Genomic DNA, 56,006 nt, shown 5'->3' on the forward strand with positions numbered 1-56,006 from the left:
ACTTCCCTCGGCAACCTCAGCCCCGTGGAGTTCGAACGACTTCACATCCCCGCCGCCACCGCGGCATGATCAACACAAACAACCCGTCCGGAAAAGCGGGTCAGGCTCCGTCTGGGGCGGGCTGCGGGTCCGTGTCGGTCATGAGTGTGACGTTACCGGCCGGGATGACGAGGCGGGCTACATCAGTTGCGCCACGTGCACACGGTGTGCCGAGCGTCGCGAAGCACGTCGCCAAGTTACCCCTCGCGCAACTGGTCCATGGGCGACGGTCAGTCTTCAGGCAGAAGGTAGCCCTTCTCTCGTGCTGCCGTCACGAGCGGGGCGAGCTCCTCCGACGAGAGGTGCACACTGAGGCTCTCAACCAATTCATGAAGCTCGTAGGTGAGCATCATGTTATTCGGTTCGGTGTTCGCGACCCGCTCCGTTAAGAACGCAACGATTGCCGACCCGTGCGCGTTGATTGCCTCGGCGGGGATGTCGATGCTCGGGTGGTCTGGGTCCAATCCTGGCGCACGACCGTGGAACGTGGCGATCCCCTCTGGAATGCGCGCTCCGAGCAGGGGAACGACGTCGGCCCACGCAGCTAGCTCCGCAGGGACGGGGTCCCGGGGGACACCGTTCAAGCGATCTTCCAAGTGATCTCGAAGCCAGGTCACCCAGGCGGTCGCCCCATCTTCGACGCCGGAAGCCAGCCCCTGGGCGACCTCCTCCGCGAAGCGGGGCGCGTGCACGCCGCCCTGGGCGGTGACGCTAGTAAGGCGCAATTGTCTGTGCTCAGCCGCTGAGATTCCTGCGTCTCCGGCGATGGACGCGGCCAGTGAGAGGAATTGCCTGATCAGCGCTTCATCGTCAAGGTCGGACAGTCGGTCCCACATGCTCAACAGGGCGGCGAACATTCCGTTCTGCAGCATTCGGTCATTGATGCGCGGCCCGTAGAGATATGCCTTCCAGGCTCCCACCATGGCGGTTGAGTTGATAAACAGCGGGATTACGCTGTCGGTCGTGAATGCTTCGTCAGCGGCGAACAGGAAGAAAAGTTCGCGGGCTATTGCGGGAATGGTGCCAGCTGCCAGGTTCGGAAGTGCGAGCAATGTCCGTAGTGCCGCGGCTTCGTGATCATTCAGCCCACCCCAGCCGTCGCGATCGCTGCGCCAGCGTCGGTCGATCTCTGTCAGCCAATACATTGTGAGCTCTCCAGGCCAGGAGTTCAACGCGAGGATTGGCCCGTCGTAGCCGGAGGGAAACGAGTTCTGGTCGTTCGCGTTCCTCGCGAGAAGGCCTTGTGCAAGCTCTCGCAAACTGTCGGCGGAGGCGGTTGCACCGGCGTCGACGATCTGGCGGATGTGGCCGAGCAGGAATTGCCCCACAGGCCGGGGAGAGCCGACGAGCAGGGCGTCCTCAGAAAGCACCTCGATGACTCTGAGCCTCGTCGGCTCATCTATGACCGCCTCAGCCCAGCCCGACACGATTGACTTCCGAATCTGTTCGTGCCTCTCGTCGTCGAGGGCGTTCAGCGCTTCTAGGAGCTCGAGACCGGATGCAGGATCTTCGCAGGCCACGCGACGGAACAGATCGAGCGCATCGTGCCAGGTTGGCTCATTGAAGTTGCGCTCGGAATAGTCGCGAGCCAGCACTGAACGCAGGGCAGCGTCAGCCCCGTCCGATGTGACAATCCCGACGAAGTCTTCAGGTTCCATGGGAAGCACCCCGCCCCATGTGCCGGTGCTGACCGTGAAATCTTGGTCGGGCTCTTCACGTTCCGTGAAGGTAGGGTACTCAGCCCGGATCGCGGCGAGTTCGGCTGCTGCTTCAGTCCAATCCGGTGCTGCGCGAGTAATCCAAACCAAGACGTTGAACTTGCTGTAGGCAATATGCCGCGCCAGGTCCTCGATGTCCGCGGGGAACTGCGGGCCTCGCCGCACTGCTTCGAGTAGCACCGCTCGCTGTGCGGCGCTTGTCTCAGCGACCGTGTTAGCGAGGATCCGGAACACTTCATGCTTCACGCCACCCAGAAAGATGCTCTCGCGGTTCGTCACCCAGGCGACCTTGGCATCTGCGGAGCGGCTAGTGTCTTCGGCGATGAGATGAAGTGCCAGCCTGCGGAACAGAACGCGGTCGAACAGCCACCAGCGGTCTGGCAAATCGGGTTCGTCTTGGAGCCGGAGCTCTCCGACGATGCGGAGGCCGTCGATCATGGAGTCGATGTGGTGGATGCGCTGTCGCGGCTGGTCCTCGATTCGGCTTCTGCTGAAGCGGAAACTGGCGTGTTCAGTCGCGCCGTTGTATGCGGTGACGAGGTCGTAGGCGCTGTGGAGCGCCTCTTCAAAGAAGCTGAGGGTTGAAGGATCGCCAGAGTCCGCAGATGTCGCGTGTTCGGTCACGATCTTGTGCAGGTCCCGTGGCTCCACGGGCCATCCGAGGTCGGCGCTCGGCGGACGGTTGCTGTCGCTGTCCGGGAGCCATCCCCGCTCGAGCACAAGGTATGGGCGCAGCACAGACCGGACGACGGCCCGAGTATTCGACATTCCCCCATGCCCGAAGCGGAGTGCGGAACCCGGATCGCCGGGGGCTGTACGTCCTTCGATCGAGGTCATCAAGAGCACTCGCCATCTTGAGCCGCGCTCGGGATCGATGCGGAATAGCGCCTCCGTCGCCAGCGCGATGGAGAAGAGCAGACCGTCGGAGAATCGTCGTCCGAGGCGCCGCACCGTGTGAAGGGCGAGATCGCTCGTCTCGGGGTTCTCGACGAAGGTGGAGTACCACCGTGCGAGAACGCCACTCGAAGGGGAGGCAGGGCCTCCTTGGAAGAGAGCCTTGAAGATGTGGGTGCCCTCGAGCCATCGCAGCCAGCGATGCTCGGTCGCACTAGAGGCGAAGCGGCGTGCCCCTTCCTCAGTCTCGATCTGGGAGATGAGGTAGTCGCGCTCGGGAAGCGGGAGGGTTGTCGAGTCGCCGTTGACAATCTCCCGAACTCGAGTATCGTGCTCGAGCGCTCCCATTCTTGCGCGCTGCGCCCAGGTGATCAGAGCATCTTCGAGATTTCCGTGGTCATGTTCACCGCGGAGCGTATACGGGATGGCAGTGATCTCGAGATGTTCCCACTTCGGATCCGTCGCGTCGTTGGTGAACGCGTACCGGCGGGTGTTCGAAGGAAGTCCGAGCGCGAGATATCGCATGATGGTGTCCTCGTGGCTGTATCCGACGAATACCACCGTGCGCTTATCAAACATCGGCAACAGGAACCGCGTCGCCCATGCCTCCGTGATGTAAGCGCGGCCGAAATCGCGATCGGTGACAATCAGTTCATCGTGCGGGCGACGCACAGACCCATGTAAGTACACAAGCCCGGCAAAGTCGGAACCGATGGGCAGCGCCGGACTGTGCCAGACATCGGCAGGCATGACACCAGCGGCAGCGGCCGCACTTTCGAGAAGGAGGTCGAAGTTTGTGGTGACGACCCGGAACTTCCCACTCGTCGCCGCGAGCTGCGTGATGGCAGTGTGGGTGGGATTGAACTCCGGAGGTCCGCTCCTGATTTCGTCGCGTACGTGACGTCGGGTGTCGAAACCCTCGGGAAGCGATCCGAGGAAGAAGTCGAGCCCGCCCTTATTCGAGAATCGCACTCCCGATTTCTCAGCCATAGCCTTCGCGAGGCCCTCGAACGAGGGCAGGCTCGACGGCGGTCCCATAGACGCTCCGGCGCCGACAAAGAAGACCAAATCGCCATCGGCATGCGCGTCGACAACCGCCTGCGGGATCTCAACATCCCCCGTGATCCACACTGAAAGCCCCCTCACGGTGTTGGCTCGCTCAACACTCTCTCCGCGAGGCGCGCGCGCCGCGGTGACGTCGGCCGCTGTAGCGCCGAGCTCAATCGTAGCTATTGCCCACGACGCCTCGTCCCCCTCCGCAGGTCAACCGAGCACCTCAGCCGGCGCCGACGGATCGGCGCCCCGATGTATGGCCCCGTTCACTGGTTCCGACGGCGTCGACGCCGGAACTGGCGAACGATGCGAGCTGGTCGAGGAGTGTGCAATGCCGAGTCCGGTCTTGCCGCGACGCCGGCGATCCACGCCGAGCGGGCAGTCCCCACACTCGTGCATTAGGTCGCGGGTGACGGCGCTTGGCCGGCCTTTCGGCTGGTGTTCGCGCATGCTGCCGGTGATTCATCGCATGTGCTCGCAAGGGGAGTGTCAGGGGAGCGGAACGATCCGAGCACGCGGGAACAGCGCGTGTAGGCCGTGCACAGATGCCCAGAATTCTGCATCCCAGGCGCCTGAAAAGGCACTGCTAAGGTGGAGTCCTCGCAAGGGGACCGAGGGTTCAAATCCCTCCGTCTCCGCAATGAAACCCCCGGATCTTCCCGGGGGTTTTGTCGTAGATCTGCGCCACGTCGGCCGTGCCGATCGGCGAGAAACCCGCAGGGCCGCTCGCCCGACGGCATTCGAGTCGGTGCTGGAGCGGAGAGACGCGGGATCCGTCGTACCGCGGAACGGACGCCGGCGATCTACCTGTCGTCGAACTCGCGGCGCAGATGCCGGGGCGCCTGCACGCGCCAAGCCTCGGTCACGAGCTCGGCGAGATGATCGTCGTCGATCTCCCGCATCCGGAACGCGATCTTCGGTTCGCCCCACCGTGTCGTTCGGCCGAGGAACACGTCTGGCGCCATTTCGCGCAACGCGAGCGCATCGAGCTCGTCGGCGACCTTCACGCCGACCACGAGCTCGGAGGCGATGACCTCACGGAGGTCCTCTGAGATGCTCGGCCACGGAGAGCATTCCCATGCGAAGAGCTTGTTGCGGACGAACCAGGCGGCACCGCCGGTCGTCGTGCGCTCCTCGCTGCCGGGCAGAGGGGCGGCGACACGACGCAGATCATCGAGCGTGGCCATGCGTCGAGACTAGGCACCCCCTCGGACATGAACCGAATCGCCCGGGTCTCGTTCCGCTCGCGAGTGCGTGCGGCTCTCGGGGATCCGCTTCGAAAACCATTACCTCCACGTGGAGGTTTCTGCTACCCTGAGCGGACGGGCGAAGACCGCCCGCCCCGCAGAGAAGCAGACAAGGAAGGTCAACGTGGTCCTGCCAGAAGCATCGGTTCAGCTCTACACGCTCGCGGCGGAGTTCTCCGCCGACATGGGCGGATCCCTCGACAAGCTCGCCGCCATCGGGCTGCGCAACGTGGAGGCGTTCGACTTCGTGCGCCGGCCGGACGAGATCCGCGCCGCCCTCGACGCCTCCGGTCTCGCCTCGCCCACCGGGCACGCGCCGCTGCTGTCCGATGAGCTGTGGACGCCGGACGGATCCATTCCCACGCCGGCGCCGGAGATCGTCTTCGAGGCCGCCGCGAAGCTCGGCATGACCACGGTCATCGACCCGTTCGTGGCTCCGGAGCGCTGGTTCACGCTCGACGGGGTGACCGAGATCGCCGACCGGCTCAACGCCCTGGCGGACACGGCGGCGGGCTTCGGCCTGGCCGTCGGCTACCACAACCACGCGCAGGAGTTCGTCGCCGACTTCGACGGACAGAGCGCCTACGAGCGCTTCGTCGCCCTCACCGACGAGCGCGTCGCGCTCGAGCTCGACCTCTACTGGGCCCTCGTCGGAGGCCAGGACGTGCCCGGTCTCGTCTCGCGTCTGGGCGACCGTCTCGTCGCCGTGCACGTCAAGGACGGCGTCGCCCCCGAGACGAACCCGTTCGCCCCGGGTGCCGGCGAGTTCGGCTCGGACAGCCTCGACCAGCGTCACGCGGGCACCGGCGACGTGCCGCTCGCCGACGCCCTGCGCGCGGCATCCGCCGTGCAGTACGCGATCATCGAGTACGACAACGCCCCTGGCGACGTCTTCGCCGACATCGCGGCGAGCTACGCGTTCCTTACCGAGGGCGGTTTCGCCCGATGAGCGCGGTCGGGATCGGCGTCATCGGCGTCGGCGTCATCAGCGACACCTACCTGGAGAACCTCGGGCGGTTCCCCGACACCGAGGTGCTCATCGTGGGCGACCTGCTGCTCGACCGGGCGCAGGCACAGGCCGAGAAGTACGGGGTGCCGGCGTTCGGATCCGCCGATGACGTCCTCGCGCATCCGGGCGTGGATCTGGTGATCAACCTCACCATCCCCGCCGTGCACATCGAGGTGTCGCGGGCGGCCATCGCCGCCGGCAAGCACGTCTGGACGGAGAAGCCGCTCGGTCTCGATCGCGAGGGCGCGGCCGAGCTGCTGCGCGAGGCCGCGGCCGCAGGGCTGCGGGTCGGCTCGGCACCGGACACGCTGCTCGGCCCAGGGTTCCAGGCCGCCCGGCGGGCGATCGAGAGCGGAGTGATCGGCCGTCCCCTGTTCGCGCAGACGGCCTTCCAGACGCAGGGCCCCGACCTGTGGCACCCGAGCCCCGCGTTCCTCTTCGCCGAGGGCGCCGGCCCGCTGCTCGACATGGGGCCGTACTACTTCTCGGCGCTCGTCAGCCTGCTCGGGCCCGTGGAGAGCGTGGCCGCGGTCGGTACCAAGGCGCGCGAGGAGCGTGAGATCCGGACGGGTCCGAACGCGGGAACCCTGTTCCCCGTGGAGGTTCCGTCGACGATCCAGATCGTCACCGCCTTCGAGCAGGGCGCGCAGGCGCAGAGCCTGCTGAGCTTCGACTCCGCGCTGGAGCGCCACGGCGTCGTCGAGATCCACGGCACCGAGGGCACCATCGTCATCCCCGATCCGAACATGTTCACCGGGCGGATCGCGTGTGTGAAGCCGCTCGGCGTGCTGCGGGACGGCATGTCCTTCGAGCAGGAGTGGATCGAGATCTCGCACGAGGACATCGAGATCGGCCGTGGGCTCGGCGCGCTGGACATGGTGCGCGCGATCGCCGCGGGCCGCCCGCACGTCGCGTCGGGCGAGCTCGGCTTCCACGTGCTCGACGTGCTGCTCTCCGCCCAGGAGTCCGCGCGCACGGGCCGCACGGTCGCGGTCGAGAGCACCGTGGGCCCCGTGCCGCTGCTGCCCGAGGGCTTCGACCCGTTCGCGTCCACCCTCTGACGCGGTGGGGCGGCGTGCCGATCGCCGCCCCACCACGGCTGCCGGGATCCGGAGGTCCAGCCTGTGCGCGAGTCCCGGATCCGCCGGCCTCTGCCCGGTTCCGGTCGGCGCCGTGCGCACAATTCAGGCTGGACGACCGTCGGCGCCGGCCAGAGCCGCATGTTTCCGCGCCGACGTGCTGCCCCGGCCTGAAGACAGCCTGAATTGCGCACGGCGTCCCGATGCGACGTCGTCGGCACGGCTTCCGGATCAGCCGGTGAGACGGTCGCGTCAGCCGGTGACGCCTCCGGACAGCAGGCGGTCGAGCAGGTCCAGAGCCGCCTCATGCTCGACGGTGTCGTCGAGCAGCCACTGGGTCTGCAGGCCGTCGGATGCGGCGATCACGAGAGCGGCGACGAGATCCGGATCCAGGTCGGCGCGCAGTGCGCCCGAGGACTGGAGGATCCGCACCTGCTCCGCCATCGTCGTGCGCAGCCGGCTGAAGCGCTGCGTGATGAACTCCTGCGCGGCGCCGTGCGAGTCCTCGAGCGCCGTCGAGACGAGCGTCGAGTACAGCTGCACGAGACCGGGGATGCTGCGATTGCGCTCCGCCGCGGTGCGCATCGACCGCGCTGGACTGGCCTCCGGCGCGATCGGATGCGTCGCGTCCGTCGCGGTCTCCGAGGCGCGGTACACCTCGACCAGCAGCTCTTCCAGGGATCCGAAGTAGTGCGTCAGCGCCGCGTGCGTGACGCCGACTTCCTGCGCGATCGCGCGCAGGCTGGTCTTCTGCGACCCCCGTCGCGCGAACACCTCGATCGCCTTGTCGAGGATCTCCTGGCGGCGGGCGATGCCCTTGCGATAGCGGCCGGTGCTGCGGGGCGCTGCGGAGGAATCGGCCATCACCCGATGATAGCGACGGACCCTCCGGCCGCCCGAGCTGGTGCGGCCCGCGCCGACGTGGGAGGCTCTCTGATCGGACCTCGTGATCGCCGCCGGCGCCACGGGGAGGTCGCCGGGCGGACCGGCGCAGGACTCGGCGGAGGGATGTGCGCACATGTCGGTCGCACCGGGGATCTACCAGCACTTCAAGGGCGCCCGCTACGAGGTGATCGCCGTCGGGCGGCACAGCGAGACCGAGGAGCAGCTGGTCTTCTACCGCAAGCTCTACGACGACTACAGCCACTGGGCACGGCCTCTCGCGATGTTCGAGGAGCACGTCGACCGCGACGGCTACAGCGGGCCGAGGTTCACGCGGATCGCCTGAGCCGCCTGCTCCGATCGTGCGACGGCCTGTGCGATGTCGGCGCCGTGCACCATGATGGCACCATGGCCGAGATTAAGACCCAGCCCACGACGGCCGACGTCACGGCGTTCCTCGAGGCGGCGACGCCCGAGCGGCGCCGCCTCGACGGGCTGGCCCTCGCCGAGATCTTCGGCGAGGAGACCGGCGCCGAGCCCGTGCTGTGGGGGCCGACCATGGTCGGCTACGGCACTTACCGCTATCGCGGCGCGAGCAGCGAGGGCGACTGGCCGAAGGTCGCGTTCTCGCCCCGCAAGGCGCAGCTCTCCCTCTACGGACTGAAGGATCTGCCCGAGGGGGCCGCGCTGCTGCCGAGCCTCGGGACCTTCACGGAGGGTCGCGGCTGCGTCTACGTGCGCAAGCTCGATGACATCGACCTGGACGTGCTGCGCCGGCTCATCGCGATCGCATGGAGCCGCGGCGACGATCCCGAGCGCTGACGGAGACCTCATGACCGAAGACCGGGCATCCGCGTTCCTCGCCCTCCACCACGGCGACGGCTTCGTGCTGCCGAACGCCTGGGATCCGGGATCGGCGCGGATCCTCGCCCAGCTCGGCTTCGCTGCGATCGCGACCACCAGCGCGGGAATCGCCTGGTCGCTCGGCATCCCGGACGGGGGAGCGCTCGACCTCGACACGATGCTCGCCCACACGGCCGCGATCGCCGCGGCGGTCGACCTGCCCGTGTCGGCCGACCTCGAGGCGGGCTACGGGGACACCCCGGAGCAGGTGGGCCGCACCGTCGCCCTGGCTCGCGGCGCCGGAGTGGTCGGCGCCAACCTCGAGGATGCCGCGGGAGGAGCGCTGTTCGGGATCGACGAGGCGGCCGACCGGATCGCCGCGGCGCGGGACGCGGCGCCCCGGGGCGCGTTCGTGCTCAACGCCCGCACCGACGCCTACTTCGTGCCGGGCGTCCACGACCCGTTCGCCGAGACCGTCGCCCGGGCGCAGCGCTTCGTCGAGGCGGGCGCGGACTGCGTGTTCGTGCCCGGGGTGAACGACGAGGGGACCATCGGCCGTCTGGCCGCGGAGATCCCCGTCCCGCTCAACATCGTGGCGGGACTCGCCGCGCACGTCGTCCCGGTGCCGCAGCTCTTCGCCCTCGGCGTCCGGCGGGTGAGCCTGGGCGGCAGCCTCGCCCGCGCCGCCCTCACCGCCCTGGAACGCGCGGGGCGTGAGCTGCTCGACACCGGCACGCTCGGCTTCCTCGACGGAGCCCTGCCCTACGCCGAGGTGCAGCGCCGGTTCGCCGGCTGACGGCGAACCGGCGCCCGGCGCTCAGCGTCCGATGCTCGACATGTCGGCGTAGCGGTCGCCCGCGGCGGACGGAAGCGCCCCGAGTGCCGTGATCTGCTCCGGGGTGAGCACGAGCGCGTCCGCCGCGACGTTCTCCTCGAGCCGGGAGACGCGCTTCGTCCCGGGGATCGGCGCGATGTCGTCGCCCCGGGCGAGCACCCAGGCGAGGGCGACCTGGGCAGGCGTCGCATCGAGCTCGGCGGCCACCCCTTCGACGGCCTCGACGATCCGCAGGTTGGCCTCGAGGTTCTCTCCGGAGAAGCGCGGGTTGCTCCGGCGGAAGTCGCCCGCGTCCAGGGCGTCGGCGGAGCGGATCGCACCGGTGAGGAACCCCCGCCCGAGCGGCGAGTACGGCACGAGGCCGATGCCCAGCTCGCGGAGCACCGGCAGCAGCTGCTCGGCGGGCTCCCGGGTCCACAGCGAGTACTCGGTCTCCAGCGCGGTGACCGGGTGCACCGCGTGCGCACGGCGGAGCGTCTCCTCTCCGGCTTCGGAGAGCCCGTAGTGCAGGATCTTCCCCTCCGCGACGAGCTCGGCCAGAGCCCCCACGGTCTCCTCGATCGGCGTCTGCGGATCCATCCGGTGCTGATAGTAGAGATCGATCCGGTCGGTGCCGAGGCGCTGCAGCGATCCCTCGACCGAGCGGCGCACGTTCTCCGGGCGGCCGTCGAGCCGTCGGCCGCCGTCCGCCCCCGCGAGGATGCCGAACTTCGTGGCGATGACGACGCCGTCGCGCCGGCCTGCGAGCGCACGGCCGACGAGAACCTCGTTCGTGTGCGGGCCGTACATCTCCGCCGTGTCGAGCATGGTGACGCCGAGATCGAGCGCCCGGTGGATGGTGCGGATGGACTCGGCCTCGTCCGTGTTCGCGCCGGAGTAGAAGGCCGACATCCCCATGCAGCCGAGGCCGAGCCGGCCGACGGAGAGGGTGCCGAGTGTCGCGTGCTTCATGAGAGCCTTTCGGAGTAGAGGGCGATCTTGAGGTCGATGGCGCCGAGGGCGTCGTCCAGCTCCGCTCGCCGGGCCAGCACCGTCTCACGGTGCTCGCGCAGCAGATCGAGCCGGGCCGCGCTCGTGCCGTCGCCGGCACGGGCGAGCTCGACGTAGCGGCGCAGTGTCGCGATCGGCATGGCGGTGGAGCGGAGTTTGCGGAGGAACCCGAGCCAGGCGATGTCGCCGTCGGTGTATCGGCGGCGATCGGATGACACGCGGTCGAGGGGCGTCAGCAGGAGCCCCTCGCGCTCGTAGTAGCGCAGGGTGTGCGCCGTGAGCCCGAGCTCGTGCGCGGCCTCGGAGATCGAGCGCGTCGTGATGGCTTCCGGCATGAGCCCCACGCTACGACTTCGAGTGCACTCGAAGTCAAGGCAGGGCGGCGTCAGCCGGCGGCGAGCACCGACAGCACGTTGCCGGCCGGGTCGGTGAACCAGGCGATGTCCGGGCCGCGGCCGGGGGCGCCGTGGGCGATGCCCTTCGCGTCGGTGCCGAAATCCGGATCCGCGTAGATCTTGGTGACCACGCCCCGGGCGTTGAGGTCGTCCACGGCGGCCTCGACGTCATCGACGGGGAAGTTCAGGATCGTGAAGCTCGCGGGCGTGTGGTTCGGCTTGGCGTAGACCAGGATGGATCCGCCCTGCGGCAGCCGGATGTCGAGGAAGCCCATCGCGTTGGTCGTCACCTCCAGACCGAGGGTGTCGCCGTAGAAGGCTCGGGCGGCGTCGATGTCGTCGACGCTGAAGCCGCTGAACGCGTGCGTGGTCTGGAAGCCGGTCATGGCTCCAGCATGCGCCCGCACGAGTCGTGCGTCCAGGCCCGGCGTCCGTCCGCGCGGAACCGCTCCGGATCGACGACGGTCGGGCGCGGGCCGATCCGATCCAGTACCGTGTCCTGTGTGACTTCGGGAGGATCGGCGGCGCCCGCAGAGGGTCCCGACCGGATGGGCGAGGACGAGGCGCTCCCCGAAGAAGGCCACCTCCGGGTCTGGTTCCGAAGCCTCGTGACGCTCGCGCCGGCCCCTTCGCCGCGCTGGTCGATCGCGCTGCAGGCGGCGCTCTCGATGTTCCTCCCCCTCGGGCTCTTCACCGCTCTGGGCCGCGGCGATCTCGGTCTGCAGGCTGCGGGCGGCGCCTTCGTGGCGACCTACCTCACCGCGGTGGCGCCGGCGACGAGGGCCCGTGCGCTCCCCGTCCTCGGGCTGGCGCTGGTGGCCTGCGCCGCGGCGGGCGTCGCCCTCGCCCCCGTCCCGCTTCTCGCGGCGATCGGACTGGTCGTGGTGACGCTCGTGATCTCCGTGTTGCACTTCGGCTTCCGGCTCGGAGCCCCGGGACCCGTGTTCTTCGTGCTCGCCTACGGCATCGCCACGCACGTGACGGCGGTCGTCGACGGCCGCAGGCACGCGGATCCGCTGCTGTTCCTCATCGCCCTGACGACCGGCGTCGCGATCACCTGCGCCACGGCCGTGGTCTTCGTGCTGGTGCGGCGCGTCGCACGACCGGGGTCCGAGCGGATCGGGCAGTCGATCGAGGCGAACTTCGCGCTGGGGCCCGACTCGCGCGCGCTGCTCGTGCGCGTGATCGTGGTCGCGGCGATCGGAACGCTGCTCAGCCTGCTGCTCGTGGACGCGGAGCGCGCCTACTGGGCGGTGTGCGCCGGGGTGGCGGTGATCGGCGTGAACGCGGGGCGCCGGGTGGCGTTCATCCGCGGAAGCCAGCGCCTGGTCGGCACCGTGGTGGGAGCGGGCCTCTTCGCCGCCCTCGCCGCGCTGCCGCTTCCCGGGTTCGCGCTGCCCGTTCTGTTCGGCGCGCTGCAGTTCGGCGCCGAGCTCTTCGTGATCCGCAACTACGCGCTCGCCCTCGTGTTCATCACACCGCTCGTGCTGCTGCTGATCGTCTCCACCTCGCCCGCGGGCGGTGCCGGCACGCCCGGCGCCCTCATCGCGGAGCGGGTGGTGGACACGCTCGTCGGTGCGACGCTGGGCGCGCTCTCCGGTTTCGTGCACCCGCGGGCGGACGCCCGGCGCGGCTGAGTAGCCGCAGGCGCTCAGGCGCTCAAGCGCAGGCTCTCGGCCGTGATCTCCTCGTGCAGCGGCCGCCCCGCGGCGAAGCGCTCCAGCTCGTCGAGGGCCGCCTCGGTCAGCCGGTGCAGCTCATTGCCGAGGGAGCCGGCCAGATGCGGGGTGACCATGACGTTCGGCAGGCCGTACAGCCCCGAGTCCTCGGGCAGCGGCTCGGGATCCGTCACGTCGAGGATCGCATTGAGGCGGCCGGCGGCGCACTCGCGCACCAGCGCCTCCGTGTCGATGAGGCTGCCGCGGGCGGTGTTGATCACGGTGGCGTGGTCGGGCAGCGCGGACAGCTCGCGGGCGGAGATCATGTGCCGGGTCGAGGGGAGCTCGGGGGCGTGCAGGGAGAGCACGTCCACGCGGGGGAGGAGTTCCTCCAGCGGGACGGGGCGACCGCCGGCGGCGCGCACCTCGTCCGGGTCCGCGAACGGATCCGCCACGAGCACCGTGACCGCGCTGAGCTGCTGCGCCAGTGCGACGACGCGGCGCCCGATGCGGCTGAAGCCGACGACGCCGATCGTCACGCCGAAGTTGCCGAGCCCGCCGAAGCGCGTCAGCGCGGCGTCCCCGTCTCGTCGGGGATCTCTGCCCGCGGCGAGGAAGGGCGCCTTCTTCCCGGCGAGGACGATCGCGGCCAGCGTGAACTCCGCGACCGGTGCCGCGTTCACCTCGGCGACCGCCGCGACGCGGACTCCGCGGCGCCAGAGCTCTTCTGTGACGTGCGGGCGGACGGATCCCGCGCTGTGCAGCATCGCCCGCAGCCGCGGCATCCGATCCAGGCGACCCGCGGTGAGCTGCGGGGCTCCCCAGCCGGTGAGCAGCACCTCGACGCCGGCGAGGCGCTCGCCGAGCGCCGGGTCGTCCAGATCCTCGACGAAGAGCGGTTCCGGCACGCGGGCCAGCGTGCGCAGCCGGGAGAGCTGCTCTTCGCCGAACTGGTTGCGGAACGCCTCTCGGGACATGACGACGAGCGCTTCAGGACGGTGGACGTCGGGCATTCGGATCCGTTCTCTCGCCTGCCGTGGTGCGTGGGAAAGCGTATACCCTGAGCGGGTGACCGACTTCGACCCCGCCCGTCCCGTGCTGCCCCCGGAGGACCGCGTCCTGTCGCCGCACACCGGCTGGACCCGCGCGCACTGGGCGGCCGTGGCAGACCATCTGCTGCTGTCGCTGCGGCCGTACTTCACGCCGACGCGCAGTCAGGTGCGGCTGCCCGGTCCGACCAGCAGCAGCGGCGCCGACAGCGATGGCCTGGAGGGCTTCGCGCGATCGTTCCTGCTGTTCGCGTTCCGGTTCGCCGGCGAGCGCGGCACCGACCCGCACGGCTTCCTGGACTGGTACCGGGACGGACTCGTCGCCGGCACGGATCCGGCGAATCCGGAGCGGTGGATCCTGCCCGCCGCGCAGCCGCAGGCCCAGGTCGAGGCGGCCTCCATCGCCCTCGGGCTGCAGCTCACGCGCCCCTGGCTGTGGGACGCCCTCGACGCGGCGGCGCAGCAGCGCATCGTGGACTGGCTCGCGCTGAATCCGGTGCGCGGGTACCCCGACAACAACTGGCTGTGGTTCCGGATCACGGTCGAGACGTTCCTCGCCTCCGTCGACGGGCCGCACGATCCCGACCGGATCGCGGCCGATCTCGCCCGCATCGAGGACTACTTCCAGACCAACGGCTGGTGGGCCGACGGTGCTCTGCGCAACTACGACTACTACTGCGGCTGGGCGATGCACCTCTACCCGCTGCTGTGGGCCGGATCCGAGGGTTCGGCCGCGTTCGGATCCGGAGCCCTCGCGCCGGTGTTCCGCTCCCGGGTGGCCGACTTCCTCGACGACTACGTCGCGCTCATCGGGGCGGACGGCATGCCGGTGCTGCAGGGACGCAGCCTCATCTACCGGTTCGCGACCGCGGCGCCGCTGTGGATGGGCGCTCTGTCGGGCGCCGCGCGGCAGTCTCCGGGCTTGCTGCGCCGCGCGGCCTCGGGCGAGCTGCGTGCTTTCGTCGAACGCGGGGCGATCGGCGAGCGGGGGCTGCTCACGATGGGCCTGTTCGGCGAATGGCCGGCGATGGCGCAGAGCTACTCCGGCGCGGGGTCGCCCTACTGGGCGTCGAAGGGCTTCCTCGGGCTGCTGCTGCCGGCCGACCACCCGGTGTGGACCGCGGTCGAGGAGCCGCTGCCGATCGAGCAGGGCGACGTGCGCCGGGTGATCCGGGCGGCGGGCTGGATCGTCAGCGGCACGGTCTCGGACGGCATCGTGCGGGTGATCAACCACGGCTCCGATCACGCCCTCGAGGGCGATCGCACGGGCGACTCGGCACTCTACGGCCGATTCGGGTACTCCAGCGCGACGCTCCCGCCGCTCACCGGGGCGACGATCGACGACCCGGCCGACAGCATGGTGGGGGCGCTCGATGCGGCGGGACGTTCGACGCACCGCACGGGTTTCGCGCGCGGGACGATCGGCGACGACGGGACGGCGGCCTACGCCGTTTCCGTGGCCGACGCGCACTGGGTGGACTCGAGCGTCGGCGGGCCGGCGTACGACCACGGGGCGGGACGCGCGGGCCTGGTCACCGACGGCCCCCTGCTCGCGACCGCGAGCGTCGTGCGCGGCTCCTGGGAGGTGCGTGCGACCCGGCGTCTCGCCCGCAGCGGCGCGTCCGCGCAGCCGGTCGCGCTGCGGCTGAGCGGGTGGCCGCTGGCCGGGGCGACCGCCGCGACGGCGGAGATCGAGGCGGGAGCGGTGGCGGCCGAGCTCGACGGCCTGCGCTCGGAGCTGCGGATCCTGCCCTCCGCCGGAGACGATTCGACGATCGCGCGGTCGGCCGCGTCGGTGCACGTCGAGACCGGCACCTCGCCGATCGGGGAGGTCGTCACCATTCCCCGCGTGGACGTGGCCGGGGTCGCCGAGGGCGACGTCGTCCTGGCGGCGGTGCGCCTGGGGCGCGGGGAGGACCCCGTTCCGAGCGCGGCGATCGTGCCCGCATCGGACGACGCGGTCACGGTGTGCGTGACGTGGCCGGACGGGGCGATCTCGGCGGTGCGCCTCGACGGCTGATCCGGGGCGATCGCCCCCGGCGGCGGGTCAGCCCGGGGTCGTGAGCCGGATCTCGTTCGCCCAGGGGTCTTCGAACGCGAGCGAACGGCCGTCGTCGCGCATCGCGACGCCGTAGTGCTCCATGCGCTCTGCGACGGATCCGATGTCGTCCGCGTCGGGGAGCATGATCTCGACGCGGCCGAGCCCCAGTGCCGGGGTGCGCCGTGAGGCGCCCGCGCTGTTCCAGGTGTTCATCGCCATGTGGTGGTGGTAGCCGCCGGCGCTGACGAACAGGGCGGATCCGCCGAGCTCCGCCGTGGTCTCGAACCCGAGGCGCCGCACGTAGAACTCGCGGGCGGACTCGACGTCGCCCACCGAGAGGTGCACGTGCCCGACGACCGCGCCGCCGATCACCGGATCCGCGGTCGCCTCCTCGGTGAGGTGCTCGTCGAGGAAGCCGTTCGGATCCAGGTACAGCGTGTCCATCTCGACCTGGCCGTGCGTCCAGCTCCACTGCGTGCGGTCGCGATCCCAGTACAGCTCGACGCCGTTGCCCTCGGGGTCGGTGAAGTAGAACGCCTGGCTCACGAGATGGTCGGCGCTGCCGGTGAACGTGCCCGGCGCACGCCGGGCGACCGAGTACAGCGCGGCGGCGAGGGCCCGCGGCGATTCGAAGAGGATCGCGGTGTGGAACAGCCCGGCCGAACGCGGTGCCGCGTGCTTCAGGGCGGGGCTGTGCTCCAGGATCACCACCGGCGTCGTGTCGCGGCCCAGCACGACCCGGTCGCCGTCGGCCGAGAGCACGCGCAGCGTCACGGCGTCGCGGTAGTAGGCGGTCATGGCGTCGAGGTCGGCGACGAGCAGCGTCACCGCGCCCATCGCGGTGTCGGCGGAGAGCAGGTCGGAGCGGGATGCGGGCACGTTGTATGCAACCGAATGGACCTGGGATCCATTCCTGCCCCTCCGGATCGGGTCACGAGCGCAGCGCGGCCTCCCAGCGGGTGCCCGCGTGGAGCAGCCGGGGCAGTCCCGCCACCAGCCCGCGCCGGGGCAGGGCGCTCATCAGCGCGCTCTCGTCGGGGAGCCGGCGCTGTTCGCCGCGGCTCAGGCGCTGCAGTGCGTGCAGCAGCGCGAGCGGGTGGGACTCCAGCGCGCTGTGCCCGTTGTCGATCTCGACGAGCACCGTGTCGGGCGCCGTCTCGGCGACGCGCTGCGCGACCGCGGCCGGCGTGCGCAGGTCGCGGGTGCCGATGAGCAGCACCGTCGGCCAGTCGAAGCCCGCGGCCGCGGACGGCAGGTCGAACGGCTCGCCGGCGAAGCGCGGGAAGCGATCCGCCACGGGTGCGTAGGTGAGCGAGGGGTCGAGGGGGGAGCCGTCGGGATCCGGGCCGAAGCCGAGCTCGCGGAAGGCGATCGCACCGACGAGGTCGAACTCGTAGAACCCGGGGACGTGGGCCTCCGATTCCGCCTTGTCGACGTACGCCTCCAGCGCCGCCCACACCGAGGCATGCCCCGAGCCGCCCCGGCCCGCGCGATCGCCGCGGCCCGTCCGATGCGCCCCGTGGAGCCGCTGCCGCAGCAGGGGCTCGAGCAGTTCGGTGCCGCCGAGCTCGTAGGCCGCGCGGAGCACCCCGAGCAGGAGGCGCGGATCCGATCCGTCCTCGAGCAGCTCGCGCACCGAGGCGGCGATCCGCGTGTCCGCCTCGACGAACAGGCCGCGGATCATCGCCCGCTCGGCGTCGCGATCCGCGACGGACTGCAGGGCAGAGTCGAGGAGCATGCCGGCGACACGCTCCGGATGGCGCGCCCCGAAGGCCGCGGCCACGTAGCTGCCGTAGGAGGAGCCGCTGATGAAGGCGCGGGAGACGCCCTCCTGATCCAGCGCCGCCGCCAGGTCGTCGACGACGTCGACGACGTGCATCGCCGACAGAGGCAGGCTGCGCCCGTCCAGGTCGGCCCGGGAGAGCCCGACGCCGCGGTGCTCCATCATGATGACGTCGAGGCCGCGCTGCGCGGCCTCGCGCCGGAAGCGGCGGTAGGGGAGCACGGAGCCCAGCCCGGGGCCGCCGGGGATCACGACGATCGGGACGTCCGCGTGCGGGCCGCTGCGCACGTAGGCGACGTCGAAGGCCGGCGCGGCCGACGTCGCGGGCCGGCGCACCCGGCGCACGCCCCGGACCGGGGCGGCGAGCAGTCGCGGCAGCGCGCTCGGCGCGCGGTGCTGCGTGGTGCCGGCCGCTCTGGTCATGGCTCGATTATGCGCGCCCGCGGGTAGGCGGGCGCTGGCGAGCGGCTATCAGCCCGATGAAGAAGGCGCTCCGACGTCTCGGCGATCCGAGGGCCGGTGGCCGGGTGAGGCCATCGCCCCGACGGCGTCGTCGGCCTCGGCGACGATCGCGGCCATCGCCGCAGCCGCCGCGTCGGGATCGCGGGCGGTGATCGCGGCGGCGACGTCCTGGTGCAGGCGCAGGGCCGTCTCGTCCGCCTGCCGGGGCATGAGCGCATGCGCGGTCCGGCCGTGCAGGAGTGCGGCGACCACCTCGGCGAGCCCGGCGAGGTACGGGTTGCGGGAGCCGCTCAGCACGGCGGCGTGGAAGTCGACGTCATGCTGCAGGTAGGCGGACTCGTCGGCGCGGTCGCCGTGCTCGACCATGCCGAGCACGGCCTTCACGAGGGCGGCGCGCTGCGCGGGATCCGCCTGGGTCGCGGCGAGCCGGGCCGCGAGCGGCTCGATCGCAGAGCGCAGCTGGCTCAGCTCGTGCAGGGCGCGCAGCCGATTGGATCCGTCGAGTCGCCAGCGCAGCACCTCGGGGGCGTAGGCGCTCCAGCGCTCGACGGGCAGCACCTCGACGCCCGCGCGGCGCCGCACCTCGACCATGCCCATGGTCTCGAGCACGCGCACCACCTCGCGCATGGCGGAGCGGGAGACGCCGAGCTCGGCGGCGACGTCGGCGGTCAGCAGTCGCGTGCCCTGCGGCAGCTCGCCCTCCACGATGCGCATGCCGATCGTGTCGAGCAGCCGGTGGTGCTGCGCGGAGGCGGCCTCGCGGGTTCCCTCACTCATGCCTCCCATTATGGCGTTCGTCGGGCAAAAGATCCGATGTCTCCGAGGAAACAGGGCATATTTCAGCAAGACTCTTGATTAAGTCCTACTTATCCCGTACGCTGAGGCGAAATCCTCCGCCAGACCAAGGAAGCTCATGGCCATGTCGACTCTGCTCGCGTCCGTTCCTGGAGCCCTCGTCTCCGCCGCCGACCCGGTGCCGCCCACGACCACCGCCCCCGAGGGGGTGCTCATCCTCGCCGCCCTGGTGGGCATCGCGACGATCGTGGTGCTCATCACCTGGGTGAAACTGCATCCGTTCCTCTCCCTCGTGATCGGCGCGATCGTCACCGGCCTCGTCGCCGGCATGTCCGCGACGCAGACGGTCACGAGCTTCTCCAACGGCTTCGGCTCGACCGCCGGCGGCGTCGGCGTACTCATCGCCCTCGGTGCGATCTACGGCAAGCTCCTCGCCGACTCCGGCGGGGCGGACCGCGTCGTGGACACCCTGATCTCGCGGGCGAGCACCGCGGCCCTGCCCTGGGTGATGGGCCTCGTCGGCGCCCTCATCGGCCTGCCGATGTTCTTCGAGGTCGGACTCGTGCTGCTCGTGCCCGTGATCATCCTGGTCGCGCGCCGCTCCGGGGTGTCGCTCATCAAGATCGCGATCCCCACCCTCGCCGGCCTCTCCGCGATGCACGGCCTGGTGCCCCCGCACCCCGGCCCCCTCGCCGCGATCAGCCTGATCGGCGCCAACCTCGGCCTCACGCTCGCCTTCGGCGTGCTCATCGCGATCCCCACCGTCATCATCGCCGGCCCGCTGTTCGGCCGTCTCGCCGCCCGCTGGGTGGATGTGCCGGTGCCCGCGCTGTTCCAGACCGCGGAGGACGAGGCGCAGCCCGGCGACACCGCGGCGGTCCAGGCCCGCAAGCGCCCGAGCTTCGGTGCGACGCTGTTCAGCATCCTGCTTCCGGTGTTCCTCATGCTGCTGTCCGCGATCGTCGACATCGTCGCGCCGAACGACACCTCGGCGTTCAAGGGCATCGTCGACTTCCTCGGCAAGCCGATGATCGCGCTGCTCATCGCCGTGCTCGTCGGCATGGTCGTGCTGGGCCGCGGCGGCGGCATGAGCGCCGGCCAGGTCGGCGCCTCGGTCTCGTCCTCGCTTCCGGCGATCGCCGGGATCCTGCTCATCGTGGGCGCCGGCGGCGGTTTCAAGCAGGTGCTCGTCGACTCCACGATCGGCACGGTCATCGCCCACGCGATCTCGGGGATCGGCGGATCCCTGCCGATCGTGCTGTTCTTCGCATGGCTCGTCGCGGTGCTGATCCGCATCGCCACCGGATCCGCCACGGTCGCCACGATCACGGCCGCCGGCATCCTGCAGCCGCTCGTGCACGACCTCGGCCTGTCGTCCGCCGGCTCCGCGCTGCTGGTGCTCGCGATCGGCGCCGGATCCGTCTTCCTCTCGCACGTCAACGACGCCGGGTTCTGGCTCATCAAGGAGTACTTCGGCCTCAGCATCCCGCAGACGCTCAAGTCCTGGACGGTCATGGAGTGCCTGATCTCCGTGGTCGGCCTCGCCGGCGCGATGCTCATCGGCGTGTTCGTCGGCTGAGCGGGGAGCGGATCATGACGACGAAGACGACACCGAGGATCCTCGTGGTGATGGGGGTGTCCGGGTCCGGCAAGAGCACCCTCGCGGGGCTCCTGGCCGGGCGGCTGGGCTGGGCGCTGCAGGAGGGCGACGATCTGCACCCCGCGGCGAACGTCGCGAAGATGGAGGCGGGGATCCCGCTCACCGACGACGACCGCTGGCCCTGGCTCGCGCTGATCCGCGACTGGATCTCGGCCCGGATCGCGGCGGGCGAGTCCGGGATCGTCACCTGCTCGGCCCTGCGCCGCAGCTACCGGGACATCCTGGCGCTCCCCGGCGTCGAGTTCGTGCACCTGGAGGGCACCCGGCACGATCTCGCCGAGCGCCTCGGCCGCCGGCTCGGGCACTTCATGCCGGCCTCGCTGCTGGACTCGCAGCTGGAGACCCTGGAACCGCTGGGCCCCGACGAGGCCGGCTTCGTCGTCGACGCCGCGCTGCCGGCCCAGGGGGCCGTGCAGCAGGTGCTGGACTGGCTCGATTCGCACGGCGTTCCGACCGGACGGTGAACGCAGGGGCGGGGTGTCGCGGGAGCGCGGCGCCCCGCCCCTGCTTCTCGGCGGACTCGGCCCGGCACCTTGCGGCATTCGGCGACGGTGCCACAATGTCCCCATGGGGAACGCGGCGAGCGTCGAACTGGAATCGGCGAGGGTGGTGCGACTGCTGCGCGACTCGATCCTGTCGGGGCAGCGCCGCTCCGGCGATCGCCTGATCGAGCGCGACATCGCCGATGAGCTCGCGGTGAGCCGGCTGCCGGTGCGGGAGGCGATCCGCCAGCTGCTCAGCGAAGGACTGCTCACCGCCCGTTCGCGATCGTGGGCGGTGGTGCGGCAGTTCACCGAAGCGGATGTGCGCGACATCGCGCAGGTGCGGGACGTGCTCGAGGTCCTCGTGTTCGAGATCGCCGCCCTGCGTCACGATTCCGACGGCCTGGCCAAGGTCGAGGCGGCGCTGGACCGCGAGTTCGCGGCCGCGGGCATCGGCGACGCTGCGGCGGCGCACACGGCGGGGGCGGAGTTCCACCTGATCATGGCCGAGCTCGCCGAGAACGCGACGGTCAACGAGATCCTCGGGATGATGCGCGGGCGGCTCCTGCTGCTGTTCCGGGAGCATGACGACCTCCTGGCGATGGCCGAGGACCATGCGCGCATCTTCGAGTCGTTCGCGGCGCGGGACACGGCCACCCTGCGCCTGCGCGTCCAGCGTCACCTGCGGGCGGGCACCGCGAACGCGCTGCGCAAGCTCGTCGAGTACGACAGGGAGACCGTCGCGATCCGCGAGAGGGCGGCCGCAGGGCGCGAGCGCAGCTCCGGCGACGAGGTCGTCGCCGTGCGCGACATCTCCCCGGCGGACGGCGTCCCCGTCGCCGGGGAATGAGCGCGTCCGGTCAGCGGGGCGACATCGGGGTGGTGGTGTCGATCGCCTCGCGCAGCGGGTTCCGCATCGGACCCCAGTAGCGCACCGGGGCCAGCCGCACCAGGGCGTCGACCAGGCGGGTCTCCCGCCCGATCAGGGTGCGCGGACGGCGCTGCAGGGTCGCGCGGACGATGCGCTCGGCCGCCTCGGCGGGCTCCATGTGGTACATCGATGCCTGGGCGGCGGCGGCGCGGCCGGCGACCCCCGGATCGATCGCGGCCGCGTAGCGTCCGTGCAGGATGATGCCGGTGCGGACGCCGGCGGGATAGACGGCGCCCACCGTGACCGACGAGCCCTCGAGCTCGTGCATGAGTGCCTCGGAGAAGGCGCGCACGGCGAACTTCGACATCGCGTACGGGATCCGCCCGCCCGGGGAGGCGAGCGCGTAGATGCTCGCGATGTGGGTGACGTGCGCCGCCGGTGCGCGCCGCAACGACGGCAGGAGCGCCTTGGTGATCGACACCGTGCCCCAGAGGTTGATGTCCATCAGCCAGCGCATCTCCTCCATCGTGAGCTGGTCGAGGGAGCCGAGCATCGAGGACCCGGCGCAGGTGACGAGCGTCTGCAGTTCGGGGTGCGCCGCCTCGATCTCCGCGCCCGCGGCGGCCACCGCGTCGTCATCGCGCAGATCGAGCGGGTGCACCGACACGTCGGCCCCGGTCGTGCGCAGTTCGTCGGCAAGTTGCTGCAGGCCCGCGCGGTCGCGGTCGATGAGCGCGAGACGGGCGCCGCGGCGCGCGAGGGCGCGCGCGACTTCGGCGCCGATGCCGTTGGCGGCGCCGGTGATCGCACCGCTGCGGCCTGATGGGTCGAGAACGGGCAACGCTCCTCCTACGGGCTGCGCCCTCGCCTGCGTCGTCGCATGCGTCGGGTGGGCGCAAACACTGTTCCCATCCTGCCCCATGGCCCTGCTCTTGCGGAACGGGAACCGGTACGCTCGAAGGGAGGAGGAGGTCGGAGTGGGAAAGAGCGCTGACGCCATCGCCGAGGGCGTGGCGATCGCCACGTCCGCCGCCCGTCTGACCGTCAAGAACCACATCCTCGTGGGCACGATCGCTCAGGGCGGCTCGTTCGACGTCGCCAAGTACATGAACGACGCGCACGAGGCGCTGCTCGCCCTCGCGACCGAGGCGGAGGAGGCGGCCGACCTCGCCAACACGATGCGCAAGCGCGCTCATGGCCGGTACTCGGATCCCCACGGCACCCACGACTATCGCGATCGCGACGTGCGCAATCTGAAGAAGCGGGCCAAGCAGTCCTCCGCCGTGGCCGACCGGCTGCGCGAGATGGCCGACGATCCCGAGGCGCTGCGGTTCCTGGTCGAGGCGGCGCGCGCCGCGGCGTGGAGCGACGTGGCGGGAAACCTGCAGAGCAGGCTCTCCGTCGAGGCGATGCGTCCGGACGAGGATCCCGACTACGAGACCATGCGCGAAGCGCGGATGCAGGCCCTGCGCCTGGTCGATCTGCAGGCGCTGGCGTCGGATCAGCGCGCCAGGAAGAAGAACCGCGAGAAGGCCGACAAGGCGGTGGAGAAGGCGGGCAAGGCCGCCGCGAAGGCGGCGGAGCGCGAGGAGAAGCGCGCCGCCAAGCAGCTGCGCTGAGGTGCGCCACGCCCGGGCGATCCGCTCGGAGAGCGCTCGATTCGCGTTCCGGCCCGCGTCTGGGGTATTGTTGACGAGGCCCGCGAGAGCGGGCGGTCTTGTGAAAGACCGGATGCGCCTGTAGCTCAATGGATAGAGCATCTGACTACGGATCAGAAGGTTGGGGGTTCGAGTCCCTCCAGGCGCACACTGTGTTGAGACAGTACGGAAGCCCCCTCTTCGGAGGGGGCTTCTTCGTCTCCGGATCCGGCTCTCAGGCCGGCGTGCGCAGCAGCCGGCGCATCCCGCCCCGGGCGAGCATGAGCACCACGATCAGCGCCGTCACCGAGAAGAAGCCGCCCAGCCGCACGGCGTCGCCGAACAGGAGCGCGGTGAGCTCGAGCACCGCGAACTTGCTGCCCGGCATGATGAGCAGGAGCGTGATCACCGCGACGACGCGGGCCGCGACGGTCGGTCCCGAGCGGATCCGCCGGATCACGGCGTTCTTGATCCGCAACACGATCTCCAGGACGATCTTGAGCAGCACCGCCGTGAGCAGGGAGAGCAGGAAGCTCTCCGAGATCACCGCGGGGAAGAGCTGGACGAAGACGCCGAGCACGACGAGATAGACGAGCACGTCCACGAGGTCGATCGGCTGGATCCGCACGCTGTCAGCGTAGCGTCGGCCCGGCGCGCCGGGGGAGCGGCGTCGGCTCTCGTCCCCCTCAGCCCTCGGAGGCGCCCGGGAGCTGGCGTGCCTCGCGGGTGTGCGAGTCGATGATGGCGGTGCTCAGCGCCTCGATCGGCGCCCGCGGTGCGGCGGGGTCGTCGATGAGGGCGAAGTCGAGCGTGTCGAGATGCGGCAGTCCCAGCGCGGCGTCGGCGCGCACCAGGTCCGGGGGCATCATCCCGCCGGGGAAGACGGCGACGCCCAGGCCCGCCCTGACCCCCGCGAGGATCCCGGTGATGTCGCGGACCGTGCACGTCGCCTTCCAGCGTCGTCCCGCGGCCTCGAGCGCGGTGACCGCGGCGGCGCGCGAGTGGCTCGGCCGGGGATACGTCACGAGGGGCACCACCTCGCCCGGATCGAGTCGCAGCGACGGGTGCGCGCCCCAGATCAGCTGCTCCCGCCGGACCACCCTGCCCTCGGCGATGCCCGGCTCCTGTCGCACGTAGACGAGGTCGAGTGCGCCCGCGCGCAGGCGCCGGGCGACGGCCGCCGACTGGCCGACGGTGATCTCCACGTCGATGTGCGGATTCTTCCGGCGGAAGTCACGCAGGATCCCGGGAAGATGCGTGAGGGCGAGGTCGTCCGCCGTGCCGAAGCGGACCGTCGCCCGTTCGGCGGGGCCGGAGAAGTACGCCTGCGCCTCATCGAGCACCGCGAGGGTGCGACGGGCGAACGCCAGCATCGCCTCGCCGCCGTCGGTGAGGGCGACGCTGTGGGTGTCCCGGGCGATGAGCGAGCGGCCGGTCTGCTCTTCGAGCCGCCGCACCCGCTGACTGACCGTGGGCTGGCTGATTCCGAGCTGCCGCCCGGCCTCCGAGAAGCTGCGGTTCTCCGCCACGGCGACGAAGCAGCGCAGCAGATCCGGCTCGAGCATGCGGGCTCCCGTCCCTGTGGGATCCTGCTCATTCACGGATCCGATAACAGTTATGTCCCTCATTATCGTGAGTGATCGTGCGATCCTCCGTACCGTTGAGGTCATGTCTTCTGTGTCGGGCGTGGATCATCCGATCACCGAGCCGCTGCCGGTGCTCGCGACCCGACCGACCTTCCGCGCGACCTTCGCGACGCTGCGCGAGGCGAACTTCCGGCTCTACTTCGCCGGCCTCGCGGCGACCTCCGCGGCGGGATGGCTGGCGCGGCTGGCCACGGACTCGCTGATGATCGAGCTCACCGGCGACGTCGGCCTCGTCGCTCTGGTCGTCGCGTCGCAGCTGCTGCCGTCGATCGTCCTCGGACCGTGGGGAGGCGTGCTCAGCGACCGATTCGCACCCCGCCAGACGGTCGTGCTGACCCAGCTCGTCGTGGTGCTGTCGGCGCTGTGCCTGGGCGTGCCGGCGATCCTCGGCACGGCGGGCGTGCCGCTGATCGTCGCCTCCTCGCTCCTGCTCGGCGTCGCGGCGGCGTTCGAGGCGCCGGCTCGCGCGGTGCTGCTCGTGCAGGTCGTCGGCACCCGCGCGCTGCCCAACGCGATGAGTCTGAACGCCGCCGTGCAGCAGCTCGCCGGAATACTCGGCGCCCTGCTCACGGCCGGCCTCGTCGCGATCATCGGATCCGGATGGGCGCTCGTGGCGGCGCCGGTCGGGCCGCTCGCGGGCATCGTGATGCTGCTCGGGATCCGGCGCTCCGCGCTGCAGCCCGCGATCAAGGTCGCCGCCCGGCGGGGACAGATCCGCGAGGCCATCCGCTACGTGCAGCGCAAGCCGGAGATCCGCACGGCGCTGCTGCTGATCTCGTCGCTCGCGTTCTTCGCGCTCACGGCCTCGATCCTCATGGCCTGGGCGGCGAACGAGCGCTATGGCCTCGGCACCCTCGGCTACACCCTGTTCCAGACGGCGTCGGCGGTGGGTGCTCTGCTGGGCAGTCTGCTGGCCGCCCGCCGGCGACAGCTGCGGCTCCGCGACAGCGCGCTGCTGCTCGCGGGCTCGGGGCTGGTCTGGGCGTGCTCCGGTCTCGCGCCCTTCGCCGGGCTCTTCGTCGTCGGACTGGTCGCGTCGATGCTGATGCGGACGGCGTTCATGATCGGGAACGATTCGCTCACGCAGCTCTCGGCCAACGGCGCGATCCGCGGGCGGGTGGTGTCCCTCTACGTCGCGTGCATGACGGGCATGCAGGCGGCGGGCGCGCTCGCGGCGGGCTGGGCCGTGCACGCGCTCGGCGGCGAGATCACGTTCCTGCTCGCCGGCGGCGCCCCCGCTCTGATCGCGCTGGCTGTCGTGCTGACCTCGAGGAGCAGGCGCGCGCTGCCGGCGCCGGCTTGAGCGGCCCGGGTCCTTAGCCATCGCATAGCGGTGCCAAAGCGCCCGTCCCGGGGAGCTTCCGAGCATGGATCCCATGAACCAGGATCCGGCTCTCGACCTCGATGTCGTCGTCCCCGTGCACAACGAGCGGGACACGCTCGAGCAGTGCATCGCGCTGCTGCACGAGCACCTGCGCGCCGAGGAACCGGCGTCCTGGCGGATCACGATCGCCGACAACGCGAGCACCGACGGCACAGCCGAGCTCGCCGATGCGCTCGCCGCGCGGCTGAGCGGCGTGGTCGCGGTGCACCTCACGGAGAAGGGACGGGGCAGGGCGCTGAAGGCCGTGTGGTCGGAGTCTCCGGCGGCGGTCCTCGTCTATCTCGACGAGGACCTCTCCACGGACCTGCGCGCCCTGCGTCCGCTCGTCGCCCCGCTGCTCAGCGGCCACTCGGATCTCGCGATCGGGTCCCGCCTGGCGAGCGCCTCGCGCATCGTGCGCGGCGGCAAGCGCGAGTTCGTCTCGCGCTCCTACAACCTGCTGCTGCGCGGGGCCTTCGGGGTGCGGTTCAGCGATGCGCAGTGCGGGTTCAAGGCCATCCGCGCCGATGTCGCGCACCGCCTGCTGCCTCTCGTGGAGGACACCGGCTGGTTCTTCGACACCGAGCTGCTGATCCTCGCCGAGCGCGCGGGGCTGCGGATCCACGAGGTCCCGGTCGACTGGATCGACGACCCGCACAGCTCTGTCGACATCGTCTCGACCGCGACCGCCGATCTGAAGGGCCTGGTGCGCGTCGGGCGAGGGCTCGTCGCCGGGCGCATCCCGGTCGACGACGTCTATCGCGACATCGGACGCCACCCCTTCGCGCAGCCGAAGACCCCGCTGATCACCCAGCTCGTCCGCTTCGGGGTCATCGGTGCGCTCTCCACGATCGCGTACGCGCTGACCTATCTCGTGCTCCAGGTGCCGTTTCCCGCGCAGGGGGCGAACTTCCTCGCGCTGCTGCTCACCGCCATCGCCAACACGGCGGCCAACCGGCGCTTCACCTTCGGCATCCGGGGCCGCACGGGTGCGACGACCCATCATCTCCAGGGGCTGATCGTCTTCGGCATCGCCTGGGCGCTGACCGGCGGATCCCTGATGCTGCTGCACGCCGCGGATCCGCATCCCGGCCCGTTCGCCGAGGTCGGCGTGCTCACCCTCGCGAACCTCGTCGCCACGCTGCTGCGCTTCGCGCTGCTGCGGCTCTGGGTGTTCCGCGGCGCCGCACGCCGGCACGATCCGCCCGAGCCCGTCGAGCCGCTGTCCACCCGTCACCACCTCACCGTGCTCACTCAGGAGGCGAACCGCTCATGAACGCATCCGTGGCCGTCGCGCCAGCTCTGCCCGTCCACCCTCCGACCGGTGCGCGCCCCGCGGTCGCCGATGAGGTGCCGGGAACGATCGCCCGAGCCCGCTGGGAGGCCCCCGCATACGTCGGCGCGCTCCTGCTCACCGGGATCCTCTATCTGTGGAACCTCGCGGCGAGCGGCTGGGCGAACGCCTTCTACTCCGCCGCCGTGCAGGCCGGGACGCAGAACTGGGTGGCGTTCTTCTACGGATCCAGCGACGCGGGCAACTCGATCACGGTCGACAAGCCGCCGGCGAGCCTGTGGGTGATGGAGCTGTCGGCACGCGTGTTCGGCCTCAGCTCGTGGAGCATCCTCGTGCCGCAGGCCCTGATGGGCGTCGCCACGGCCGCGATCCTCCTGTTCACGGTGCGCCGGCGGTTCGGCGCGGCGGCGGCCCTCGTCACGACGGGCGTGTTCGCCCTCACCCCGGTCGTGGCGCTGATGTTCCGCTTCAACAACCCGGACGCGCTGCTGCTCCTGCTGCTCACCGCCGCGGTCGCCCTCACCCTGAGGGCGATCGACCGGGCGCAGCTGCGCTGGCTGCTGCTCGCCGGCGTCGCCGTCGGCTTCGGCTTCCTCACGAAGCAGCTGCAGGCGTTCCTCGTCCTCCCGGTGCTCGCGTGTGTCTACGTCGTGTTCGCCGGGGCTCCGATCCTGAAGCGGATCGGGCATCTGCTCGCCGCGCTCGGCGCCGTGATCGTGTCGGCGGGGTGGTGGGTCGCCGTGGTCGAGCTCGTCCCCGCCTCGGCCCGCCCCTACATCGGAGGCTCGCAGACGAACAGCTTCCTCGAGCTGACCTTCGGCTACAACGGCCTCGGACGCCTCACCGGGAACGAGACGGGCAGCGTCGGCGGCGGCGGAGCGGGAGGCGGCATGTGGGGGTCCACGGGGCTGTTCCGCCTGTTCCAGGACGAGATCGGCGGGCAGATCTCGTGGCTGATCCCGGCCGCGCTCCTGCTGCTGACGGGAGCGCTCGTGCTCATCGGAAGGGCCCCGCGCCGCGATGCGCGGCGAATCGCGATCGTGACGTTCGCGGCATGGCTGCTGGTGACGCTGCTCGCCTTCAGCTTCATGGCGGGGATCTTCCACGCGTACTACACCGTCGCGCTGGCGGCACCGCTCGCGGGGCTGATCGGCACCACGGGGACCGTGGTCTTCCGCCACCGCGACCGGCTGTGGGTGCGCATCCTGCTCGCCGTCTCGGCGATCGTCACCGCCGCCTGGGCGTGGGCGCTGCTGGAGCGCGCGAGCTCGTGGCTGCCGTGGCTGAAGGTCGTCGTGCTCGCGGTCTCGGCCGCCGCGGCGCTGCTCGTCCTCGTGCCGCCGCGCTCGCGGATCCTCACCGCGGCGACCGCCTCGGCGCTGCTCACCGGCGCGCTGCTCGCCCCGGCGGCGTACACGCTGGAGACCGTCGGAGCGGCGCATTCCGGATCCATCGTCACCGCCGGCCCGTCGGTGCAGGGCACGATGGGCGGGGGCTTCCGCGGCGGCTTCCCCGGGGTCGGCCGAGGCTTCGGCGGCCCGGGTGGCGGCGCGGCCGGCGCGCAGGGCGGCCCGGGCGGGGCGACGGGCGCGAACGGCGGTATGGGCACCGGCCCCACCGGCGGCACCGGCACCGGGGCGGGCCCCGCCGGGGGAGCGGGCGGGCTGCTCGAGGCCTCCACGGTGAGCGCCGAGCTCAAGACGCTGCTCTCCGCCGACGCCTCCCGCTACACCTGGGTCGCGGCATCGGTCGGATCGCAGACGGCGGCGGGCTATCAGCTCGGCACCGGGTACGCGGTCATGCCCCTCGGCGGGTTCAACGGCAGCGACCCGTCCCCGACCCTCGCGCAGTTCCAGCAGTACGTGGCGAGCGGGAAGATCCACTACTTCATCGCCGGAGGCGGCATGATGGGCGGATCGAGCACCGGCAGCAAGGTCGCGACCCAGATCCAGCAGTGGGTCGAGGCCCACTTCGCGGCCGAGTCGGTCGGCGGCGTGACGGTCTACGACCTGACCGCGCAGAATTGACGACGAGGGGAGCAGATCATGGCCGACATCACGACCGAGTCCGGCGCGACCGCCTCGATGCCGCTCGGGCTGCCGCCCATCGTGCGCGCGGACGGCACCCCGGCGCGGGCGCTCGTGGTCGACGACGAGCGCGCGCTCGCCGCGGCCGTCGGCGATTCGCTCCGCACGGACGGGTGGGAGGTGCGCGTGGAGCACCGCGGGCGCAGCGCGCTCATCGCGGTGCGGGAGTTCCAGCCCGACGTGGTCGTGCTCGACATCATGATGCCCGACATCGACGGACTCGACACGCTCGAGCGGATCCGCGCGATCCGGCCCGAGATCCGGGTGCTGTTCCTCACCGCGCTGGACGGCCACGACGACCGGATCGCCGGGCTGCGCGCGGGCGGCGACGACTACCTCACCAAGCCCTTCGCGATCGCCGAGCTGCAGGCGCGGGTGCGGGTGCTGGCCCGCACGGCGGCGGCGATCGGACGCCCGGCGGACGCGCAGCTGCAGGTCGGCGACCTGTCCGTGGACAAGGCCGCCGCCACCGCCGAGCTCGCAGGGTCCCCGCTCGAGCTCACGCCCACCGAGTTCGAGCTGCTGCTCCTGCTCGCGAACAACGCGGGCAAGGTGCTGCGCCGGCCTCAGATCCTCGAGGCGGTCTGGGGGTACGACTTCGGCACCGAGTCGAACGTGGTCGAGGTGTACGTGTCGAGCCTGCGTCGCAAGCTCGTGCCGTCGACGGCGCTGAGCCTGGAGACCGTGCGGCTGGTCGGCTACGTCCTCCGCGTCGCCGATGCGTCCGCTCCCGGGGGAGGGGCATGAGGCGACCGCGCAGTCTTAGCCTGCAGGTGGTGCTCATCGCGTCGGCCCTCGTCGCCGCGGTGAGCATCGTCGTCGGCGTGGTCGCCGTGGTGTCGCTGCACGACTACATGCTGGGCCAGGTCGATGCGCGCCTCAACGGCGCCGCCGCGCGCGGGGCCGACATCGCCGGCCGCCCGCCCGGATCCACGACGGCGACGCCGGGCCCGACGCCGCCGTCGCCGCGTCCCAGCCGCGATGAGGTCGTGGGCGCCCCCGGCCAGTCCGGGGGGACGATCACCGCCGTCTTCCGGGACGGGGTGTTCGAGCTCGGCGGCTGGATCTCGGTCGACGGGAAGCGCCACGACCTCACATCCGCCCAGCAGAAGATCCTCGCCGCGCACCTTCCCACCGGATCCGCCGACCGGACCGCACCGGTGACCGTCGACCTCGGCGGCTCGCTCGGCTCCTACCGGGTGGCGTCGCGGACCACGCCCTCCGGCGTCGCGGTGGTGACCGCGCTGCCGCTCGACCTGGTGTCGGCGGCGACGGGGCGGCTGCTGCTCGTGGTGACCCTCGTGGGCATCGTCTGCATCGTGCTGGCCGTCGCGGCGGCCGCCGTGGCGATGGGCCGCGCGCTGCGGCCCCTGCGTCGCGTCGCGCACACCGCCGCGGCTGTGACCGCCGTGCCGCTGGACCGCGGCGAGGTGCGCCTGGCCGAGCGCGTGGACGCCGGCGACATCGCCTCGACGAGCGAGGTGGGCCAGGTCGGCACGGCGCTCAACGACATGCTCGACCACGTCGAGCTCGCCCTCACCCAGCGCGAGGCGAGCGAGTCGACGATGCGCCGGTTCGTCGCCGACGCCAGTCACGAGCTGCGCACCCCGCTGGCCACGATCCGCGCCTATGCGCAGCTGTCCGGTCGCCCGGACGCCGAGGAGGCGGAGGTGCGCGGGAACGCCGCCCTCATCGACGGGGAGGGGGTGCGGATGGGGGCGCTCATCGATCAGCTCCTCCTGCTGGCCCGCCTCGACGCGCTGCCCGAGCTCGTGCAGGACGACCTCGACCTGCGGCTCCTCGTCGCCGAGGCGGTGCTCGCGGCGCGCCTCGCCGGTCCGGCGCACACCTGGGTCATGGAGCTCGGAGAGGATCCGGCGCTCGTGCGCGGCGACGCCGGGGATCTGCGCCGCGTGCTCGACAACCTGCTCGGCAATGCGCGACAGCACACGCCGGACGGCACCACGGTGCAGGTGCGGCTCGACGAGGTGCGCACCGGGGACGCGGCCGGGGCGGTGCGCCTCACGGTCGCCGATGACGGTCCCGGACTCCCGGAGAGCGTGCGGGAGAGCGTGTTCGAGCGGTTCGCCCGCGGTGAGACCTCGCGGTCCCGCGACGGTGGGGGCGGCACGGGACTCGGCATGGCGATCGCGCTCGCCGTGGTCGAAGCGCACGGCGGCACGATCGCGGTCGGGCCGGGCACGGGCGCGACGTTCGTCGTGACGCTGCCGGCCGCCGAGACTCCCCGGCAGTAGCTCCCGGGCGGCGGTCAGTCCGACAGCACCGCCTGCCTCGACGCGACCTGCGCGAGGACCGAGGCGAAGAGGGGATGTCCTTCGTGGAGCCCTGTCACGGACTCGACCACCTCGTCGGCACGCGATGAGCGCAGCATGTCCTGCAAGCGCATGGACTGCGGATCGCGGGGGTCGTCGAAGGCGAACGCGGCTCCGATCGCCGCAACCAGTGCATCCACCGGGAGACCGAACTCGACGGCGGCGGCGGCCGGGCCGATCAGGCGTTCGTGACGGGACAGCTTGCGCAAGGGCTCGCGGCCGACGCGCATCACCGGATCCGGCAGGAGCAGCGGGTTGTGGAACCGCTCGAGGATCCGGGCGCGGTACGTCGCGAGCTCCTCCGGGTCCCATCCGTGCTTGCGGGCCAGCATGGCAGAGGTCTGCGCCATGACATCCGAGACGCGTGCGGAGATCGACGGATCCTGCAACGCAGCGCGGACGTCGGCCGCGCCGATGAGCGCTCCGAAGTAGGCGGCCGTCGCGTGCCCCGTGTTGACCGTGTAGAGCTTGCGCTCGATGTACGGGGCGAGGTCGTCCACGAAACCGGCGCCCGGCAGGTTCGGCGGATCGTCGCCGAATGGGGCGCTTTCGATCGTCCACTCGAAGAACGGCTCGACGACGACGTCGACGGCGCCGTCGCCCGGCTGGGAGGGCACCAGACGATCGATCGCCGTGTTGGCGAACACCGCGTTCTGCAGCTCCGCTTGTGCTCCTTCGAGGTCGGCGATCGCGCGGCGCAGCTTGTCGGTGGCTCCGATCGCGTTCTCGCACGCCATGACCTGAAGGGGCGGCAGAGCGCCCGGTCTGGTACGGAGCCCCGCCGCGATCAGCGGCGCGACAGCCGCCAGGGCTGTCGGACCCACGGACGTCGTCACGACATCCGCGGTCTCGATCTCCGCCACCACGGCGCGCGGATCCTCCGCGCTGTCGATCGCGCGGAAGCCCGTCACCACCGTGTCGACGCCGCCGGGGCCGGCCTCGTGCACTGTGTAGCTTCCCGCGGAACGGACCTGTTCGATGAGCGTGCGGGCGACATCGCAGAAGACGATCTCGTACCCGCCGCGATGCAGCACGAGGCCGATCAGACCTCGTCCGATGTTCCCCGCGCCGAAATGGACGGCCTTCATGAGAGGGATCGCGCCGCGGGAGCCGTGTCGGCCGTCAGCGCGGTGATGAGGTTCGTGACCGCCTGCTCGGTCGCACGGCGCACGCTGGCATCGGTGTAGCCGCCGACATGCGGAGTGAGGATCACTCGGGGGTGCGAGAGCAGTGCGTCGAGCACCGGCGGCTCCTGGTCGAACGCATCGACCGCATAGGCGCGCAGCGCACCGTCCTCCAGCGCGGCGAGAACGGCCTCGGGGTCGACCAGGGCGCTGCGGGCGGTGTTCACGAGCACGGTCTGCGGGCGGAGCGATCCGAGCAGCGTGGCGTCGACGAGCGGGCGGCCGTCGGCGCGCGGAGGCGCATGGAGCGTGATGACATCGCATTCCGCGAAGAGGTCGTCGAGCTCGACACCGTCGACGCCCGCCATATCGATCGTGGCGAACGGGTCGTAGGCGAGAACGTTCGCTCCGAAGGCGAGCACGATCCGGGCCACGAGACGTCCGATCGCTCCAAAACCGACGATGCCGACCGTTCTGTCCGCGAGCTCCCGCCCCAGACTGCGTGCCCATCGTCCGTCGTGGAGCGCGCGATCCGCGGCAGGGATGTCGCGCAGTGCGGACAGCATGAGCGCGACGCTGAGCTCCGCGACGCCGCGCGAGTTCGCACCGCGCGCGAGCTCGACCGCGACGCCGTGGGCTCGTGCGGAATCCAGATCGAGGTTCTCCGCCCCCACCCCGTTGCGCGAGATCACCCGGAGGCGATCGGCCGCGTCCAGCACCGTCGCAGGCACCTGCTCGACCCCGCACAGCCAGCCATCGATGCCCGGGACCAGTTCGATGAGCTCCTCGACGTTCGGCAGACGACCGGCCGGGCCCGAAACCAGCTCCCATCCGCGTTCGCGCAGGGGCGCCAGGTCGGCGGCGTCGTCGAGCCCGGAAGCGGTCATGGAGCGCGGGGTGACAAGGATCCGCATGTCAACGCGTCGATTCTGCGAGGGCGACGAGCGCGTCGAACGACGGACCGGAGGGCGGGATCTCGACGTCGAAGACCTCGGCGATCACCTGGGTCCAGCCATGGATGAAGTACACCCAGCCGTCGACCACACGCAGCCCGCGGCTCGGAGCCTGCCGCCGTGCCTGGTCGAGGAACACGAGGTCGCCGCGGTAGTTGAGCTCCCACACGACCCCGTGGCCGGGGAAGACCCCCTCGTCGGTGAGGGGCGAGCCGGGCGCGTCCTTGCCCAGGCCGGTGGCGTTGATGACGAGCGCACCTGCCGGCGCCTCGGCCAGCACGGCATCGTTGTCGGCCGGGACGGGGCAGAGGCGCGTGACGAGCTCGGTGTCGGTGCCCGATGCGGTGTGCACTCGGCGCAGAGTCTCCAGGCGGGCGGCGCTGCGGTTGGTCACGACGATCCGCTGGGGGCGATCGTCGCCGCGCTCCGGGCGCGACAGGTACCAGTCGATCGCGATCGCCGATCCTCCTGCGCCGAACACGATCACATCGGTGTCGACCCGGCGGAAGTGCTCGGCCGGAAGGGCGGCGTCGAGGGCATGCCCGGCAGTGATCGGATCCTTCGCGTGGGCGCGGAAACGCCCGTCCCGCTTCGAGAGGCAGCTCACCTCGTCCATCAGTTCGGCGAGCGGGTCGATCTCGTCGAACAGATCCTTCGCCGCCGCATAGAGGTCGAGCTTGTGCGTGGTGACCAGAGCACCGAGGCTCAGCTCGTCGTGCTTGAGGAAGTCGACCACCGCGCGGTAGTGCTCGGCGGGAGCGTGCAATGCGAGATCGATCCCGACCATCTCCACGTCTCCCAGACCCAGATGCTCCGCCCAAAGCGGAAAGACCCGACGGATCGACGAGCTGCCGGTCGTGACACCGATGAAGTAGAAGGTGGGTTTGCGTGCGGGCTCGAGTGTGTCCCAGGTGAAGGTGAGAGGCATGAGTGCTCCTGTCGGCGTCATGACCGGTCCGCGGCGATGCGCGCGGCCTCGGCGGCGGTGCGGGCGATGGTGGTGAAGTCGCCCGCGGAGATCGCCGGGCGAGGTGCGATCCAGGTGCCGCCGACGGCGAACACGTTCGGCAGGCTGAGGAACTCGGAGAGATTCGCCGGGGTGACTCCGCCAGTCGGCATGAAGGCCACGCCGAGCGAGGAGAACGGGCCCGCGAAGCTGCGCAGCGTCGCGCCGCCTCCGTAGTTCCCGGCCGGGAAGAACTTCAGGCGGCGGTGTCCGTGCGCGGCCGCGTCCAGCACCTCGGACGGAGTGACCACCCCGGGAACATAGGGAAGAGCGCTCTCGGCGGCGGCGTCTGAGAGTCGCGGGTGCCATCCCGGGCTCACGCCATAGGCTGCGCCGGCGGCGACCGCGATCGGGATCTGCTCGGGGGACACGATGCTTCCGGCGCCGACGAGGAACCCCTCCACCTCTCCGGAGACCCTGCGCATCGCCTCCAGAGCCGCGTCGGTTCGCAGCGTGATCTCCATCGTGCGGATCCCGCCGGAGGCGAGAGCGCGTGCGAGGGGGACTGCCGAATCCGCATCCTCGATCTCGACGACGGGGATGACGCTGATCTCGGTGACCTGCTCAAGGACGTCCATGTCTCTCCTCGCTCCTGTTCTCACGTCGCTGTCTCAACGAATGGTAGTTAGACTACACAAATATGTCGATATGAGCCTGAAGAGACGAACCGATGCCAGAGATAGGGGCGGAAAAGGTAGTCTGCCTCCACATCATCGAGGATGCTGTAGGCCTACTACCCTCGAACCTGCGGGGAGATCTCGGCGTCGGCCGAGGGGCGCGCACGCGTCGGCCTGCTTGAGCAGATCGGAGAACGGCATGGCGATCGTCGAGAGCGAGGACCGGGGAGCTCAAGGAGCCTCTGTGCTGGAGCGCCTGTCGGGTGAGCTGACGGGACTGCGCAAGTCGGAGCAGAAGGTTGCCGCGCTGGTCCTGGACAACCCGCACTTCGTAGTCGAATCGCCGATGGCCGTCGTCGCCGAGGCGGCGTCGGTGAGCGAGCCGACGGTGATGCGCTTCAGCACGAGTCTCGGATTCGACGGTTTCCAGTCGTTCAAGCTGGCGCTGGCGCAGGCGCTCGCACTCGGGATCCCCGTCACGCACTCGGCGCTTCGCGCGGACGACGACATCGCGACCGTGTCCCGCAAGACCTTCGATCACAGCATCTCGAGCCTCGACCGCGCGCGTCGGTATCTCGACACCGATGCGCTCGCTGCAGCATCCGACGCGATCCTCGGGGCGACCTCGTTGCTCTTCGTCGGCTACGGCGCGTCGGCGGTGATCGCGAAAGACGCGGAGCAGAAGGCTGCTCTCTTCGGAATCCCCTGCTCGGCGCCGGAGGATCCGCATCAGCAGTTCATGGCGGCGATGACGAACGATCCGGGCACCGTCGTGGTCGCGATCTCCAACACCGGGCGGACGGGGCTCGTGCTCCAGGTCGTCGATCATGCGCGAGAGCGGGGGATGACGGTGATCGGGATCACCGGAGACGAGTCGCCCCTGTCCGAGCGCAGCGACATCTCGCTGATCGTGCGGACCTTCGAGGACACGAACACCGTCACGCCGGCGGTGAGCCGGCTTGCCGCGCTCGTGGTCGTCGACGTCCTTGCGACGGTCGTCGCCATGCGTCGCGGGCCCGCTCATGTCGAAGACATCCGCGCGATGAAGCGTGCGCTGGCGCAGTTCCGGAGCGACGACGAGACTGCCTGACCAGGAGGCCAGGCCCCAGCTGTCCGTCATGAGGTGAGGATCGGCCCGCGTCGTGAGGATGTCGTCCGATGTCGAAGAATTTTCTTTTATTTAACATTGTGAGACAGAAGCTTCTGTGGCATTCTTCATCCACCGAGGAGATTTCGCCAGTTCGCATGCCTCCTCGTACCCACTCCCGCGCGATCTGCGCACGACTCATCTGGAGGCCCTCATGTCAGCCACTTTCTCGAGGCGTCATTTCATCGCCTCATTCGCACTGTTAGGCACGGGCGTCGTGGCGCTCAGTGCGTGCGGCACCACGAAAGGCGGCACCCCGTCCGGCACCCAGACGCCGGACATCGAGACGCCGACCAAGCCGATCACCTATACGGCTCCTACTGCGCTCGACGCCGGATCGCAGGCCGGCCTGGACACCGTGACGTTCAAGGGCGGGACTCCGAACATCGCATACCTTCCGATGGGCACGGAGTTCAACTACCACGTGGCGCTCTTCGAGGGGCTGAAGACCGTTCCCGGGGCGAAGTCGTTCATGCTCTCCCCCTACTCCGGCAGCGACCAGGCCGCCCAGATCGGAATGCTGCAGGACGTCACCGCTCGCGCCGACGTCGACGCGATCGTGCTCATCAGCTTCGACGAGCACTCGCTCGCGCCGCTCGTCAAGCGCGCCGTCGAGGCAGGCAAGCTCGTCCTGATCGTGAACTCCGACATACCCAACTACCCGACTCCTGTCCACGGCGTCGTCGGCGTCAAGCAGCGCGCGGCGAACAAGGCCCTCGCCAAATGGGCCATCGACTCCGTCGACGGAAAGGCTCGCAAGGTCGGCGTCCTCGACGGCGAGCCGAGCTACCTTGCGACGGAGCGCGCGGGCGGCTTCGAGGACGGCATCGCCGGCAGCGCCTGGAAGATCGTCAGCCGCGTCAACGGCGGGTGGAGCGTCGACAAGGGCAACACGGCCGCCATGGACCTCCTCCAGGCGCACCCTGACATCCAGGTGCTCTTCGCCGCGAACGACTACATGGCCGAAGGTGCCGCGCTTGCCGCCCGAAGCCTCGGCCGCACCGACCTCACGATCCTCGGCTACGACGGAGACACGGCCGCGATCGAGAGCATCGCCAACAACCAGGGCGTCACCGCGACGACGAACACGAGTCCCGTCGAGATGGGGCGCGCCGCCGGTCAGTTCGTCATCGATCTCCTCAACGCGAAGACCGAGGGCGGCTACGTCAACGGGCCGACCGAGATCGTGACGTCGAAGAATGCGCTGTCGATTCTTCGGCACCCGTCCGATCTCTACCCGGCTCCGTCGAAGAAGTACTGAGCCGTGGCAGTCGAGTCGTCGCAGGCAGCGTCGCCCCCGGCCACACCCTTGTGGGAACTGAGGAACATCACGAAGACTTTCCCCGGTGTCGTGGCCAACGACGGCGTGAGTCTCACGCTGACAGCAGGTCGCGTCCACGGCCTTCTCGGCGAGAACGGCTGCGGCAAGTCGACCCTCATCAAGATCCTCTCCGGAGTTCAGAGTCCTGACAGCGGCGAGATCCTGCACAAGGGCAAGGCGATCGCACTGTCGAGCCCGTCCGCCGCCAGCGCCGCGGGCGTCGCCACCGTCTATCAGGAGTTCTCCCTCATTCCCGAAGCCTCGGTCGCGGAGAACATCTTCATGGGGCGTCACCCGCTGCGCTTCGGCGGGTTCGTCGACTGGGCCCGCATCGACCGTGAGGCCGAGAAGATCCTGTCCGAACTCGCCCTGGACATCGATGTCCACGCCAAGGTCGGAAGTCTCTCCGTCGCCGAGCAGCAGCTTGTAGAGGTCGCCAAGGCTCTCGCCCAGGATGCTGAGCTCCTCATCCTCGATGAGCCGACGACGGCGCTCGGCAAGGAGGAGGTCGAGACCCTCCTCGACTTCCTCCGGCGCATGGCCGGCCGCGGTGTCGCGATCCTCTACATCTCGCACCGGCTCGACGAAGTGGTCGCCCTCGTCGACGACTTCACGATCATGAAGGACGGACGAGTGGTGAGCTCGCCCGGGCAGACGCCGAAGGACGTCGAGTCCATCGTCTCGACGATGATCGGCACGGCGCTGGAGGATCAGTTCCCCAAGGAAGACAACGCGACGGAGGAAGTCGTCCTCGAAGCACGTGGTCTGCGCACCCGCCACCGGGTCAGGGACGCGAGCTTCACCCTGCGTAGAGGCGAGGTCCTCGGCCTCGGCGGAGTCATCGGAGCCGGACGCACCGAGATCGCGCGGGCCGTGTTCGGCGTGGACCGTCTCCTCTCCGGCGAGATCATCGTCGACGGCAGACCGTTGCGCATGCGCAATCCCACGGATGCGATCCGCGCCGGCATCGCGCTCGTCCCGGAGAACCGCAAGTCCGAAGGGCTCTTCTTCAACTTCGCCGCCGGCCCCAACATCACAGCAGCCAGCATCGCAGGCGTGGCACCCGGTCTGCTTTTCAGCCACAGGCGCGAACGCCAGGTGACGCAGGACTACATCGCGCAGCTCGACATCACGAAGAGCGCCGCGACGAAGGCCGTCAACCTCATCTCCGGCGGGAACCAGCAGAAGGTGCTCATCGCGCGCTGGCTCTTCCGCGACGCGCAAGTCGTCATCTTCGATGAACCCACACAGGGGATCGACGTCGGTGCGCGGCTTGCCGTCTACCGCCTCATCAATCGACTGACGAAAGCAGGCAAGTCGGTCATCCTCATCAGCTCGGCCCACGACGAGCTTCTGGGGATGAGCGACCGCGTCGCCCTTGTCCACCACGGCGTCATCACCGATGTGCGCCCCGTCGCTGACGTCTCTCCGGCCGATCTCGTCAGCGCCTCCGAGACGGAGCACGTCTCGGACCGAACGGAAAGTGACCCACTATGAAACGCTCGAGCATCGCCGAATTCCTCGGCCCACTCGTGGCCCTCGCCGTCATCGTCGCGTTCGTCGCGATCACGACCCCGACCTTCCTCGCCGCAGAGAACTTCCGGAACATCGCGTTGCAGGTGGCGGTCCTGTCGGTCGTCGCGCTCGGTGCCACGGTCGTCATCATCACCGGGGGGATCGATCTCAGCCCGGGGTCCATGATCGCGCTTCTCACGATGGTGCTCGCGATGTCGATCCAGCTCAACGGCCAGCCCCTCTGGCTCGCGATCCTCATCACTGTGGGGTTGGGAGCGCTCTTGGGCGCTCTCAACGGAGGGCTCGTCGCCTATCTGCGGATCCCCTCCTTCATCGTCACGCTTGCCGGGCTCAGCGCCTTCAAGGGCATGGCGCTGATCGTCCCGCCCGGCTCGCCGATCTTCTCGCTCTCCGATGACCTGAGCAACCTGTTCTACGGCACGCTCTTCGGGATCCCCCTTCCGTTCATCTACGTCGTCGTCCTGTACACCGCGGCGACGCTCATGATGAACCGCACGAAGTTCGGGCGCGAGATCTACGCCATCGGCGGCAATCAGGCGGCGGCCCGGCTCTCCGGCATCAAGGTGCAGCGGGTGCGCATGAGCGCCTTCGTGATCGCGGGCATCACCGCAGGCATCGGCGCCGTCCTTCTCGCCGCACGCCTCAACTCCGGTTCGCCGAACTACGGTGCGGGACTCGAGCTGCAGGCGATCGCGGGCGCGGTCGTCGGTGGAGCAAGTCTGGCCGGCGGACGGGGACACGTTCTCAACACCCTCGTCGGGACTCTGATCATCGTCGTCGTCCAGAACGGCCTCAATCTCAATGCCGTGTCGACCTCGGTGCAGTCGATCACCATCGGCGCGATCATCCTGCTCGCCGTCGCCCTCGACATCTGGCGGAACAAGCTGACGTCGCTCCTGCCGTTCTTCAGATCTTCGGGAGCCCAGGCGCAGGTGCGGGAGGCGTCGTGAACACGATCGGAATCCATTCGCTCGTCTTCACCCCGACATGGTCGGAGGAGAGCGTCCGCCCGGTCTTCGAGACCGCCCAGGAGATCGGCTACGACTGGATCGAGTGCCTCATCATGGACGCCGATGACATCGACACCGCCTTCTCCCGGCGCCTCCAGGAGGAGTACGGGATCGGGGTCATCACGACCATGGCGGGCAACCTCGCCGCGGACATGGGCAGCGCCGACCTCGAGGTCGTCGCCAGATCCGAGAGGCTCCTCCACCAGTGCCTCGATCACGCCGCCGCCATGGGCTCGCCCTTCATCAGCGGGCCCGGCTTCTCGGCCGTCAACCGCTACACGGAGCCGCCAGCGCCGGCGGCGATGGACCGTGCCATCGAGATCTACGGCCGCGTGGCCGACCGTGCTCGTTCGATGGGTCTGAGAGTCGGCCTCGAAGCCCTCAACCGCTACGAGAGCAACTTCGTCAACACTCTTGGCCAGGCGGCCCGCATCGTCCGTGATGCGGGACCCGACGTCCTCTTCGTCCACGCCGACCTCTTCCACATGCGCATCGAGGAAGGCAAGTTCGCGGATGCCGTCGCGGACGTCGCCGATGTTCTGGGATACGTCCACATCGCCGAGAGCCATCGGGGTGCGCTCGGCACGGGGAACACGGACTGGGCCGACTTCTTCAAGGCTCTCGCGGTCGCCCGCTACACAGGTCCGATCACGTTCGAGAGCTTCTCCCCGGCCGTGCTCGGCCCCGACTGGGCCGGAGCTGTCGCGCTCTGGCGGGACCCGTGGGATGACCCGGCGGGCATCGCACTCTCGGCATACATGCAGATCCGTGACCACATCAACAACACCGCAAGGGAGATCGCAGATGCGTGACGACGCGAGTGCCAATCCGCTGGGCGTCCACATGTTCGTGTTCACGTCACAGTGGGACGAGGATAACGCGCGCAGGGTGTTCGAGAACGCCGCTCGGGCCGGATACGACAACGTCGAGATCCTCATCCAGGATGTCGAGCGCCACGACAGCGAGCTTGCGCGCCGCATGTCTGAAGAATTCGAGTTGGGAGTGGTCTCCGCCGTCACAGGGACCATCGAGGCGGACCTCGGCAGCAGCGACGCGGCTTCAGTCGCTCGCGGTGAGGCCCGGCTCGTGCGCGCCATCCGGCTTTCGGCGGAGATGGGCGCCACCGCGATGGGCGGCCCCGGATTCTCGGCGATCAACCGCTACGCCGGGCCGGTCTCCCCTGAGGCCTGGGATCGTGTGATCGAGGTCTACTCCCGTGTCGCCGAACATGCGCGGAAAGAGGGCGTTCGCGTCGGTCTCGAACCCCTCAACCGGTACGAGAGCAACTTCATCAACACGCTCGAACAGGCCGCCCACGTCGTGCGCAACGCTGGTCCGGACGCGCTCTTCGTCCACGCCGACATGTTCCACATGTCCATGGAAGAGGGCTCCCTGCCACAGGCGATCGAAGCGTGCGCTGACGTCATCGGCTATGTCCACCTCAGCGACAGCAACCGAGGCCCGCTCGGCGAGGGGAACGTCGACTGGGACGCATTCTTCGGCGCACTGCACCGCGCGAGCTACACGGGGCCCATCACGTTCGAGAGCTTCTCTCCCCAGGTCCTCGGATCGGACTGGGCGGGCGCGCTCGCGATCTGGCGCGACCCGTGGACCGATCCTCTGCAGGTCGCTGCAGACGCCAACGCCTTCATCCGGCGGCACCTCGCTGCCGCGGCCCGGGAGGTGTGAGCGATGGACCTCCGGCTCACCGGACGTACCGCGCTCGTCACCGCCGCCACAGGCGGCCTGGGGCTCGAGATGGCTCGAGCCCTGGCGGCGGAGGGTGCCAGCGTCCACATCAACGGGCGAACCGATACATCGGTTCAGGCCGCGATCGACCTGATCCGCGCAGAGGATCCTCATGCGGATGTCCGCGGCGTCGTCGGCGACTGCGGCACTCGTGAGGGCTGTGCGCACGTCATCGGACAGCTTCCCGACGTCGACATCCTCATCAACAACCTCGGCGTCTATGAGTCGCAGAGCATCCTCGAGTCCACGGACGAAGACTGGCTGCGCCTGTTCGAGATCAACATCCTCTCCGGCATCCGGGTCACCCGGCACTACTTGCCGGGGATGCTCGAGCGCGACCGCGGCAGGGTGCTCTTCATCGCGAGCGAGGCGGCCGTCATGCCCTCCCTGGAGCTGCCGCATTACAGTGCGACGAAGACGATGGAGTTGTCGATCTCGCGGAGCTTCGCGGAGACGACCAAGGACACGCGGGTGACCGTCAACTCCCTCCTGCCCGGTTCCTCCCGCACCGACGGCGTGGCCGCGCTGGTCCAAGAGCTCTACCCGGACGACGGATATGAGCAGGCCGAGCAGCGCTTCATGGCGCAGAATCGGCCGACGTCCCTCCTCGGGCGCCTCATCGACCCTGATGAGATCGCGCAGATCGTCATGTTCCTCGTGAGCGATGCTTCCTCCGCGTTCAACGGTGCGGCGCTGCGTGCAGACGGCGGCATCGTCCGGACCGTCTTCTAGGTCACGGAGCGGGCCACGATCCGGAGTGGCGGACTGCGCCAGAGCGAGCGGCGAGCATCGAGAACATCCGTGCGGTGCAGCGTGCGGGGCACCCGTCCCGCCGTCAGAATGTTGCCTGACTACGGTGAGATGACAAGTTCCGCCTGAAACGTGGTCAATCCGCTTCTATTGACCCAAAGCATGTAGTCCTGCTACATTCATGACGTTGACCACGATGGTGAGGGCAAGGGACCCGACCGTTGAGGCACGCCGACACTCGTCAACGGAGAAGGAGTTCACATGCGCGTCACCCGCAGGGCGGCGAGAACCGCCGCCGCGATCGGAGCGATCGCCCTCGCAGCCATCACCATGTCCGCCTGCACGTCCGAGCCCGTCGGCTCGATGGGAACGGGGGCAGCGGGCGAGATCAAGATCGGCTTCATCGTCAAGACCAACTCGAACCCCTTCTGGGTGTTCATGCAGCAGAAGGCGGAGGCGGAGGCGAAGAAGCAGGGTGTCACGCTGATCACCGCTGCGGGCAAGAACGACGGCGACATCGACAGCCAGGTCTCGGCGATCCAGAACATGATCACCAGTGGTGCGAAGGCCATCATCGTCGACCCCAACGACAGTGCTGCGATCATCCCGGCGCTCGAGGCGGCGCAGAAGCAAGGGGTCGCGACCTTCGCCGTGGACACCCAGGTCGATGGCAACAAGGCGGTGTACGGCACCTGGGCGACCGACAACTACCAGGGCGGTGTCCTGCTCGGCAAGTACGTCAAGGCGGCGTTCGGCAAGGACTTCGCCGGACAGGCGCCGCAGATCGCCCTGCTCGACTACCACCGGGGCGTGAGCGTCGGCGACCAGCGTCGCAACGGCTTCCTCGACGGATTCGGCGTGAAGGAGGGCAGCCCCGAGATCGCCGGCGCCCAGGACACCGGTGGCGACCAGAGTCAGGGCCAGCAGGTCATGGAGAACATGCTGCAGAAGGCCCCGGGCATCAACGTCGTGTACAGCATCAACGAGCCGGCCGGGACCGGCGGCGCGACGGCGATCGCCGACGCCGGGAAGACGAACTCGATCCTGCTCGGCTCGATTGACGGCGGATGCGCCGGCGTCGCGTCGGTCAAGAACGGGCAGTTCACCGCCACCGTCATGCAGTTCCCGGCCCGGATGGCCGAGATGTCGATCCAGGCCGCCGTCAAGTACATCAAGGACGGCACGAAGCCCGAGATGCCCGCGTCCGGTTACGTCGACACCGGCACGACGCTCATCACGGACAAGGCGGTCGACGGGGTGGACTCCAAGGACACGGCCTGGGGCGAGGCCAACTGCTGGGGCACCAAATGACGACGTCCGATTCGCGTGTCCGCCGCGCTCCGCGCGGCGCGGCGGACGCGCAGGGTTTCTCGGAGGACACTGCGGGCATCCGCGTGCCGGCGCCGCCCAAGAGCGGCGCCGGTGTGAAGGTGCTCGCACTCGCCGCGCGCAATCCGTTCTTCGGTCCCCTCGCCGCCCTTCTCGTGCTCGTCGTGATCTTCTCGTTCACGACGAGCACCTTCCTCAGCGCGCAGAACTTCTCCGTGATCCTGCAGCAGTCGGTCGTCATCGGCACCCTCGCGCTCGGTCAGACGCTGATCATCCTCACCGCGGGGATCGACCTCGCCAATGGGGCGATCCTGGTCGTCGGCGCCCTCGTCATGGCCAAGCTCGCGCAGGGGCAGCCCGCCGGGATGCAGATCCTGATCCTGCTGTGCGGATTCCTGCTGTGCGGTCTGCTGGCCTTCCTCTCCGGTCTCCTGGTCGCGCGGTTCCTCCTGCCGGCGTTCATCGTCACGCTCGGTATGTACACCATGCTCACCGCGGGCGCTCGGCTGTATTCGCAGCAGACCCTCGTGGTGCCGCAGGGCATCCTCACGGTGCTCGGTACCGGCGGATACCTGTTCGGGGTCTTCCAGATCACGGTCGGCGTCTTCGTGGTGATCGCCGCGGTGCTCGTGCTGCACTTCGCGCTCACCAGGACCGCCTGGGGTCGGCATGTCTACGCCGTCGGCGGCAACCCGACCGCCGCGCGTCGGACCGGTATCAACGTGCGTCGTGTTCTGCTCGTGGTCTACCTCGTCGCCGGACTGCTCTACGGCCTGGCCGCCTGGCAGGCCTTCGGCCGCAGCCCGGCGACATCGGCGAACGTCTTCGGAACGGCGAACCTCGACACCATCAGTGCGGTCGTCATCGGCGGCACGTCGTTGTTCGGAGGCCGGGGAACGGTGATCGGCAGCTACTTCGGGACGCTGATCGTGCTCGTCCTGCAGTCCGGTCTCACGCAGATGGGCCTGGATCCGCTGTACCAACAGGTGCTCACCGGTGCGCTCGTCATCGGCGCCGTGGCCCTGGACCAGTTCACACGGAAGGTGGAGCGACTTGCCTGACATGAACGCCCTGCGGGGCGAGACGGCTGTGGCCGCGAGCGGTGCGCCGCACGATGTCGTGCTCAGGGCGGTGGGCATCCGCAAGCAGTATGGGCACGTCGTCGCGGTGCGCGACAGCGACTTCGAGCTGCGTCGCGGCGAGATCCTGTCGGTGATCGGAGACAACGGCGCGGGCAAGTCCTCGCTGATCAAGGTGCTCTCCGGGGACGTGATCCCCGATGCCGGGCAGATCTACCTCAACGGCGCCGAGGTCGCGTTCAAGAGCCCGAAGGACGCGCAGCGCGCCGGGATCGAGACGGTGTATCAGGATCTCGCCATGGTGCCGGACCTCGACATCGCCTCCAATCTCTACCTCGGCCGCGAGAAGCGATTCTCCGGCGGACTCGGATCGGTGCTGCGGATGCTGGACTCCCGAGCGATGCAGAAGCACGCTCAGCAGAGCCTCGACGATCTCGGCATCTCGACGCTCCAGTCGATCACTCAGCGGGTCGAGACGCTTTCGGGCGGTCAGCGGCAGACGGTCGCGGTCGCCCGTGCGGCGATCTTCGGCACCAACGTCGTGATCATGGACGAGCCGACCGCGGCGCTCGGCGTGCGGGAGACGAAGGGCGTGCTGGACCTCATCCGCAGCATCCGGGACGCCGGTCGCTCGGTCGTGCTCATCAGCCACGACATCCCCTCGGTGTACGAGATCTCGGATCACATCCACATTCACCGTCTCGGGCGGCGCATCGCGCTGCGGACTCCGGCGGATCAGTCGATGAACGACCTCGTGGGCGTGATGACGGGGGCGCTGCCCGCCGACTGAGCGCCCCTCTTCGTGCTTCATCTGCGTTGCTCAGAAGAGCAAGAACTCTGTAGAACTACAGAAAACCGCGGCATTCACGAGTCGAGTCTTGCCGAATCCACGAAATCTTCTCTAAACTTGTAGTTCTACTACATGAAGGAGACCAGCTGTGAGCATCACCCCCGTCGTCGACACGCCCGTCCTGTTGGAGATCGCACAGGGCGGCGGCATCACCGGCCGCAGCCGCCGCTACGAGAAGCGCCTCGGAGATATGGAGGGCGTCTACCGTGACGGCGCCGCGTGGGAGGCTGCTGTCTCCGAGCACGGCGCCGATCGTCTCGAGTACTGGGTGGACGATCACCGTTATCAGGAGGGCCCCGGTGCTCTGATCGTCGGCACCAGCACTGTGCTGCCCGGACGCATGGGTGACGAGTTCGCGCTCACCCGCGGACATCTGCACGCGGTCTCGGATCGTGCGGAGCTCTACTACTGCCTCAGCGGGCGCGGCGTGATGCTGATGGACACGCTCGACGGGCAGAGCTCGGCGATCGAGCTCACCCCGGGCAAGGCCGTGGACGTGCCGGGGCACTGGGTCCACCGCAGTGTGAACGTGGGCGACGAGCCGTTCGTCACGCTGTTCTGCTATGCGGCCGATGCGGGGCAGGACTACGCCGTGATCTCGGACGCCGGCGGGATGAAGAACATCGTGGTCGCGGACGGCGACGGGTGGGCGCTGGTGCCCAACCCGGACCACACGGGCTACCGCGTCGTCGATCAGGGCTGATCGTGACCACGGATGCCCTCGGGGGTGAGCTCCCTCTGCGGATGCGCGGCATCCGTCTTCTCGGCGATCGCGCCGTCGAGCTCGTCGATCTCGATGTGCCGGCCCCCGGCCCGGACGAGGCGCTCGTGCGGATCACGATGTCCGCCGTCTGCGGCAGCGACCTTCCGCACTACCGCTCCACGCCGGATACGCTGGGGCGGCGTGCGGAGATCGTCCCCGGGCACGAACCGGTGGGAGTCGTGCATCGTGGGGTCGCCGGGGGAGTGCCTGCCGGCACGCGGGTGATGGTCTACCACCACAGCGGCGAGGGTCGCTGCGCTCACTGTGTCGCCGGCGAGCCGATGTTCTGCTCCCACCGTCAGACGCTCGGAAACCATCGGCACGGTGCCGACGCGCAATGGCTGGTCGCGCCCGATGCGTCGCTCGTGCCGCTGCCCGACGACATCGACGACGCGATGGCGGCGCTCGTGGCCTGCAACTTCGGCACGGCGATCGCGGGCCTCCGCAAGAGCGGTGCACGCGCGGGGGACCGTGTGGTCGTGACGGGACTCGGCGCGGTCGGGCTCTGCGTCGTGATCGCGGCGGTCGCAGCCGGCTGCCGGGTCATCGGCGTGGATCCGATCGGGGCACGGCGCGCGTTCGCGCAGGAGCTCGGCGCCGACGCGGTCATCGATCCGGTGCAGCAGGATCCGGTGTCGACGATCCGCGGCATCACGGAGGGCGAGGGAGCCGAGGTCGTGATCGAGTGCTCCGCCAATGCGCGTGCGCAGAAGCAGGCCGTGCAGGCGGTGCGCGCGCACGGCACCGTACTCCTGATCGGATCGAACAGCTCGATGGAGTTCGACCCCGGCGTCGATCTGATCCGAAAGGAGGTGCGGATCGCCGGCACGTGGATCTTCAAGCGCTACGAGATCCCCGAGATCTTCCGAGCGGTGCGTCGCCTGCCGGATCTGCGCCGCCTGCTCACGACCCCCTTCCCCTCGGACGACGCGGCGGCGGCCTTCGCTGCGGTCGACGGCGGCGAGTCGCTCGGCAAGGTTCTCATCGCCTGGCGCTGATCGCCGGCACCGGAGGTTGACCGAGATGGCCGCCCTCCAGGGCGGCCATCTCGGCGCATCGAGGGATTTTCCCTATCCTTCATCAAAAAAGAAGAAATTTCTGTTAGAGTAATACTCTCCTCGGAAACAACCTCACACCAACGAGAGGAGCACCCCATGGTGCCCGACTACCTTCCCCGCCCCGGCGACGCGCTTGTCGGAAAGGTCGCGCTGATCACCGGCGCCGCCTCCGGCATCGGCGAGGCCGTCGCCCGCGAGTACGCCGCCAATGGCGCGCGGGTCGCGATGATCGACATCGACGCAGCTCGGCTCGACGAGGTCGTCGCCGACATCCGCGAGCGCGGCGGTGACGTCGTCGGCACCGTGGGCGATGTCGTCTCGGAGGACGATGTGCGTCGCTTCTTCGCCGAGACCGTCGACCGCTGGGGGCGCCTCGACGTGCTCGTCAACAGCGCCGGCCGCGACTCGCTGGCGCCGCCGGTCACCCAGGTCACGCTGGAGGAGTGGAACAAGACCATCGGGCCCAACCTCACCGGAGTCTTCCTCTGCTGCCGTGAGGCCTTCCTCATCATGGAGAAGCAGCCCAGCGGTGGGCGCATCATCAACATGGGGTCCTCGTCGACGCGCGTGGCCTCCGGCCCCGGTCACAGCCCGTACCGCGCGAGCAAGCACGGCATGCTCGGGTTCTCCAAGAACATCCTCCTCGAGGGCGTCGACAAGAACATCGGCGTGACGGTGCTCAACCCGTCCCACGTACGCACCCCGATGACCGAGATCATCGACAAGGGTCTCTACGACGGCGACCTGCCCGCATACACCGATGGATGGCTCGACGAGAAGGAGATCGCAGAGGGCATCGCCGCCAGTTGCATCGACGTGTCGAACGTCGCCGAGGCGGCGCTGTACATCGCCACCCGCACCCCGGACGTCACGATCCCCACGTTCGCGCTGTACCCGACGCACAAGGCCCACCGCTACGGCATGGAGGTCTGACGATGAAGGCCGCCGTCCTGCACGCGGTGCGCGACATCCGCATCGAAGACGTGCCGATGCCCGAAGCCGTGGGCGTCGCGTCCGCTCTCGTCCGTGTCGACGCCGTCGGCGTCTGCGGATCCGATGTGCTCCGGTTCGGAGTGGGAAAGGGGTACGGTTTTCCGCTCGTGCTCGGCCACGAGCTGTCCGCCACCCTCGTCGAGGACTCCCCGTCCGGACGACTCAAGGCGGGCACGCGGGTCGCCGTCTTCCCCTGCATCCCCGACCCTGCCGATCCGATGTCCGAGATCGGCGAGTACACCCTCGGCACGTCGTACGACTACTTCGGATCCCGGCGCGACGGCGGCCTCGAGGAGTACCTCCAGGTGCCGGAGCGCAATCTCTTCCCGCTCCGGGACGACCAGAGCGCGCTCGAAGGGGCGATGGTGGAGCCGGCGGGCGTCGCGCTGCACGCGGTGCGCAAAGCGCCGATCGGTGCGAACGCGGTGGCCCTCGTCATCGGGGCCGGTCCGATCGGGATGTTCGCCGCGCAGTGGCTGCGTGTGCTGGGGGTAACCCGGGTGCTCGTGGCAGACGTCGATGTGCACAAGCGCGCACTCGCAGAGCGGTTGGGTTTCGAGACCATCGACGCGACGGCGGGTCCCACGGACGAACAGGCCGCGGAGCTCACGGGCGGTCGCGGGGTGGACATCGCCGTGGAGGCGAGCGGCCTGGCGCTCACCTTCCTGCAGGCGATCTCGGCCGCGGCGCACTCCGGGCACGTCGTCCTGCTGGGCGATCTGCGCGATGACGCGCTGCTCCCGAAGGAGACGGTGTCGCGGATCCTGCGCCGCGAGCTCGTGCTGCACGGCACCTGGAACGCCAAGATCACGCCGCGCGACGCGAGCGAATGGGACATGGTCATCGCCCATCTCGGACGCGATGTGGTCGCCACCGACCTGGTGAGCCACGTGATCGACTTCGAGGACGCCCAGCAGACGTTCACCGACCTCGTCGAGCGAGCGCACTGGTCGAACAAGACTCTGTTCGCCGTCTCTGCAACCGCGCGTGAAGAGCGCGACGCATTGCTGGGCGCCTCGTTCTCCGCGGGGGTGAACGCATGAAGGCGGCCGTCTTCCGCGCCCCCGGCGTGATCGAGATCGATGACATCCCCGTGCCCGAGATCGGCGCTGACGAGGTGCTGCTGCGCGTACGCGCGGCGAGCATCTGTGGCACGGATCTGCGGATCATGAAGCACGGCCATTTCCGGCTGCCGGCGGGACAGAATCGCGTCCTCGGGCACGAGATCGCAGGCGAGATCGTCAGCGCAGGCGAGCAGGTGGTCGGGTACGGCGTCGGTGATCGCGTGTGCGTCGTGCCGAACGTCGGGTGCGGCCGCTGCAAGCTGTGCCGTCGCGGATTGAACAACCTCTGCCCCGACTACGAGGCGTTCGGCATCACCATGGACGGCGGGTTCGAGGAGTTCATGCGGGTGCCGGCCGCCGCGATCGAGCGAGGCAACCTCGTGCACATCCCGGATGCGCTGTCGTTCGAGGAAGCCGCGATCCTCGAGCCGATGTCGTGCTGCCTGCACGGCCAGCGCAAGGTCGACGTGCAGGCGGACGACGTCGTGGTGATCGTCGGCGCCGGCCCCATCGGGTGCTTCCATGCTCTGCTCGCGAAGCAGCAGGGCGTGGAGACCGTGATCGTGGCGAACACGCGCCAGCCCCGGCTGGAGATCGCGCGACGCATGGGCGCCGACATCACGATCAACGTCTCAGAGCAGGATCTGCGCGATGAGGTGCTGCGGATCACCGGAGGCGAGGGCGCGGATGTGGTCATCACCTGCGTGTCCAAGCCCGAGGTGATCGCCGGCGCGACCGATCTCATCGGACGGCTCGGGAGGATCAATGTGTTCTCCGGGCTCGGAGACCAGGCTCGGCCTCCGATCGATGTCAACGCCCTCCACTATCGCGAGCAGGTCCTCACCGGCACCACGGGATCGAGCGTGCGCGACTACACCGACGTGGTCGCGATGGCGGCCTCCCCCGAGGTCGACCTCTCTCCGGTGATCACGGATCGCTTCGCCGTCGAGGACATCCACGCCGCCATGGCGCAGTCCGCCTCCGGCAACGGCATGAAGTCGGTCGTCCTTTTCGACTGATCCGGCGCCCGATCGGCGCCGGGCCCCGCGTCGGCGGGTGGCCCGGCGCCGGTCCGGCCTAGAATCGACCCGTGAAGGGTGAGACCATGGGGACCAATCTGCTCCATCAGATCTCGCGGAAGGCTGCCTCGATGAGCCCCGCCCTGCGTGGCGTGGCCGAGGTGATCCTGGCAGACCCCGAGGGTGCGCAGTCGATGTCGATCACGGGCCTTGCGGGCAAGGCCGGCGTCGCGGACTCGACCGTCTCGCGCTTCCTGCGTGAACTCGATCTCGAGGGCTACAACCAGCTGAGGCTCGGGATCGCCCAGGCGATCTACTCGCGCGCGCCGGCGGCCGCCGCGAGCTCGGAGTGGGTCTACGAGGGCATTCTCCGCGACGACGGACAGGCCGCGGTGGCAGAGAAGGTGCTGCACGCCAGCATCGAGGCGCTCACCCGCACGGCGGAGAGGATCGACCCGGAGACGTTGAGCGCCGTCGTGGACCGGATCCATGATGCCGGCTCGCTGTACTTCGCAGCGATGGGCTCCTCCGCCACCGTCGCCGAGAGCGCCGTGCTCCGTTTCACCCGTGCAGGCAAGAGCTGCACGTTCTTCCGGGATCACTCCGCGCAGGCGATGAGCGCCGCCACGGTCAAGCCGACAGATGTCGTGATCGCGATCAGCGACTCGGGCGACTCCCGCGCGGTGATCAACGCGGTGGAGATCGCGCGCCTCCACGGTGCGCACATCGTGGCCCTCACCTCGGGCGTCGACTCGCCTCTTGCGGAGCTGGCGGACACGCTGCTGCTCACGACGGGCGCCGTGGCGAGCTCGGACGTCTACGGCGAGTCCGTCACCTCGAAGTGGGGTCAGCTGCTCGTCATCGACACCCTCTACGCGACCTATGCGACGCGCTTCTTCGACGACACGGAGCCGTATCTGCGGGAGAGCTACCAGTCGGCCATCATGCCGACGCGGGCTGAGAGGCGCTGAGCGCACTCTCCGCCCGCGTCGGAGCGGTCAGTGCTCGGCGAAGTCGCGCGCCCGCTCCACCGACTTTCGCCAGCCCGCGTAGAGATGCTCCCGGGTGTCCTCGTCCATCGCGGGCAGGAAGGTGCGTTCGATCTCGATGCACGCCTGCAGCTGTTCCTGGGAGCTCCAGAAGCCGGTCGCCAGCCCCGCGAGGAAGGCGGCGCCGCGGGCGGTCGACTCGGTGACGATGGGGCGCTGCACCGGCACCCCGAGCTGATCCGCCTGGAACTGCAGATGGAAGTCGTTCGTGGCTGCGCCGCCGTCCACGCGCAGTTCGGGCAAGGGGTTGCCGGACTCCTGCGTCATCGCGTCGATGACATCGCGATAGGAGTAGCTCATCGACTCGAGTGCCGCGCGGATGATGTGCGCCCGTCCGGCGCCGGGCGTGATGCCCATGACACCGGCGCGGGCGTACTGGTCCCAGTGGGGTGACGCGAGCCCCGTGAACGCGGGCACGAAGTACACGCCGGCGGTGTCGGGAACGGACTGCGCGATCGCCGCGGACTCCGAGAGATCCTCGATGATCCGCAGTTCGTCGCGCAACCACTTCATCGCGACGCCGACGGCGAAGAAGACTCCCTCGAGCGCGTATTCCACGCGGCCGTCCAGGCCCCAGGCGATCGTCGTGATCAGGCCCGCGTCGGAGAGCACCGGTGTGATGCCCGTGTTCATCATCACGGAGCCGCCGGTCCCGTACGTGGCCTTGACCGAGCCGGGCGTGAAGCAGGCCTGCCCGAAGAGCGCGGACTGCTGGTCGCCCGATGCGGAGGCCACGGGGATCGCGACTCCGAATCCGGCGGTCTCGCCCGTGGTGCCGTACACCTCGCTGGAGGGGCGCACTTCCGGAAGGATCGAGCGCGGCACGCGCAGCAGCTCGAGGATCCGGTCGTCCCAGTCGAGGTCGTGGATGTTGAAGCACATCGACCGCGATGCGTTGGAGTAGTCGGTCACGTGCCGTGCGCCGTCGGTGAGCTTCCAGATCAACCAGGAGTCGATCGTCCCCGCCAGCAGTTCGCCCCGTTCGGCGCGCTCCCGGGCTCCTTCGACATGGTCGAGGATCCAGGCGATCTTCGTGCCGGAGAAGTAGGTGTCGATCGGCAACCCGGTCGCCGAGCGGATGAGCTCGGCGTACCCGGCGTCGCGGAGATCGTCGCAGGCGGCCGCGGTGCGGCGATCCTGCCAGACCAGTGCATTGTGGATCGGCACGCCGGTCTGCGGGTCCCAGACGACGACCGTCTCGCGCTGATTGGTGATGCCGATCGCGGCGATGTCGGACGCGGGGACGCCGGACTCGGCGAGCACCCGCCGCGCCACGTCGAGCTGCGTCTCCCAGATGACTTCCGCGTCATGTTCGACCCATCCCGGTTCCGGGTAGTGCTGGGGGAACTCGGCCTGGGCGATCCGGGTTATCGAGCCGTCCTCGGCGAACAGGATCGCGCGGACGCTGCCCGTGCCGGCGTCGAGCGCCATGACGTGTGTCGTGCTCATCTTCAGGTCACTTCCTCGTGAGGCAGAATCGAAGTAAATTCTACGGGCAATGATAATCTAGAAATGATTACCGGTCTAGTTGACGACGAAGGATTCACGATGCGCGCCGCCGTACTCCATGAGCCCCATGCTCCCCTCGAGGTGCGGGAGGTCGAAACTCCCGCGGAACTCCTGCCGGACGAAGTGCGGGTGAGGACCGCCGCCGTCGGGATCTGCCACTCGGACCTCCATGTGATCCAGGGGCTCGTCGGCCGCCCCATGCCCATCGTCCTCGGTCACGAGGCATCCGGGGTCGTCCTGGAGGTCGGCTCCGCCGTGGACGACGTGCAGGCGGGGGATCACGTGGTCGCGTGCTTCGTCGTGTTCTGCGGCCGATGCCGCATGTGCCGGGCCGGACAGCCGGCCATGTGCCAGGACCGGGAGGCGACCATGCGGGGCGCCGGGCAGGAGCCGCGGCTCAGCATCGACGGGGTCGAGGTGCATCAGTGGACCAACGTCGCCGGTTTCGCCGAGGAGATGGTGCTGCACCGCAACGCCGTCACGGCGATCGACGAGCGCATGCCTCTGGATCTGGCGGCGATGCTGGGGTGCGCCGTGGCGACCGGAGTGGGATCGGCGCGAAAGGTCGCGCGGATCGCGCCCGGGGACGCGGTCGCGGTGATCGGCGCCGGCGGCGTCGGGCTCAACGTGTGCCAGGGCGCTGCGCTGTCGGGCGCCGGCGCGATCATCGCGGTCGACCGCAGTGCGCACCGCCTCGAACTCGCGCGCGCGCGTTTCGGTGCCACCCACACGATCGACGCCTCTGCAGTGACGGACGTGGCCGCCCGTGTGCGGAAGATCGTCGACGGCGGGGCGGACCACGTGTTCGAAGCGGTGGGGGCGCCTGGCCTGGTGGAGGTCGCGCTGGATGCCACGGCCCGAGGAGGGTCGGTATGGGCGATCGGGGTTTTCGGCGACGCGGCCCGCATCGAGTTCTCGGCCGCGCATCTGCACTCGGGGAAGGGCGTGCACGGCGTGCGCGCCGGATCGCTCGAGCCCCAGCGTGACATCCCCCAGCTCGTCGAGGATCATCTGCGCGGCGACCTCGAGCTCGAAGGGCTCGTGGGGGAGAGGATCGCGCTCGCGGACATCAACCGCGGAATCGACGCGCTCGCCGCGGGCACCGGCGCGCGCACTCTCGTCGTCTTCTGAACGGTCCGGCGAGCGGGCGCCGGCGGGCGCGTCGCCCGCCGGCCGCTCGACAGGCTCTCAAGCGATCGAGTAGCCGCCGTCGACGTTGAGGAGTGCGCCGGTGATGTAGCCGGCGTCCTCCGAGACGAGGAAGCGCACGGCGCGAGCGACGTCGTCGGCCTGTCCCCAGCGACCCAAGGGGATCCTGGCGTCGATCGCGGCGCGACGTCCCTGGTCCTCCTGGGCGCGCGTCGACATCGGCGTCTCGATCCAGCCAGGGACGACCGCGTTCGCGCGGACGCCATCGGCGGCGTAGCGCACGGCCTGCGATCGGGTGAGGGCCACGATCGCCCCCTTCGATGCGGCGTACCCGGGAGCGTTGGCGGTGCCGAAGTAGCTCCACATGGATGCGAAGTTCACGATCGACCCGCGTCCGGCCGCCAGGTGGGGGCGGAGGAGCTCGGCGGCGGCGAGTGCGGCCGTGACGTTCACGTCCAGCACCGAGGAGAACGTGGCAGGCTCCCACTCTGCGCGATCGCGCAGCACGGCCGCGCAGGTGACGAGAGCGTGCACCGGCCGTTCGTCGCCGACGGCGGACCGCAGTGCGGCGCTGTCCGTGATGTCGGCCCGGGCGAACCGCACGCCCGGGGGCAGCTCCTCGTCGGCGGCCAGGCCGACGGCCAGCACGTCCCAGCCGTCTGCGGCGATCAATGCGCCGATGGCCTTTCCGATCCCGGTTCCCCCGCCCGTGATGACGGCTCGCCTGCGTGCTTCTGACATCCCTGCCTCCTCGAGGTGAATCCGAATCACCGTAGAAATTTCTTC

Annotated in this window: 53 protein-coding genes and 1 tRNA gene; 34 read left to right on the plus strand and 20 right to left on the minus strand. The window is 69.6% G+C overall.

Features of this window, described 5'->3' with window-relative positions:
* Positions 1–269: 269 nt before the first annotated feature.
* Together WFJ01_RS16985 and WFJ01_RS16990 are read right to left on the minus strand one after the other, a co-directional pair.
* Entirely contained in the window at positions 270–3,782 is a 3,513-nt protein-coding gene (locus tag WFJ01_RS16985; protein WP_336629789.1) for an SIR2 family protein, read from the minus strand.
* Between the two features lie 725 nt (positions 3,783–4,507).
* On the minus strand, positions 4,508–4,891 hold the full coding sequence (locus WFJ01_RS16990; RefSeq protein WP_336629790.1) for an MmcQ/YjbR family DNA-binding protein: 384 nt from the start codon (positions 4,889–4,891) through the stop codon (positions 4,508–4,510).
* A 184-nt stretch (positions 4,892–5,075) separates the two neighbouring features.
* Between WFJ01_RS16990 and WFJ01_RS16995 the strand changes: the two genes are divergently transcribed.
* Together WFJ01_RS16995 and WFJ01_RS17000 are read left to right on the plus strand one after the other, a co-directional pair.
* Positions 5,076–5,900 (plus strand): sugar phosphate isomerase/epimerase family protein, encoded by an 825-nt coding sequence (locus WFJ01_RS16995; protein WP_336629791.1) that lies wholly within the window; start codon positions 5,076–5,078, stop codon positions 5,898–5,900.
* Positions 5,897–7,021 carry a Gfo/Idh/MocA family protein gene (locus WFJ01_RS17000; RefSeq protein ID WP_336629792.1) on the plus strand — a complete coding sequence of 375 codons (1,125 nt, stop codon included), beginning with the start codon at positions 5,897–5,899 and terminating at the stop codon, positions 7,019–7,021. The genes WFJ01_RS16995 and WFJ01_RS17000 overlap by 4 nt, the downstream gene beginning before the upstream one ends.
* A gap of 270 nt (positions 7,022–7,291) precedes the next feature.
* On the opposite strand, the gene WFJ01_RS17005 is transcribed toward WFJ01_RS17000, so the two are convergent.
* On the minus strand, positions 7,292–7,903 hold the full coding sequence (locus WFJ01_RS17005) for a TetR/AcrR family transcriptional regulator (RefSeq protein WP_336629793.1): 612 nt from the start codon (positions 7,901–7,903) through the stop codon (positions 7,292–7,294).
* Between the two features lie 154 nt (positions 7,904–8,057).
* Between WFJ01_RS17005 and WFJ01_RS17010 the strand changes: the two genes are divergently transcribed.
* The 3 genes from WFJ01_RS17010 (at position 8,058) to WFJ01_RS17020 (ending at position 9,560) form a co-directional block, all read left to right on the plus strand.
* Positions 8,058–8,267, plus strand: a complete 210-nt coding sequence (locus WFJ01_RS17010; RefSeq protein ID WP_292886605.1) for a DUF1653 domain-containing protein — start codon at positions 8,058–8,060, stop codon at positions 8,265–8,267.
* Between the two features lie 62 nt (positions 8,268–8,329).
* Positions 8,330–8,743, plus strand: coding sequence for a DUF1801 domain-containing protein (locus WFJ01_RS17015; RefSeq protein WP_336629794.1), 414 nt, complete (start codon positions 8,330–8,332; stop codon positions 8,741–8,743).
* 10 nt (positions 8,744–8,753) lie between these two features.
* Positions 8,754–9,560: an isocitrate lyase/PEP mutase family protein gene (locus WFJ01_RS17020; protein ID WP_292886600.1), complete on the plus strand. Its 807-nt coding sequence runs from the start codon at positions 8,754–8,756 to the stop codon at positions 9,558–9,560.
* A gap of 21 nt (positions 9,561–9,581) precedes the next feature.
* On the opposite strand, the gene WFJ01_RS17025 is transcribed toward WFJ01_RS17020, so the two are convergent.
* The 3 genes from WFJ01_RS17025 to WFJ01_RS17035 are packed head-to-tail and all read right to left on the minus strand — an operon-like array spanning position 9,582 to position 11,370.
* Positions 9,582–10,550, minus strand: a complete 969-nt coding sequence (locus WFJ01_RS17025; protein ID WP_336629795.1) for an aldo/keto reductase — start codon at positions 10,548–10,550, stop codon at positions 9,582–9,584.
* Entirely contained in the window at positions 10,547–10,924 is a 378-nt protein-coding gene (locus WFJ01_RS17030; RefSeq protein WP_336629796.1) for a MerR family transcriptional regulator, read from the minus strand. The genes WFJ01_RS17025 and WFJ01_RS17030 overlap by 4 nt, the downstream gene beginning before the upstream one ends.
* 50 nt (positions 10,925–10,974) lie before the next feature.
* Positions 10,975–11,370 (minus strand): VOC family protein, encoded by a 396-nt coding sequence (locus WFJ01_RS17035; RefSeq protein WP_336629797.1) that lies wholly within the window; start codon positions 11,368–11,370, stop codon positions 10,975–10,977.
* A gap of 117 nt (positions 11,371–11,487) precedes the next feature.
* Here WFJ01_RS17035 and WFJ01_RS17040 point away from each other — a divergent pair, with 117 nt between their 5' ends.
* The gene (locus WFJ01_RS17040; protein WP_336629798.1) at positions 11,488–12,621 is read left to right on the plus strand and encodes an FUSC family protein; all 1,134 of its coding nucleotides are present in this window, start codon (positions 11,488–11,490) and stop codon (positions 12,619–12,621) included.
* A gap of 14 nt (positions 12,622–12,635) precedes the next feature.
* Here WFJ01_RS17040 and WFJ01_RS17045 read toward each other — a convergent pair whose 3' ends face one another.
* Entirely contained in the window at positions 12,636–13,655 is a 1,020-nt protein-coding gene (locus WFJ01_RS17045) for a hydroxyacid dehydrogenase (protein WP_336629799.1), read from the minus strand.
* Between the two features lie 55 nt (positions 13,656–13,710).
* On the opposite strand from WFJ01_RS17045, the gene WFJ01_RS17050 reads away from it, so the two are divergent.
* Positions 13,711–15,711, plus strand: a complete 2,001-nt coding sequence (locus WFJ01_RS17050) for a DUF2264 domain-containing protein (protein WP_336629800.1) — start codon at positions 13,711–13,713, stop codon at positions 15,709–15,711.
* Between the two features lie 27 nt (positions 15,712–15,738).
* Here WFJ01_RS17050 and WFJ01_RS17055 read toward each other — a convergent pair whose 3' ends face one another.
* From WFJ01_RS17055 to WFJ01_RS17065, 3 genes are all read right to left on the minus strand, one after another.
* Positions 15,739–16,569 (minus strand): VOC family protein, encoded by an 831-nt coding sequence (locus tag WFJ01_RS17055; protein WP_336629822.1) that lies wholly within the window; start codon positions 16,567–16,569, stop codon positions 15,739–15,741.
* A gap of 94 nt (positions 16,570–16,663) precedes the next feature.
* Positions 16,664–17,938, minus strand: a complete 1,275-nt coding sequence (locus tag WFJ01_RS17060; protein WP_336629801.1) for an alpha/beta fold hydrolase — start codon at positions 17,936–17,938, stop codon at positions 16,664–16,666.
* Between the two features lie 48 nt (positions 17,939–17,986).
* Positions 17,987–18,754: a FadR/GntR family transcriptional regulator gene (locus WFJ01_RS17065; RefSeq protein ID WP_336629802.1), complete on the minus strand. Its 768-nt coding sequence runs from the start codon at positions 18,752–18,754 to the stop codon at positions 17,987–17,989.
* 136 nt (positions 18,755–18,890) lie between these two features.
* Between WFJ01_RS17065 and WFJ01_RS17070 the strand changes: the two genes are divergently transcribed.
* The 3 genes from WFJ01_RS17070 (at position 18,891) to WFJ01_RS17080 (ending at position 21,764) form a co-directional block, all read left to right on the plus strand.
* Complete coding sequence (locus tag WFJ01_RS17070; RefSeq protein ID WP_251439187.1) at positions 18,891–20,351, plus strand: GntP family permease; 1,461 nt, start codon at positions 18,891–18,893, stop codon at positions 20,349–20,351.
* A 14-nt stretch (positions 20,352–20,365) separates the two neighbouring features.
* The gene (locus tag WFJ01_RS17075; RefSeq protein WP_336629803.1) at positions 20,366–20,896 is read left to right on the plus strand and encodes a gluconokinase; all 531 of its coding nucleotides are present in this window, start codon (positions 20,366–20,368) and stop codon (positions 20,894–20,896) included.
* A 103-nt stretch (positions 20,897–20,999) separates the two neighbouring features.
* Positions 21,000–21,764, plus strand: a complete 765-nt coding sequence (locus WFJ01_RS17080; protein WP_336629804.1) for a GntR family transcriptional regulator — start codon at positions 21,000–21,002, stop codon at positions 21,762–21,764.
* A 10-nt stretch (positions 21,765–21,774) separates the two neighbouring features.
* Here WFJ01_RS17080 and WFJ01_RS17085 read toward each other — a convergent pair whose 3' ends face one another.
* Positions 21,775–22,626 (minus strand): SDR family NAD(P)-dependent oxidoreductase, encoded by an 852-nt coding sequence (locus WFJ01_RS17085; RefSeq protein WP_251439180.1) that lies wholly within the window; start codon positions 22,624–22,626, stop codon positions 21,775–21,777.
* Between the two features lie 136 nt (positions 22,627–22,762).
* Between WFJ01_RS17085 and WFJ01_RS17090 the strand changes: the two genes are divergently transcribed.
* Both WFJ01_RS17090 and WFJ01_RS17095 read left to right on the plus strand, forming a co-directional pair.
* Entirely contained in the window at positions 22,763–23,404 is a 642-nt protein-coding gene (locus WFJ01_RS17090) for an asparagine synthase (RefSeq protein WP_251439178.1), read from the plus strand.
* 114 nt (positions 23,405–23,518) lie between these two features.
* A tRNA-Arg gene (locus tag WFJ01_RS17095) sits at positions 23,519–23,591 on the plus strand.
* Positions 23,592–23,657: 66 nt separating this feature from the next.
* Here the strand turns inward: WFJ01_RS17095 and WFJ01_RS17100 are convergent.
* On the minus strand, positions 23,658–24,050 hold the full coding sequence (locus WFJ01_RS17100) for a hypothetical protein (RefSeq protein WP_292886565.1): 393 nt from the start codon (positions 24,048–24,050) through the stop codon (positions 23,658–23,660).
* A 58-nt stretch (positions 24,051–24,108) separates the two neighbouring features.
* On the minus strand, positions 24,109–24,987 hold the full coding sequence (locus WFJ01_RS17105; RefSeq protein ID WP_251439116.1) for a LysR family transcriptional regulator: 879 nt from the start codon (positions 24,985–24,987) through the stop codon (positions 24,109–24,111).
* A 103-nt stretch (positions 24,988–25,090) separates the two neighbouring features.
* Here WFJ01_RS17105 and WFJ01_RS17110 point away from each other — a divergent pair, with 103 nt between their 5' ends.
* The 5 genes from WFJ01_RS17110 to WFJ01_RS17130 all read left to right on the plus strand — a co-directional run bounded on the left by WFJ01_RS17110 (position 25,091) and on the right by WFJ01_RS17130 (position 32,067).
* Positions 25,091–26,371 (plus strand): MFS transporter, encoded by a 1,281-nt coding sequence (locus WFJ01_RS17110; protein WP_295034785.1) that lies wholly within the window; start codon positions 25,091–25,093, stop codon positions 26,369–26,371.
* A gap of 64 nt (positions 26,372–26,435) precedes the next feature.
* Entirely contained in the window at positions 26,436–27,707 is a 1,272-nt protein-coding gene (locus WFJ01_RS17115; RefSeq protein WP_336629805.1) for a bifunctional glycosyltransferase family 2/GtrA family protein, read from the plus strand.
* Positions 27,704–29,752: a glycosyltransferase family 39 protein gene (locus WFJ01_RS17120; protein ID WP_336629806.1), complete on the plus strand. Its 2,049-nt coding sequence runs from the start codon at positions 27,704–27,706 to the stop codon at positions 29,750–29,752. Before WFJ01_RS17115 ends, WFJ01_RS17120 begins: the two co-directional genes overlap by 4 nt.
* 18 nt (positions 29,753–29,770) lie before the next feature.
* The gene (locus WFJ01_RS17125) at positions 29,771–30,559 is read left to right on the plus strand and encodes a response regulator transcription factor (protein ID WP_336629807.1); all 789 of its coding nucleotides are present in this window, start codon (positions 29,771–29,773) and stop codon (positions 30,557–30,559) included.
* Positions 30,556–32,067, plus strand: coding sequence for a sensor histidine kinase (locus WFJ01_RS17130; RefSeq protein WP_336629808.1), 1,512 nt, complete (start codon positions 30,556–30,558; stop codon positions 32,065–32,067). The genes WFJ01_RS17125 and WFJ01_RS17130 overlap by 4 nt, the downstream gene beginning before the upstream one ends.
* Before the next feature lie 14 nt (positions 32,068–32,081).
* Here the strand turns inward: WFJ01_RS17130 and WFJ01_RS17135 are convergent, their stop codons facing one another.
* From WFJ01_RS17135 to eda, 4 genes are read right to left on the minus strand one after another with little or no spacing between them, the layout of a single operon-like run.
* Positions 32,082–33,233, minus strand: a complete 1,152-nt coding sequence (locus tag WFJ01_RS17135; RefSeq protein ID WP_336629809.1) for a mannitol-1-phosphate 5-dehydrogenase — start codon at positions 33,231–33,233, stop codon at positions 32,082–32,084.
* Entirely contained in the window at positions 33,230–34,183 is a 954-nt protein-coding gene (locus WFJ01_RS17140) for a phosphoglycerate dehydrogenase (RefSeq protein ID WP_292886545.1), read from the minus strand. The genes WFJ01_RS17135 and WFJ01_RS17140 overlap by 4 nt, the downstream gene beginning before the upstream one ends.
* Position 34,184: 1 nt before the next feature.
* Positions 34,185–35,150, minus strand: a complete 966-nt coding sequence (locus WFJ01_RS17145; protein WP_336629810.1) for a shikimate dehydrogenase family protein — start codon at positions 35,148–35,150, stop codon at positions 34,185–34,187.
* 17 nt (positions 35,151–35,167) lie between these two features.
* On the minus strand, positions 35,168–35,806 hold the full coding sequence (gene eda / locus WFJ01_RS17150) for a bifunctional 4-hydroxy-2-oxoglutarate aldolase/2-dehydro-3-deoxy-phosphogluconate aldolase (RefSeq protein WP_292886539.1): 639 nt from the start codon (positions 35,804–35,806) through the stop codon (positions 35,168–35,170).
* A gap of 238 nt (positions 35,807–36,044) precedes the next feature.
* Here eda and WFJ01_RS17155 point away from each other — a divergent pair, with 238 nt between their 5' ends.
* From WFJ01_RS17155 to WFJ01_RS17230, 16 genes are all read left to right on the plus strand, one after another.
* The gene (locus tag WFJ01_RS17155; RefSeq protein ID WP_251439101.1) at positions 36,045–36,935 is read left to right on the plus strand and encodes a MurR/RpiR family transcriptional regulator; all 891 of its coding nucleotides are present in this window, start codon (positions 36,045–36,047) and stop codon (positions 36,933–36,935) included.
* A gap of 274 nt (positions 36,936–37,209) precedes the next feature.
* Positions 37,210–38,253, plus strand: coding sequence for a sugar ABC transporter substrate-binding protein (locus tag WFJ01_RS17160; RefSeq protein WP_251439099.1), 1,044 nt, complete (start codon positions 37,210–37,212; stop codon positions 38,251–38,253).
* A gap of 90 nt (positions 38,254–38,343) precedes the next feature.
* Positions 38,344–39,810 (plus strand): sugar ABC transporter ATP-binding protein, encoded by a 1,467-nt coding sequence (locus WFJ01_RS17165; protein WP_336629811.1) that lies wholly within the window; start codon positions 38,344–38,346, stop codon positions 39,808–39,810.
* A complete protein-coding gene (locus tag WFJ01_RS17170) occupies positions 39,807–40,799 on the plus strand; it encodes an ABC transporter permease (protein ID WP_292886530.1) in 993 nt (330 codons plus the stop codon). Before WFJ01_RS17165 ends, WFJ01_RS17170 begins: the two co-directional genes overlap by 4 nt.
* Positions 40,796–41,671: a sugar phosphate isomerase/epimerase family protein gene (locus tag WFJ01_RS17175; RefSeq protein WP_292886527.1), complete on the plus strand. Its 876-nt coding sequence runs from the start codon at positions 40,796–40,798 to the stop codon at positions 41,669–41,671. Before WFJ01_RS17170 ends, WFJ01_RS17175 begins: the two co-directional genes overlap by 4 nt.
* Positions 41,664–42,548: a sugar phosphate isomerase/epimerase family protein gene (locus tag WFJ01_RS17180; RefSeq protein WP_292886524.1), complete on the plus strand. Its 885-nt coding sequence runs from the start codon at positions 41,664–41,666 to the stop codon at positions 42,546–42,548. Before WFJ01_RS17175 ends, WFJ01_RS17180 begins: the two co-directional genes overlap by 8 nt.
* A gap of 3 nt (positions 42,549–42,551) precedes the next feature.
* The gene (locus tag WFJ01_RS17185) at positions 42,552–43,340 is read left to right on the plus strand and encodes an SDR family NAD(P)-dependent oxidoreductase (RefSeq protein WP_292886522.1); all 789 of its coding nucleotides are present in this window, start codon (positions 42,552–42,554) and stop codon (positions 43,338–43,340) included.
* A 279-nt stretch (positions 43,341–43,619) separates the two neighbouring features.
* Positions 43,620–44,669: a substrate-binding domain-containing protein gene (locus WFJ01_RS17190; protein WP_336629812.1), complete on the plus strand. Its 1,050-nt coding sequence runs from the start codon at positions 43,620–43,622 to the stop codon at positions 44,667–44,669.
* The gene (locus WFJ01_RS17195; RefSeq protein ID WP_251439085.1) at positions 44,666–45,748 is read left to right on the plus strand and encodes an ABC transporter permease; all 1,083 of its coding nucleotides are present in this window, start codon (positions 44,666–44,668) and stop codon (positions 45,746–45,748) included. Before WFJ01_RS17190 ends, WFJ01_RS17195 begins: the two co-directional genes overlap by 4 nt.
* Position 45,749: 1 nt before the next feature.
* Positions 45,750–46,556 carry an ATP-binding cassette domain-containing protein gene (locus WFJ01_RS17200; RefSeq protein WP_251439383.1) on the plus strand — a complete coding sequence of 269 codons (807 nt, stop codon included), beginning with the start codon at positions 45,750–45,752 and terminating at the stop codon, positions 46,554–46,556.
* Between the two features lie 148 nt (positions 46,557–46,704).
* Positions 46,705–47,319 carry a glucose-6-phosphate isomerase family protein gene (locus WFJ01_RS17205; RefSeq protein ID WP_251439083.1) on the plus strand — a complete coding sequence of 205 codons (615 nt, stop codon included), beginning with the start codon at positions 46,705–46,707 and terminating at the stop codon, positions 47,317–47,319.
* Positions 47,320–47,321: 2 nt separating this feature from the next.
* Complete coding sequence (locus WFJ01_RS17210; protein ID WP_292886515.1) at positions 47,322–48,377, plus strand: zinc-binding dehydrogenase; 1,056 nt, start codon at positions 47,322–47,324, stop codon at positions 48,375–48,377.
* A 156-nt stretch (positions 48,378–48,533) separates the two neighbouring features.
* Positions 48,534–49,370, plus strand: coding sequence for an SDR family oxidoreductase (locus tag WFJ01_RS17215; protein WP_251439080.1), 837 nt, complete (start codon positions 48,534–48,536; stop codon positions 49,368–49,370).
* Positions 49,371–49,372: 2 nt separating this feature from the next.
* Positions 49,373–50,473 carry a galactitol-1-phosphate 5-dehydrogenase gene (locus tag WFJ01_RS17220; RefSeq protein ID WP_292886511.1) on the plus strand — a complete coding sequence of 367 codons (1,101 nt, stop codon included), beginning with the start codon at positions 49,373–49,375 and terminating at the stop codon, positions 50,471–50,473.
* Positions 50,470–51,513 carry a zinc-dependent dehydrogenase gene (locus WFJ01_RS17225; RefSeq protein ID WP_251439076.1) on the plus strand — a complete coding sequence of 348 codons (1,044 nt, stop codon included), beginning with the start codon at positions 50,470–50,472 and terminating at the stop codon, positions 51,511–51,513. The genes WFJ01_RS17220 and WFJ01_RS17225 overlap by 4 nt, the downstream gene beginning before the upstream one ends.
* A 71-nt stretch (positions 51,514–51,584) precedes the next feature.
* Positions 51,585–52,484, plus strand: coding sequence for a MurR/RpiR family transcriptional regulator (locus WFJ01_RS17230; RefSeq protein WP_251439074.1), 900 nt, complete (start codon positions 51,585–51,587; stop codon positions 52,482–52,484).
* A gap of 27 nt (positions 52,485–52,511) precedes the next feature.
* Here the strand turns inward: WFJ01_RS17230 and glpK are convergent, their stop codons facing one another.
* Positions 52,512–54,011: a glycerol kinase GlpK gene (gene glpK, locus WFJ01_RS17235; RefSeq protein ID WP_251439072.1), complete on the minus strand. Its 1,500-nt coding sequence runs from the start codon at positions 54,009–54,011 to the stop codon at positions 52,512–52,514.
* Positions 54,012–54,086: 75 nt separating this feature from the next.
* Positions 54,087–54,230: a hypothetical protein gene (locus WFJ01_RS17240; protein ID WP_292886838.1), complete on the minus strand. Its 144-nt coding sequence runs from the start codon at positions 54,228–54,230 to the stop codon at positions 54,087–54,089.
* Between the two features lie 12 nt (positions 54,231–54,242).
* Between WFJ01_RS17240 and WFJ01_RS17245 the strand changes: the two genes are divergently transcribed.
* Positions 54,243–55,202, plus strand: a complete 960-nt coding sequence (locus WFJ01_RS17245) for a zinc-binding dehydrogenase (RefSeq protein ID WP_336629823.1) — start codon at positions 54,243–54,245, stop codon at positions 55,200–55,202.
* Positions 55,203–55,259: 57 nt separating this feature from the next.
* On the opposite strand, the gene WFJ01_RS17250 is transcribed toward WFJ01_RS17245, so the two are convergent.
* The gene (locus WFJ01_RS17250; protein WP_336629813.1) at positions 55,260–55,961 is read right to left on the minus strand and encodes an SDR family NAD(P)-dependent oxidoreductase; all 702 of its coding nucleotides are present in this window, start codon (positions 55,959–55,961) and stop codon (positions 55,260–55,262) included.
* Positions 55,962–56,006 lie beyond the last annotated feature (45 nt).

Source organism: Microbacterium sp. MMO-35 (assembly GCF_037147555.1).
GTDB lineage: Bacteria > Actinomycetota > Actinomycetes > Actinomycetales > Microbacteriaceae > Microbacterium.

What these genes read in the sequence shown, in the direction of transcription:
- WFJ01_RS17000 (WP_336629792.1), top strand. Translation starts at nt 5,897, where the DNA reads ATGAGCGCGGTCGGGATCGGCGTCATCGGCGTCGGCGTCATCAGCGAC.
- WFJ01_RS17120 (WP_336629806.1), top strand. Translation starts at nt 27,704, where the DNA reads ATGAACGCATCCGTGGCCGTCGCGCCAGCTCTGCCCGTCCACCCTCCG.
- WFJ01_RS17135 (WP_336629809.1), bottom strand. Translation starts at nt 33,233, where the DNA reads ATGAAGGCCGTCCATTTCGGCGCGGGGAACATCGGACGAGGTCTGATC.
- WFJ01_RS17250 (WP_336629813.1), bottom strand. Translation starts at nt 55,961, where the DNA reads ATGTCAGAAGCACGCAGGCGAGCCGTCATCACGGGCGGGGGAACCGGG.
- WFJ01_RS17105 (WP_251439116.1), bottom strand. Translation starts at nt 24,987, where the DNA reads ATGCTCGAGCCGGATCTGCTGCGCTGCTTCGTCGCCGTGGCGGAGAAC.
- WFJ01_RS16990 (WP_336629790.1), bottom strand. Translation starts at nt 4,891, where the DNA reads ATGGCCACGCTCGATGATCTGCGTCGTGTCGCCGCCCCTCTGCCCGGC.
- WFJ01_RS17195 (WP_251439085.1), top strand. Translation starts at nt 44,666, where the DNA reads ATGACGACGTCCGATTCGCGTGTCCGCCGCGCTCCGCGCGGCGCGGCG.
- WFJ01_RS17065 (WP_336629802.1), bottom strand. Translation starts at nt 18,754, where the DNA reads ATGAGTGAGGGAACCCGCGAGGCCGCCTCCGCGCAGCACCACCGGCTG.
- WFJ01_RS17225 (WP_251439076.1), top strand. Translation starts at nt 50,470, where the DNA reads ATGAAGGCGGCCGTCTTCCGCGCCCCCGGCGTGATCGAGATCGATGAC.
- WFJ01_RS17080 (WP_336629804.1), top strand. Translation starts at nt 21,000, where the DNA reads ATGGGGAACGCGGCGAGCGTCGAACTGGAATCGGCGAGGGTGGTGCGA.
- WFJ01_RS17075 (WP_336629803.1), top strand. Translation starts at nt 20,366, where the DNA reads ATGACGACGAAGACGACACCGAGGATCCTCGTGGTGATGGGGGTGTCC.
- WFJ01_RS17185 (WP_292886522.1), top strand. Translation starts at nt 42,552, where the DNA reads ATGGACCTCCGGCTCACCGGACGTACCGCGCTCGTCACCGCCGCCACA.
- WFJ01_RS17005 (WP_336629793.1), bottom strand. Translation starts at nt 7,903, where the DNA reads ATGGCCGATTCCTCCGCAGCGCCCCGCAGCACCGGCCGCTATCGCAAG.
- WFJ01_RS17170 (WP_292886530.1), top strand. Translation starts at nt 39,807, where the DNA reads ATGAAACGCTCGAGCATCGCCGAATTCCTCGGCCCACTCGTGGCCCTC.
- WFJ01_RS17055 (WP_336629822.1), bottom strand. Translation starts at nt 16,569, where the DNA reads ATGGGCGCGGTGACGCTGCTCGTCGCCGACCTCGACGCCATGACCGCC.
- WFJ01_RS17140 (WP_292886545.1), bottom strand. Translation starts at nt 34,183, where the DNA reads ATGCGGATCCTTGTCACCCCGCGCTCCATGACCGCTTCCGGGCTCGAC.
- WFJ01_RS17030 (WP_336629796.1), bottom strand. Translation starts at nt 10,924, where the DNA reads ATGCCGGAAGCCATCACGACGCGCTCGATCTCCGAGGCCGCGCACGAG.
- WFJ01_RS17045 (WP_336629799.1), bottom strand. Translation starts at nt 13,655, where the DNA reads ATGCCCGACGTCCACCGTCCTGAAGCGCTCGTCGTCATGTCCCGAGAG.
- WFJ01_RS17180 (WP_292886524.1), top strand. Translation starts at nt 41,664, where the DNA reads ATGCGTGACGACGCGAGTGCCAATCCGCTGGGCGTCCACATGTTCGTG.
- WFJ01_RS17190 (WP_336629812.1), top strand. Translation starts at nt 43,620, where the DNA reads ATGCGCGTCACCCGCAGGGCGGCGAGAACCGCCGCCGCGATCGGAGCG.
- eda (WP_292886539.1), bottom strand. Translation starts at nt 35,806, where the DNA reads ATGGACGTCCTTGAGCAGGTCACCGAGATCAGCGTCATCCCCGTCGTC.
- WFJ01_RS17115 (WP_336629805.1), top strand. Translation starts at nt 26,436, where the DNA reads ATGGATCCCATGAACCAGGATCCGGCTCTCGACCTCGATGTCGTCGTC.
- WFJ01_RS17025 (WP_336629795.1), bottom strand. Translation starts at nt 10,550, where the DNA reads ATGAAGCACGCGACACTCGGCACCCTCTCCGTCGGCCGGCTCGGCCTC.
- WFJ01_RS17200 (WP_251439383.1), top strand. Translation starts at nt 45,750, where the DNA reads ATGAACGCCCTGCGGGGCGAGACGGCTGTGGCCGCGAGCGGTGCGCCG.
- WFJ01_RS17060 (WP_336629801.1), bottom strand. Translation starts at nt 17,938, where the DNA reads ATGACCAGAGCGGCCGGCACCACGCAGCACCGCGCGCCGAGCGCGCTG.
- WFJ01_RS17110 (WP_295034785.1), top strand. Translation starts at nt 25,091, where the DNA reads ATGTCTTCTGTGTCGGGCGTGGATCATCCGATCACCGAGCCGCTGCCG.
- WFJ01_RS17215 (WP_251439080.1), top strand. Translation starts at nt 48,534, where the DNA reads ATGGTGCCCGACTACCTTCCCCGCCCCGGCGACGCGCTTGTCGGAAAG.
- WFJ01_RS17015 (WP_336629794.1), top strand. Translation starts at nt 8,330, where the DNA reads ATGGCCGAGATTAAGACCCAGCCCACGACGGCCGACGTCACGGCGTTC.
- WFJ01_RS17010 (WP_292886605.1), top strand. Translation starts at nt 8,058, where the DNA reads ATGTCGGTCGCACCGGGGATCTACCAGCACTTCAAGGGCGCCCGCTAC.
- WFJ01_RS17070 (WP_251439187.1), top strand. Translation starts at nt 18,891, where the DNA reads ATGGCCATGTCGACTCTGCTCGCGTCCGTTCCTGGAGCCCTCGTCTCC.
- WFJ01_RS17155 (WP_251439101.1), top strand. Translation starts at nt 36,045, where the DNA reads ATGGCGATCGTCGAGAGCGAGGACCGGGGAGCTCAAGGAGCCTCTGTG.
- WFJ01_RS17220 (WP_292886511.1), top strand. Translation starts at nt 49,373, where the DNA reads ATGAAGGCCGCCGTCCTGCACGCGGTGCGCGACATCCGCATCGAAGAC.
- WFJ01_RS17020 (WP_292886600.1), top strand. Translation starts at nt 8,754, where the DNA reads ATGACCGAAGACCGGGCATCCGCGTTCCTCGCCCTCCACCACGGCGAC.
- glpK (WP_251439072.1), bottom strand. Translation starts at nt 54,011, where the DNA reads ATGAGCACGACACACGTCATGGCGCTCGACGCCGGCACGGGCAGCGTC.
- WFJ01_RS17130 (WP_336629808.1), top strand. Translation starts at nt 30,556, where the DNA reads ATGAGGCGACCGCGCAGTCTTAGCCTGCAGGTGGTGCTCATCGCGTCG.
- WFJ01_RS17125 (WP_336629807.1), top strand. Translation starts at nt 29,771, where the DNA reads ATGGCCGACATCACGACCGAGTCCGGCGCGACCGCCTCGATGCCGCTC.
- WFJ01_RS17145 (WP_336629810.1), bottom strand. Translation starts at nt 35,150, where the DNA reads ATGCCTCTCACCTTCACCTGGGACACACTCGAGCCCGCACGCAAACCC.
- WFJ01_RS17035 (WP_336629797.1), bottom strand. Translation starts at nt 11,370, where the DNA reads ATGACCGGCTTCCAGACCACGCACGCGTTCAGCGGCTTCAGCGTCGAC.